The sequence below is a fragment of the Levilactobacillus lindianensis genome (genome assembly GCF_003946095.1).
GTDB classification, from domain to species: domain Bacteria; phylum Bacillota; class Bacilli; order Lactobacillales; family Lactobacillaceae; genus Levilactobacillus; species Levilactobacillus lindianensis.
In genome coordinates this window covers 1-57,671 of record NZ_RHOD01000001.1, presented here as the reverse complement: position 1 = coordinate 57,671, position 57,671 = coordinate 1, and the positions used below count along the sequence as shown (strand labels likewise).

51 protein-coding genes and 3 pseudogenes (1 of these 54 running past the window's edge) are annotated in these 57,671 nt (G+C 50.4%); 43 read left to right on the top strand and 11 right to left on the bottom strand.

Annotation, left to right across the window (positions count from 1 at the left end; all coding sequences use genetic code 11):
* The 9 genes from EKM70_RS00260 to EKM70_RS00220 form a co-directional block, all read left to right on the top strand.
* Positions 1-769, top strand: the 3' portion of a protein-coding gene (locus tag EKM70_RS00260; protein WP_057877788.1) for an FAD-binding oxidoreductase. It extends 626 nt beyond the left edge of the window; 769 of the gene's 1,395 nt are visible here — the last part of the coding sequence; its start codon lies off the left edge, out of view; its stop codon occupies positions 767-769.
* A gap of 813 nt (positions 770-1,582) precedes the next feature.
* On the top strand, positions 1,583-3,220 hold the full coding sequence (locus EKM70_RS00255; RefSeq protein WP_125544171.1) for a glycoside hydrolase family 13 protein: 1,638 nt from the start codon (positions 1,583-1,585) through the stop codon (positions 3,218-3,220).
* Positions 3,221-3,432: 212 nt separating this feature from the next.
* The gene (locus tag EKM70_RS00250) at positions 3,433-3,903 is read left to right on the top strand and encodes a MarR family winged helix-turn-helix transcriptional regulator (protein ID WP_057877818.1); all 471 of its coding nucleotides are present in this window, start codon (positions 3,433-3,435) and stop codon (positions 3,901-3,903) included.
* A 318-nt stretch (positions 3,904-4,221) separates the two neighbouring features.
* Complete coding sequence (gene pnuC / locus EKM70_RS00245; protein WP_057877786.1) at positions 4,222-4,974, top strand: nicotinamide riboside transporter PnuC; 753 nt, start codon at positions 4,222-4,224, stop codon at positions 4,972-4,974.
* Between the two features lie 569 nt (positions 4,975-5,543).
* Positions 5,544-6,461: a magnesium transporter CorA family protein gene (locus EKM70_RS00240; RefSeq protein ID WP_057877785.1), complete on the top strand. Its 918-nt coding sequence runs from the start codon at positions 5,544-5,546 to the stop codon at positions 6,459-6,461.
* A 382-nt stretch (positions 6,462-6,843) separates the two neighbouring features.
* Entirely contained in the window at positions 6,844-8,604 is a 1,761-nt protein-coding gene (locus tag EKM70_RS00235) for a thiamine pyrophosphate-binding protein (protein WP_125544167.1), read from the top strand.
* Between the two features lie 707 nt (positions 8,605-9,311).
* Positions 9,312-9,767, top strand: a complete 456-nt coding sequence (locus EKM70_RS00230; protein WP_083488480.1) for a MarR family winged helix-turn-helix transcriptional regulator — start codon at positions 9,312-9,314, stop codon at positions 9,765-9,767.
* On the top strand, positions 9,757-11,157 hold the full coding sequence (locus EKM70_RS00225; RefSeq protein WP_057877782.1) for a DHA2 family efflux MFS transporter permease subunit: 1,401 nt from the start codon (positions 9,757-9,759) through the stop codon (positions 11,155-11,157). Before EKM70_RS00230 ends, EKM70_RS00225 begins: the two co-directional genes overlap by 11 nt.
* Positions 11,158-11,267: 110 nt before the next feature.
* Entirely contained in the window at positions 11,268-11,687 is a 420-nt protein-coding gene (locus EKM70_RS00220) for a hypothetical protein (protein ID WP_057877781.1), read from the top strand.
* A 316-nt stretch (positions 11,688-12,003) separates the two neighbouring features.
* On the opposite strand, the gene EKM70_RS00215 is transcribed toward EKM70_RS00220, so the two are convergent.
* The 3 genes from EKM70_RS00215 to EKM70_RS00205 all read right to left on the bottom strand — a co-directional run bounded on the left by EKM70_RS00215 (position 12,004) and on the right by EKM70_RS00205 (position 14,778).
* Entirely contained in the window at positions 12,004-12,249 is a 246-nt protein-coding gene (locus tag EKM70_RS00215; RefSeq protein ID WP_057877780.1) for a hypothetical protein, read from the bottom strand.
* Between the two features lie 476 nt (positions 12,250-12,725).
* Positions 12,726-14,087 carry a sensor histidine kinase gene (locus tag EKM70_RS00210; RefSeq protein ID WP_125544165.1) on the bottom strand — a complete coding sequence of 454 codons (1,362 nt, stop codon included), beginning with the start codon at positions 14,085-14,087 and terminating at the stop codon, positions 12,726-12,728.
* Positions 14,077-14,778, bottom strand: a complete 702-nt coding sequence (locus EKM70_RS00205; protein WP_057877778.1) for a response regulator transcription factor — start codon at positions 14,776-14,778, stop codon at positions 14,077-14,079. The genes EKM70_RS00210 and EKM70_RS00205 overlap by 11 nt, the downstream gene beginning before the upstream one ends.
* A 180-nt stretch (positions 14,779-14,958) precedes the next feature.
* On the opposite strand from EKM70_RS00205, the gene EKM70_RS00200 reads away from it, so the two are divergent.
* Positions 14,959-15,252 carry a hypothetical protein gene (locus EKM70_RS00200; protein ID WP_057877777.1) on the top strand — a complete coding sequence of 98 codons (294 nt, stop codon included), beginning with the start codon at positions 14,959-14,961 and terminating at the stop codon, positions 15,250-15,252.
* A gap of 57 nt (positions 15,253-15,309) precedes the next feature.
* Here the strand turns inward: EKM70_RS00200 and EKM70_RS00195 are convergent, their stop codons facing one another.
* Positions 15,310-16,191, bottom strand: a complete 882-nt coding sequence (locus tag EKM70_RS00195) for a LysR family transcriptional regulator (protein WP_125544164.1) — start codon at positions 16,189-16,191, stop codon at positions 15,310-15,312.
* Positions 16,192-16,396: 205 nt separating this feature from the next.
* Complete coding sequence (locus EKM70_RS00190; protein ID WP_057877775.1) at positions 16,397-17,038, bottom strand: SDR family oxidoreductase; 642 nt, start codon at positions 17,036-17,038, stop codon at positions 16,397-16,399.
* A gap of 787 nt (positions 17,039-17,825) precedes the next feature.
* On the opposite strand from EKM70_RS00190, the gene EKM70_RS00185 reads away from it, so the two are divergent.
* The 5 genes from EKM70_RS00185 (at position 17,826) to EKM70_RS00165 (ending at position 24,021) form a co-directional block, all read left to right on the top strand.
* Positions 17,826-19,028 carry an NAD(P)/FAD-dependent oxidoreductase gene (locus tag EKM70_RS00185; RefSeq protein WP_057877774.1) on the top strand — a complete coding sequence of 401 codons (1,203 nt, stop codon included), beginning with the start codon at positions 17,826-17,828 and terminating at the stop codon, positions 19,026-19,028.
* Between the two features lie 438 nt (positions 19,029-19,466).
* Entirely contained in the window at positions 19,467-19,961 is a 495-nt protein-coding gene (locus EKM70_RS00180; RefSeq protein ID WP_057877773.1) for a methylated-DNA--[protein]-cysteine S-methyltransferase, read from the top strand.
* A 328-nt stretch (positions 19,962-20,289) separates the two neighbouring features.
* Positions 20,290-20,856, top strand: coding sequence for a TetR/AcrR family transcriptional regulator (locus EKM70_RS00175; RefSeq protein WP_057877772.1), 567 nt, complete (start codon positions 20,290-20,292; stop codon positions 20,854-20,856).
* Between the two features lie 558 nt (positions 20,857-21,414).
* Positions 21,415-22,830, top strand: a complete 1,416-nt coding sequence (locus EKM70_RS00170; RefSeq protein ID WP_057877771.1) for an NAD-dependent succinate-semialdehyde dehydrogenase — start codon at positions 21,415-21,417, stop codon at positions 22,828-22,830.
* 441 nt (positions 22,831-23,271) lie between these two features.
* Positions 23,272-24,021, top strand: coding sequence for a glucose 1-dehydrogenase (locus tag EKM70_RS00165; RefSeq protein ID WP_057877770.1), 750 nt, complete (start codon positions 23,272-23,274; stop codon positions 24,019-24,021).
* A gap of 386 nt (positions 24,022-24,407) precedes the next feature.
* Here EKM70_RS00165 and EKM70_RS00160 read toward each other — a convergent pair whose 3' ends face one another.
* Both EKM70_RS00160 and EKM70_RS00155 read right to left on the bottom strand, forming a co-directional pair.
* Complete coding sequence (locus EKM70_RS00160) at positions 24,408-24,938, bottom strand: GNAT family N-acetyltransferase (protein WP_057877769.1); 531 nt, start codon at positions 24,936-24,938, stop codon at positions 24,408-24,410.
* Positions 24,939-25,065: 127 nt separating this feature from the next.
* On the bottom strand, positions 25,066-26,442 hold the full coding sequence (locus EKM70_RS00155) for an Nramp family divalent metal transporter (RefSeq protein WP_057877768.1): 1,377 nt from the start codon (positions 26,440-26,442) through the stop codon (positions 25,066-25,068).
* Positions 26,443-27,047: 605 nt separating this feature from the next.
* Here EKM70_RS00155 and EKM70_RS00150 point away from each other — a divergent pair.
* The 10 genes and pseudogenes from EKM70_RS00150 to EKM70_RS00105 all read left to right on the top strand — a co-directional run bounded on the left by EKM70_RS00150 (position 27,048) and on the right by EKM70_RS00105 (position 37,392).
* Positions 27,048-27,902: a DegV family protein gene (locus EKM70_RS00150; RefSeq protein WP_057879151.1), complete on the top strand. Its 855-nt coding sequence runs from the start codon at positions 27,048-27,050 to the stop codon at positions 27,900-27,902.
* Positions 27,903-28,982: 1,080 nt separating this feature from the next.
* Complete coding sequence (locus EKM70_RS00145; RefSeq protein ID WP_057879150.1) at positions 28,983-29,618, top strand: VTT domain-containing protein; 636 nt, start codon at positions 28,983-28,985, stop codon at positions 29,616-29,618.
* Positions 29,619-30,330: 712 nt separating this feature from the next.
* Positions 30,331-31,731, top strand: a complete 1,401-nt coding sequence (locus EKM70_RS00140) for an FAD-dependent oxidoreductase (protein WP_125544162.1) — start codon at positions 30,331-30,333, stop codon at positions 31,729-31,731.
* 748 nt (positions 31,732-32,479) lie between these two features.
* Positions 32,480-32,851: pseudogene (gene trxA / locus EKM70_RS00135) on the top strand (thioredoxin); the annotation flags it as partial.
* On the top strand, positions 32,851-33,114 hold the full coding sequence (locus tag EKM70_RS00130) for a metal-sensitive transcriptional regulator (RefSeq protein ID WP_057878431.1): 264 nt from the start codon (positions 32,851-32,853) through the stop codon (positions 33,112-33,114). The pseudogene trxA and the gene EKM70_RS00130, both read left to right, overlap by 1 nt.
* Positions 33,115-33,367: 253 nt before the next feature.
* A complete protein-coding gene (locus EKM70_RS00125; protein ID WP_057878432.1) occupies positions 33,368-34,147 on the top strand; it encodes a (S)-acetoin forming diacetyl reductase in 780 nt (259 codons plus the stop codon).
* 100 nt (positions 34,148-34,247) lie between these two features.
* Entirely contained in the window at positions 34,248-34,640 is a 393-nt protein-coding gene (locus tag EKM70_RS00120; protein WP_057878433.1) for a fluoride efflux transporter FluC, read from the top strand.
* Positions 34,640-34,999, top strand: a complete 360-nt coding sequence (locus tag EKM70_RS00115; protein WP_057878434.1) for a fluoride efflux transporter FluC — start codon at positions 34,640-34,642, stop codon at positions 34,997-34,999. The genes EKM70_RS00120 and EKM70_RS00115 overlap by 1 nt, the downstream gene beginning before the upstream one ends.
* Before the next feature lie 69 nt (positions 35,000-35,068).
* Complete coding sequence (locus EKM70_RS00110; RefSeq protein ID WP_057878435.1) at positions 35,069-35,899, top strand: DUF1129 domain-containing protein; 831 nt, start codon at positions 35,069-35,071, stop codon at positions 35,897-35,899.
* 824 nt (positions 35,900-36,723) lie between these two features.
* Complete coding sequence (locus EKM70_RS00105) at positions 36,724-37,392, top strand: hypothetical protein (RefSeq protein WP_125544158.1); 669 nt, start codon at positions 36,724-36,726, stop codon at positions 37,390-37,392.
* Positions 37,393-37,468: 76 nt separating this feature from the next.
* Here EKM70_RS00105 and EKM70_RS00100 read toward each other — a convergent pair whose 3' ends face one another.
* Positions 37,469-38,458 (bottom strand): LCP family glycopolymer transferase, encoded by a 990-nt coding sequence (locus EKM70_RS00100; protein WP_057878437.1) that lies wholly within the window; start codon positions 38,456-38,458, stop codon positions 37,469-37,471.
* A 204-nt stretch (positions 38,459-38,662) separates the two neighbouring features.
* Here EKM70_RS00100 and EKM70_RS00095 point away from each other — a divergent pair, with 204 nt between their 5' ends.
* Positions 38,663-39,136, top strand: a complete 474-nt coding sequence (locus EKM70_RS00095) for an S-ribosylhomocysteine lyase (protein WP_125544156.1) — start codon at positions 38,663-38,665, stop codon at positions 39,134-39,136.
* 407 nt (positions 39,137-39,543) lie between these two features.
* On the opposite strand, the gene EKM70_RS11555 is transcribed toward EKM70_RS00095, so the two are convergent.
* On the bottom strand, positions 39,544-39,678 hold the full coding sequence (locus EKM70_RS11555; RefSeq protein ID WP_263853575.1) for a hypothetical protein: 135 nt from the start codon (positions 39,676-39,678) through the stop codon (positions 39,544-39,546).
* A gap of 129 nt (positions 39,679-39,807) precedes the next feature.
* Here EKM70_RS11555 and EKM70_RS00090 point away from each other — a divergent pair, with 129 nt between their 5' ends.
* The 11 genes from EKM70_RS00090 to EKM70_RS00045 all read left to right on the top strand — a co-directional run bounded on the left by EKM70_RS00090 (position 39,808) and on the right by EKM70_RS00045 (position 48,349).
* Positions 39,808-40,905: a hypothetical protein gene (locus EKM70_RS00090; protein WP_225416340.1), complete on the top strand. Its 1,098-nt coding sequence runs from the start codon at positions 39,808-39,810 to the stop codon at positions 40,903-40,905.
* A 273-nt stretch (positions 40,906-41,178) separates the two neighbouring features.
* Positions 41,179-41,526 carry a hypothetical protein gene (locus tag EKM70_RS00085; protein WP_057878439.1) on the top strand — a complete coding sequence of 116 codons (348 nt, stop codon included), beginning with the start codon at positions 41,179-41,181 and terminating at the stop codon, positions 41,524-41,526.
* An 18-nt stretch (positions 41,527-41,544) separates the two neighbouring features.
* Positions 41,545-41,880 carry a hypothetical protein gene (locus tag EKM70_RS00080; protein ID WP_057878440.1) on the top strand — a complete coding sequence of 112 codons (336 nt, stop codon included), beginning with the start codon at positions 41,545-41,547 and terminating at the stop codon, positions 41,878-41,880.
* A 516-nt stretch (positions 41,881-42,396) separates the two neighbouring features.
* Positions 42,397-42,600, top strand: coding sequence for a hypothetical protein (locus EKM70_RS11450; protein WP_225416339.1), 204 nt, complete (start codon positions 42,397-42,399; stop codon positions 42,598-42,600).
* Positions 42,601-43,221: 621 nt separating this feature from the next.
* Complete coding sequence (locus tag EKM70_RS00075; protein WP_057878442.1) at positions 43,222-44,319, top strand: hypothetical protein; 1,098 nt, start codon at positions 43,222-43,224, stop codon at positions 44,317-44,319.
* A gap of 438 nt (positions 44,320-44,757) precedes the next feature.
* Positions 44,758-45,315 carry a sigma-70 RNA polymerase sigma factor region 4 domain-containing protein gene (locus EKM70_RS00070; protein ID WP_057878443.1) on the top strand — a complete coding sequence of 186 codons (558 nt, stop codon included), beginning with the start codon at positions 44,758-44,760 and terminating at the stop codon, positions 45,313-45,315.
* Between the two features lie 105 nt (positions 45,316-45,420).
* Positions 45,421-45,618, top strand: a complete 198-nt coding sequence (locus tag EKM70_RS00065) for a hypothetical protein (protein ID WP_057878444.1) — start codon at positions 45,421-45,423, stop codon at positions 45,616-45,618.
* A gap of 34 nt (positions 45,619-45,652) precedes the next feature.
* Positions 45,653-45,892: a DUF2922 domain-containing protein gene (locus tag EKM70_RS00060; RefSeq protein ID WP_057878445.1), complete on the top strand. Its 240-nt coding sequence runs from the start codon at positions 45,653-45,655 to the stop codon at positions 45,890-45,892.
* Between the two features lie 95 nt (positions 45,893-45,987).
* Positions 45,988-47,280: an AAA family ATPase gene (locus tag EKM70_RS00055; protein WP_225416338.1), complete on the top strand. Its 1,293-nt coding sequence runs from the start codon at positions 45,988-45,990 to the stop codon at positions 47,278-47,280.
* Positions 47,281-47,284: 4 nt separating this feature from the next.
* On the top strand, positions 47,285-47,959 hold the full coding sequence (locus EKM70_RS00050) for an RloB family protein (RefSeq protein ID WP_057878447.1): 675 nt from the start codon (positions 47,285-47,287) through the stop codon (positions 47,957-47,959).
* A gap of 120 nt (positions 47,960-48,079) precedes the next feature.
* Entirely contained in the window at positions 48,080-48,349 is a 270-nt protein-coding gene (locus EKM70_RS00045) for a hypothetical protein (RefSeq protein WP_125544152.1), read from the top strand.
* Between the two features lie 81 nt (positions 48,350-48,430).
* Here EKM70_RS00045 and EKM70_RS00040 read toward each other — a convergent pair whose 3' ends face one another.
* A complete protein-coding gene (locus EKM70_RS00040; protein ID WP_057878449.1) occupies positions 48,431-49,339 on the bottom strand; it encodes a LysR family transcriptional regulator in 909 nt (302 codons plus the stop codon).
* A 205-nt stretch (positions 49,340-49,544) separates the two neighbouring features.
* Between EKM70_RS00040 and EKM70_RS00035 the strand changes: the two genes are divergently transcribed.
* Together EKM70_RS00035 and EKM70_RS00030 are read left to right on the top strand one after the other, a co-directional pair.
* A complete protein-coding gene (locus EKM70_RS00035) occupies positions 49,545-50,756 on the top strand; it encodes an aminotransferase-like domain-containing protein (protein WP_191980407.1) in 1,212 nt (403 codons plus the stop codon).
* Positions 50,757-51,792: 1,036 nt separating this feature from the next.
* Positions 51,793-53,178 carry a hypothetical protein gene (locus tag EKM70_RS00030; RefSeq protein WP_125544150.1) on the top strand — a complete coding sequence of 462 codons (1,386 nt, stop codon included), beginning with the start codon at positions 51,793-51,795 and terminating at the stop codon, positions 53,176-53,178.
* 219 nt (positions 53,179-53,397) lie between these two features.
* Here EKM70_RS00030 and EKM70_RS00025 read toward each other — a convergent pair whose 3' ends face one another.
* A complete protein-coding gene (locus EKM70_RS00025; protein ID WP_125544148.1) occupies positions 53,398-54,384 on the bottom strand; it encodes an IS30 family transposase in 987 nt (328 codons plus the stop codon).
* A gap of 82 nt (positions 54,385-54,466) precedes the next feature.
* Here EKM70_RS00025 and EKM70_RS00020 point away from each other — a divergent pair.
* From EKM70_RS00020 to EKM70_RS00005, 4 genes and pseudogenes are all read left to right on the top strand, one after another.
* Positions 54,467-54,556, top strand: a pseudogene (locus tag EKM70_RS00020) (IS200/IS605 family transposase); the annotation flags it as partial.
* Between the two features lie 121 nt (positions 54,557-54,677).
* A complete protein-coding gene (locus EKM70_RS00015) occupies positions 54,678-55,730 on the top strand; it encodes an IS30 family transposase (RefSeq protein ID WP_010620018.1) in 1,053 nt (350 codons plus the stop codon).
* An 85-nt stretch (positions 55,731-55,815) separates the two neighbouring features.
* A pseudogene (locus EKM70_RS00010) lies at positions 55,816-56,165 on the top strand (transposase); the annotation flags it as partial.
* Between the two features lie 958 nt (positions 56,166-57,123).
* Positions 57,124-57,561, top strand: a complete 438-nt coding sequence (locus EKM70_RS00005; protein WP_125544146.1) for a hypothetical protein — start codon at positions 57,124-57,126, stop codon at positions 57,559-57,561.
* Positions 57,562-57,671 lie beyond the last annotated feature (110 nt).

The window sequence follows — 57,671 nt, the reverse complement described above, 5'->3', positions numbered from 1 at the left end:
AACTCTCGGGATCATTACCGAAATTACTGTAAAGTTAATGCCAATCCCATTGGGGCAAACCGTCATGGGTGTGGCCTTCTTTAGCAACATGGGCTCATTGGCTAAAGCTGTGACTGCCATTCGGATGTCCGGGGTCTATCCAACCATGTTGGAAGCCTTGGACGGCAATACTGTGGTGGCTTTGGACAAGTTTGAACACACGCACTACGCTTCAAATAGTGGGGCCATGTTAATCTTCAAGCTCGAAGGGTCTAGTCCCGAATCCATGGCTGTGGTGAAGGATCTTCTGGCCAAGTACGACGGTCAAAACGTCCAGGTCACGGATGATGAACAGGAACAGGCCGATCTGGAACAATTACGGCGTGACATGTTGCCTGCCGTCTTCGCTGGTCAGAATCACTTGATGGAAGACATGGCGATGCCACTCTCCAAGTTGGCCCCAATGATGGATTATCTCCAAGATCTCGGGAAGAAGTTGGGGATTACCATCTATACGGCCGGCCATGCTGGTGATGGTAACGTCCACCCAACATTCGTTTGGCCTAAGGACCAAGAAGAGGTGCCCGAAGTTGTCGTTGAGGCCTTACGTCAGACCTTCTGGAAGACGCTCGAGTTGGGTGGAACAATCTCCGGCGAGCATGCCGTGGGGATGGTTAAGAATCAGTGGAACAATCCCGAACTCGGCGAGACCGTTGACCAACTCCAACATCAAATTAAAACCTTGTTCGATCCAATGAACATCTTGAATCCAAAACGGAAGATCGATTAATTCTTTCGAAAGTTTCTTAATTTCAAGGGGTCCGCCTACGGGAACCAGACGATACCGCCCATGGGGCAGACCTGAAGCCTGAGAAGCGGTCTTCAGGGCAACCTTGAACCTCGAAAAGCACGAGTTTCAAAGTTGGCCGTGGTCTAAGCCGAGAGAAAACCTCGGCTAAGACCACCGACACGGGGGTATCGTCTGGTTCCCTCCGGCTGAGGCAACAAGGCGATTGGTCTTTGTGCTATAGCGAGGACGAATTCGTTGGTATTGGTAGTCTTTGAAATTTAATATTAGAAGAAGTAGCCTGATTAGTCTCGCGTAAGATGAGTCTAGTCAGGCTATTCTTTTTTAAATGTAGGAAGACAATTGGTTGAATATCGTGAGTGTGTCTTGACTCACTCTCAATTCAAATGGAGCCGGAGGTGGGCAAGGGAGACGTCCTGTGTCGGTGGTGTTAAGGTGGTGGTCTTCCGCCTTTACACCACGGGACGCCTTTAAGACCCACGTTCCTTGTGGGGCTTAAAGCGAGGGTGAAGACCGCTCTTTGGCTTCGCCCGGTCCCCATAGGACGGCTTCCTTGTCCACCGCAGGCGGAATGAACTTGAAGGATAATAGCAGGTTAAGAACCAGGTCATTTATTAATGAAACAATAAAGGAGCGAGTTATTTGACCCAGATATTTATTTTGTAGGGTTAGGCATAAAACTTGCAAAAAACAGCCACAACCCGGATAATTATTGGTACAATGAAAGCGAATGCAAGACTGATGGTTAGAAGCGACAAGCGGTTGCATTAATTGAGTATTGGAAGGAAGAAATTCATGAGTGACGCAGAGTGGTGGCAGCGAGCCGTCGGGTACCAGATTTATCCGCAAAGTTTTTATGATAGTAACCACGACGGGATTGGTGACCTGACGGGCATTCAGCTCAAGGTGGATTACCTACAATCGCTAGGCATTGACTTTGTCTGGATCGCTGCCTTTTACCCATCTGGCGGGATCGACAACGGCTACGATGTCACAAACTATCAGGGGGTGGCGCCGCAATTCGGAACGATCGCTGATTTTGATCACCTAGTCGCGGCCTTGCACGCCGCGGATATTAAGGTGGTGTTGGATTTACCACTGAATCATACGTCTACCAAGCACCCGTGGTTCCAAGCCGCGGTGGCGGACGCGCAGAGCCCATATCGTGACTACTATCTTTGGCAACCGGCGACGAAAGACGTGACGCCCAACAATTGGGAATCCGTTTTTGGCGGTTCGGCCTGGACCTACAACGCCCAGGCTGGTGCGGCTTATCTGCATTCCTTTGCCAGAGAACAGGCCGACCTGAACTGGGAGAATCCCGCCGTGCGACAGGAACTGGCGGGCGTCATTCAGTGGTGGGCCGACCGGGGTGTCGATGGCTTCCGTCTCGATGGGGTGACTCATCTGAAGAAGCGCGCGGACTTTGCGGATGTGGCCAATCCAAGAACCGGCTACTTTGCCGACTTTACTGGGGTGACCGCTTATCTCGATGCTTTGAAACCTGTCTTACGTCGTAATCATTTGCTGATCATTGGGGAAACTGGTGGTATCGACATGACCACCGCACAACAATGGTTGGACCCTGAAACGGGCTACTTCGATCTGTTGCTGGAGTTCGACCACGTGCACAACTGGGAGCTGGCTAAGCCGAAGCTTCCGGTGGCCGCGCTTCGTGAGAATTTGACGAAATGGCAGTTGGCCATGGCCGACAGTGGGTGGATCGCCTTATTCATTGAGAACCACGATCTGCCACGGGCCGTGTCCTATTATGGCAATGACCAGGACTATCGCCGTCGCTCGGCGAAGGCCTTGGGGCTGTGGTACCTGTTGATGCGGGGGACGCCCTTCATTTACCAGGGCCAGGAGTTAGGCTTAACCAACGCTCACTTCACGTCCATCGACGATTATCGCGACCTCGACAGTCGGTTGTATTACCGACAACAGGTGGCACAGGGTGTGCCGGCCGAAACAGTGCTGGAAGAGCTTTCCGAACGGAGTCGCGACAATGCTCGGACGCCGCTTCCCTGGACGCAACACCGGTACGGCGGCTTCTCCGATCATGAACCTTGGATGAAGCCGGCGCCCGATGGGGAACGGGTGAACATCGAGCGGGAGAGTCATGACCCACTTTCGGTGGTGACCTTCTATCGGCAGTTGGTTCGGTTGAAGAAATCGGTGCCAACTCTGTTGCTGGGTCGTTATGAATTGATTGATACTCACGATGATCAGCTGTACGTTTATCGCCGAACGTTGAACGGCGATAACTGGTTGGTTGTGGTTAATATGAGTGATGACGTGGCCACCACCCAGGAATTCGATTTGAAAACAAGCGAACTTATTTTGACGAACCTACGATTTGATGCGGAGTCAGACGATCTCGAGATTCAACCTTGGGAAGCCCGCCTGTATCATTTAAGAAAACTGGAGTAATGTTTTAGCGGGGCGGACCGGGTTTAAAACGCGGCCGCCTTTTTTATACCCTAAACTTTTTTACAAATTAGTGAATTCCTATTGCATTTCTGCAAATTGTTCTTTATTATTAAATGTATAGATATTTCTATGGGGTCAACCATTTTGCGTATTGCTAATCGTGTTAATTATCTTAGCGGTTAGCGAGTGAAGATAAGGATATGATGAATACTATGGCAAAGAGTAAGGTCGTTCATGCGGAAAGTTTTTTCGAATCTTACATGGAGTTAAAGCGAGAATTGGAGAAGTCAGCGACACGGTTCCAACGGGCAATGGGGATTTCCGTGGATCAGTACGCGATTCTACACCATATTTTGGAGAATCCCGGTAAGCTAACTTCGGCCACAGTGGCCGACAGTCGCGGGATTTCTCGCGCGGCAGTTTCACGCGGAATTTCGCAATTAATTCGCCGGGGCTATGTGCTGCAAAGCTATCAGTCTTCGGATCGCCGAGTACGTCCATTATCATTGACGGCCAGCGGCGAAGCCTTAGAAATGGCTTGTCATGATCTCTTGGTCAAATCGGCCAAGGTCATGAGTCACGCCGAGCTGGCATCTGGTGGCAGTCAATTGACTGTCAGTGAGCTGACTCAAATGTTGGCGGTGGCTACAGCCAAGGCGACCTCAGAAACACCCGAGGCCTAATAACCAACGCATGAATTATAAGCTAGGATCAGTCGCTTGCGACTGGTCTTTTTCTTTTCCCTCAAACTAACCAATATGTGCAACCCCTTGGATCATTTATTTTTGTTTCACGGCCGTGGCCGCCTAAACGTAAGCGCTTACGTTGGCCAAAATGGGCATGAAACAAATTTAAAATGAGGCCCCAGAATGGAAATTTACGTGCTATAATCGATCCTGTTGTTCAAAATGAACGCCACAACATGTTGTGCTAACTGACCACTTCACCGGTGATGAAGTACTAGATGTGGTTAAAGAAAATGAAGAGGGAGCGCAATTAGCATGAAGCATTATATTCAATTTTTATCTCACCAACTCAAAGGGTGGCCACAACAAAACTATTATCTGTTCTTCTTTAGCCTAGGGTGCCAAGTCATGACGCTGGTCGGCCAACAAATCACACTGCTGACGGTCTTGACGTTTATCGGGACGACGCTGGGGGTTCTCTGTGTCCTAGCGATTAATGCGGCGAAGTCGGTTAATGGTTTTCTCGGCGTGCTTTCTGCAATCTGCTTCATTATCACCGGGTATGCGGCGAAGAACTATCTGAGTATTTTCGAACAGGTGGCCTACGTGGCCACGCTGGATATTCCGGTGCTCCTGAGTGCTAGCTGGAACGTCAATATGGCATCTAAGATTCGCAAGTTTACTGGACGGACCTGGGTCATTGCGCTGGTTTCAACGGCGGCCATCTACCTGGTCTCTGGCTGGGGGATTGGCACCTTTACCGACGATCCGCGGCCATGGGTCGATGCCATTAGCTTCGCTATCAGTCTGACCGCTGGGGTTATCTGTTTCCTGCGGTTCAACAACCAATACGTTTGGTGGATTGCTTCCGGCCTGGCACAAATGGTACTGTGGTTCATTTCCTTCCGGCAGGGTTCGGCAACGTTGGCGATGTTTATCAACAGTTCCGTTTACCTGATTAACGACGTCTTGGCCTTCACCATCTCGCCTTGGTATAACGAGAAAGAACGGCAACGGGTTATCAAGCAGGAAACGGCGTATGCCGCTAGCTTGGAGAGCAATAATTAACTTGGTGTTAAAATTTAGTGATTGAAGGGGTCGTCATTTTCGGGCGTGGGGTCCGGGAGTGACGACCTCTTTGTATTTAGGAGTAGGAGATTGGTGCTGATTGGCCGCCTGCGGCTGCCAGGGATTCCGCCTGCTGTGGGGACGTTTCAGCCCCTTGGGCTTCTCGCTCGATTTGAAGCCACGAAAGTCACGTGTCTTCAGAGTCGCCCGTGCAGTAAGGCCGAGAAGTACACTCGGTCTAACTGCACCGCCACGGCTGGCTCCATCCCTGGCCTCCTCCGGCTAAGATTGTCGGTGACCTGAATATATTGGGGAGAGATAGTCATCAGCCCCTAATTGGGTTTTCGAGTGTTAGAAATTATCAAAAGTGTCAGTCCACAACGATTATTCCCAGCAAGAGCTTCCAACAGAAATCACGTCTGCCCTGATTGACGAGATCGCCTTTTGTCACGATAGTCCAGTTCGCTGCACCTGACCGGTAGTTGGGGACACAATCCCCAAAATTTGGCGGTAAAAGTCAGTCCCGCGTGGTACACTGTAAACAGCGTTTTAACAAGGAGCGGAATGACATGATTGTTGAAAGAAAGATTGGGACGGGGGAACAAGACCTGGTCTGGGTAATGGCCATGGTTGAGGACGATGCCGATCGGGAGAATTTACAGGTTAATTATGGCCTGACCGATGAAATCCTAACCTACGTTACCGATGAAAATGAACGGTCTCACTATGACCGTGATGAGTATCTGAACACGCAACTCTTCGTGTTCCACGTGCCGGTTGTCGTGGACCAGGTGTCGCAACGCTACATCACACGACCCGTGACGTTTTTACTGAAGGGTCATCGCGTTTTTTCTATTACAACCAAGAATACTCAATGGGTGAACCAAACGTTGAGCGAACGACTAAAGTTGGAACAGATTATGGATACCAATGAGTTCGTCCTGGTTGGGCTGTTCATTTTGTTTGACCAGTTTATTCCACCCATTCGCAAGATTAATGCAGAGCAGAATCGCTTGGACCGGCAGCTTAATCAGTCACCGGACAACAAGGATTTGATCGCGTTATCTAACCTGCAACAGAGTCTGGCGTACTTCGTTAGTGCCACGCGCAACAACGCCATGATGGTGGTCAACCTCAACAATACCGCCTTTGGGAAGCAACTGTCGGACACCAACAACGAGCGCCTGACAGATGCGGTCATTGAAGCCCGCCAAACCTCTGAAATGACGGCGATCGAGGCGGATGTTGTCGACCGAATTTCCAAGACGTTTAACAATGTGCTGAATAATAACCTGAACGACACGATGAAGTTCTTAACCATTTGGTCATTGGTTTTGACGATTCCCACCATTGTGACCGGATTCTACGGGATGAACGTTAAGCTGCCATTTGCTAATCAAGGGATTTCGTGGCTGATTACCGTGGCGATCATGGTCGGCGTCATGGCCTGGGTGGCCTTGATGCTGAAGCATCGGCATTTTTGGTAGGGAAAAGAGTGTTCTAACAGGCGTTCAGCCGACGAGCATTAACGTCGTCCAGAGAATCATCCCGAACCTGGATGATTTTCTGGACGGGGTTAAGCGGAGCCGGCTGCCTGTTAGAACACGTTTCGACAATCTAAATTCAAAAACCGAAGGGCCTGGGATAAATTCCAGGCCCTTTTGCGTCGCCAACTTATCTGGCCGAAACGCCAGCTAACCGCCTGTTGTCACCCGCTTTAAATTGAAAGCGCTTCATAAGTGAAACTTTTCACTAACAAAAAGTAAGTACAATTACTGGTATTCACCGTGAGTTGGGACTATGATGTGGCTAATCAATGATTTTGGGGTGCTGCGTGACCGACACCTACACCAAAGGAGCGCGATTCAAATGACAAAGATGATTGCGGGTCAAGCATTGGTAAAAGTTCTAGAAGCATGGGGTGTCGATCACCTCTACGGCATTCCCGGGGGTTCTATCAACCATACCGTTGAAGGCCTCTATCTGGAAAAGGACAAGATTCAATATATCCAGGTCCGCCACGAAGAAGTCGGGGCTTTAGCCGCCGCAGCCGATGCCAAGTATACCGGTAAGGTCGGCGTTGCCTTTGGTTCCGCCGGTCCTGGGGCCACCCACCTCTTTAACGGCCTCTACGATGCCAAGATGGATCACGTCCCAATGTTGGCGTTAGTCGGTCAAGTTCCACAGCCAACCATGAATACAAATTACTTCCAAGAAATGGACGAGACGCCAATGTTTAGTGACGTGGCTGTCTACAACCGGACCGCTACCACGGCTGAACAGTTGCCTTACATGGTCAACCAGGCCATCCGTGAAGCCTACCGGCAAAAGGGCCCAGCCGTGGTCATCATCCCCGAAGATTTGTCAGCGACGGAGATTGACTACGAACCTGTCAAGACGCCAAACACGGTCTCAAATACCTACACTCAAACAATTGACCCTGCCGCGGTAACCGCTACGCTCGATCTGATCAAGGCAGCCAAGCATCCCTTAATTTACGCTGGTCGTGGGTTACTCGGCGCCAGAGATGAACTGGTCAAATTCAGTGAACAGTTCCACATTCCCGTGCTCAACACGGTGCCCGCTACTGGCGTGATTCCAACCGATCACCCCAACGCCATTGGGACATTTGGGCGTTTAGGTTCCAAGTCTGGGTTTGAAGCGCTCCAGCATACCGACCTGATTCTCTTCCTCGGGTCCGAGTTCCCCTTTGCCCAGTACTGGCCAAAGAATATTAAGATTATTCAAGTTAACGATAATTCCTTTGATATTGGGAAGATGGTCCCAATTGACTACGCCGTGATCAGTGATGCCAAGAGTTACCTTCAGGCCATGATCGCCACCGGGGAAACGTTGCCAGAAACGGATTGGTTGCGGGCTAACCGGCAGAACAAACAGAATTGGAATACCTGGTTGGCCCAACAGGCCGATGACGACAGTCAGGGCCTCGCACCCGAAGTTGTCATGAAGAAGGTTGCCAGCATGGTTGGCCCTAAGGATACTTACGGGGTCGACACCGGGAACGTTTCCGAGTGGTCTGTTCGTGGTTTACCAATGGACAAGCAACAACGTTTCGTGCTTTCTGGTTTATTTGCCACGATGGGTTATGGCTTGCCAGCCGGTTTAGCCGGGGCCTTGAGTGTGCCCGATGGCCAAGCCTGGTCCTTCTCCGGTGATGGTGGGTTTGCCATGGTGGCCCCCGACATTATTACGGAAGCCCGTTATGAATTACCCGTTATCAACGTGGTCTTCAGTAACCGGCGCTTCGGGTTCATCTATCGTGAACAAGTCGACACCAAGCAACACTTGTACGGGGTTGATTTGACCGACGCCGACTGGGCTAAGGTTGCCGAAGGACTCGGTGGAATTGGTTTCACCGTCTCTAACAACGCCGAAGTCGAAAAGGTCTTCGATCAAATCAAAGACCTGCAAGCTAAGGGGAACCGCAAGCCAATCGTGGTCAACGCCGTTATCAAGGACGACGACCCGATCGGCACGGCCTTCATGCCACTCGATGCCAAGCTTTATGGGCAAGAGATGGTTGATGCCTACGCCAAGACCAGTCACATCGATCCTAAGGAACAACCAGCTTTAGGTGAACTGTTACGGGCCAAGGGTGACAATCTCTAAAATTAAATTTAACTGCCGCATGCGATCAGACTTGATCGTGTGCGGCTTTTTTTGGTCTTGCGTTCAATGCGGTCGCCTGCGGCACCTAGACAAAACCCCCATGAGGCAGACCTGAAGCCGAAGGGCGGTCTTCAGGGCAACCTTGAACCTCGAAGCCCACGAGTTTCAAAGTTGGCCGTGCTCTAAGCCGAGACAAAACCTCGGCTTAGACCACCGACACGGGGGTTCTGTCTAGGTGCCTCCGGCTGGAGTGATAGTAAGACCATAATTTTATTGATGTGGGTAGATTAGACGTAATATAGTCAAGTTCTGTGAGCTGATCGGATTATTCGGAGATAAAATGGTTATTCCAGTTTGACTGGTGATTGATAATTAGGGATTGGTAAGGCATGATAGTTGGCTTGTGGAGATTGGGTTCGTTGCTGACAATATCAGTCTGGGCCAGAGGGGGTTAGGGGTGTCAGCCAGTGTCGGTGGTGTTGGACCGGTGGGCTTCCGGCTCTACAGCAGGGGACGAATTCAAGACCCACGTCCCTTGTGGGGCTTGAATTCGAGGTCGAAGACCGCTTCTTAGGCTTCGACCGTGCCTCACAGGCTGACACCCCTAACCACCGGCGGCCTGAACGACTCGCCAGCGGCAATTAACCCTTGCATTTATTAAAGATTCAGTTTAAAATTATTAGCTGACTAACAAAAGGAAGTGCAAAATGCCAAATAGAAGATTGGGAGCCTGGCTGAGAGATGCTGAGCACCAGATGGATTTTGAAATGAACGAATTCTCTCGGCAATATAATCTCACGGGGATGCAAATGTCCGTGATTGATTTTCTCGGTCGGCAGGGAACGGCCGATACCTACCAGTTAGACGTTGAGCAGGAGTTTCACGTCCAACGGTCTACGGCGTCCGTGATGATCCGGCGAATGGTGGAACGCGACCTGGTTTCTCGGGTGGTGGCTAGCGGTGATAGCCGTAAACGGCAACTGCAATTGACAGCCAAGGGCCAACAGCTGGTGCCGATCGTCACGACCTATTTGGAACAACAGGATGCCAAAATGTTGGCGGGGATGACGGCCAACGAGGCTGCGGCCTTTCGTCACGCTTTACAGCAGGTTTCACAGTGGGGACAGTCGAACCCCGGAGAGGAGTCACCTAATGGCAAATGAAAAAATTGAACCACGCGTCGTCGGAGCCGTTCTGGCTACGGGTCTGATGTCTTTGAGTGGGGTCATCGTGGAGACCGCGATGAACATTACTTTTCCCACGTTAATGAAGCAGTTTGACGTGACGACGGGGACCGTGCAGTGGATGACCACGTTGTATCTCCTGATCGTGGCCTGCATCGTCCCGATCTCCTCGTATTTGAAACGACGTTTTAAGTTGAAGTCGTTGTTTGTGACGGCCAACCTCCTGTTTATCGCGGGCTTGTTGTTAGATGCCATGGCACCGACCTTTACGTGGTTATTACTGGGACGAGCTGTTCAAGGACTCGGCACCGGGATTGCCTTACCTTTAATGTTTAACATTATTCTCGAACAGGTGCCGTTGAGTCGGATTGGGTTGATGACTGGGATCGGGACGTTGATCACTGCCGTGGGACCCGCTATTGGGCCAACTTATGGGGGAATCCTAGTGACCAATTTCAACTGGCGCTATATTTTCTGGATTCTGGTGCCCTTCCTCGTCATCTCATTCTTTGTGGGGATTCGGACAATCAAACAGGTTGTGCCCACGAAACAGGAGTCTTTCGATGTTCTCAGCATGATTACCGTAATTATGGCCTTCGGGGGTCTAATCTACGGCTTCAGTTCCCTGAGTAGTCATGACTGGTTAAGCTGGTCGGTTTTGGGATCTTGGATCATCGGCATTGTTGGGGCTGTTGGCTTTGTTCGCCGGTCGGATCATATCGACCATCCCTTGATTCATTTGGATGCGTTGCGCAACCGGCCCTTTGCCTGGCATTTACTGACCTTCTTTCTGATTCAAACAACCGCACTGGGACTCTCCTTTATCCTGCCAAATTACCTACAGTTGGTCGATCAGCAGACGGCATTCGTGGCCGGACTGGTGGTCTTGCCGGGTGCCATCATCGGGGCCGCCTTTTCTCCAATTGGGGGTCAGATCTTGGATCGGTTCGGGGCTAAGCGGCCAATTCTCTTGGGCCTGAGTGTTGTTGTCATCACGTTGCTACTGATGACCGTCTTTGCCAGTCATCTGTCGGTTGCGGCCATTCTGTGGCTTTATGTAGTCTACATGGTGGGGATCGGCGTTGCCTTCGGAAACATTATGACGGCCGGTTTGAAACAACTGGGCGCTGACCTTAAGGCGGACGGTAATGCCTTGATGAACGCACTCCAGCAGTTTGCCGGAGCCATTGGGACCGCCGTGGTTTCCGCGATTATCGGCGCTAGCCAAGCCTCTGGGAGTGGCAGCACCGTTGTTAAAACGGCGTTGGGTTCTAAATGGGCGTTGCTGGTGTTGGTAGTGACCGGACTCGGAGCCTTGCTCAGCATGCTGGTAGCCTTTCGCTCTGAACAGGGAACAACCGCGCGTTAGTATTGCAACTACCCTAACCAGGTCAGTTTCCGTTAGCCTATTGTTAAGCTTTCCTGTGCTACACTGGGAGTCCAAAAGCGGAACCCAACTTGGAAAGTGAGGCGATTCGGATGCGGTTTGATTGGCGCTATGCGTTTCATTCGTTCTGGTTTCTTCAGGTGTTGATGTTGCTGATGAGTCCGGTGATTTTCGAACCCGGCGCATCCAGCAAACAGTTGGCGGTGGGGGCAATGCTCGGACTGGTCATTGTTGACGGCTTGTTCACGCGCCAGTACCCTTACTTCAGTCGGTTTGGTCGGCAGGGATTTGAAGGTCTAGTTGGTTTTATTTTCTTCATGATCATCGCTTGCGTGGCTCCTTACTTTCCAAATTGGTCGCCCGCAGTCTGGGGTTTTATGAGCTTTTGCGTTGCCAGCTTTGGTGGCACCCTGGATGGGTACCTGGCTTATCCCACGGAGATTATGGTGGGACAGACCCGCAAACAGTTGCGGCGGAAGGCGGAGTTCACGCACAAACCGATTCCCCATTAAGAATTGAACGTAAATTTTAAACGAGAGCTTGGGATGAAACCCAGGCTTTTTTTCGTGGGTGGCCACCTAGCCGAAACGTGCGCCATCAGGCAGTCGGCTCCGCTTAACCCCGATTACGGAATAATCCAAGCCCGGGATTTTTCCGTAATCGACGTTAATGCTCGCCGACTAACCGCCTGATGGCGCACTCTTGCGACAAAAAAGCCCCAAGTCAAGCAGCTTGGGGGCTAAGGTTAGGGGCCGATTTAGTGGTGAATGGACACTCTCGCTGGAGGCCTTTAATTCATGATCGGCGATTAAGTTTTGAGTGGGAAAGTTACATCGCGTACGTCCAATCGTACGCTAAGAGTTGATGGAACTTTTCGCCAATTGGCACCCAAAGTTTGGCTTTGGCAATGTTAGCGATGGATTCCCAGAACAAGGGGTCCTTGCGTTCCTGGTCGCTTAAGTTCAGGTTGACGTAACTCCCGGCTTCCGTCTTGGCGATGACGTAAGGGTAGAAAACCTTCGTAATCTGGGCGGGTGTTATCGTATGAATTTGCGGGTTGTCATCAATCAGCATAATCTCACGCTTCCTTTCAAATTATGACATCCGAGATTGGTTGTCTCGGTTGGTCAGGAACGCCACGCTGTAAGGCCGGCAAATCACCGACCTAACGCCGTCGACACGGGACTCTGCTCCTGTCCAACCGAGGCTGAATTACATTCACAACATAATAGGTGATATTTGATATTATGTTGTGTGTTCAACCAGTCCTAGCCGGAAGCAACCAGACAGAACCCCGTGTCGGTGGTCTTAGCCGAGGTTTTTTCTCGGCTTAGAGCACGGCCAACTTTGAAACTCGTCTTTTGAGGTTCAAGGTTGCCCTGAAGACCGAACTTTGGCTTCAGGTCTGCCTCACCGGGTGGCGTCTGGTTGACGCAGGCGGTGAAGCTAGGTGGTTAACCAGAACCACTCAGATATCATCTATGGACCCAGTATACCGGGGAAAGGTCGCTTTAGTCCTTGATTTCAATTAAGGATTACCTGAGAATTTCTTATTTTTCCTTTGCGGCGGCCAAGGTTACGGCAAATCGACTGCCGTGCGGGGTGTTATCGGTGACGGCAATCGTGCCATGGTTGAGGCTGACCAGTTGGGAAACGATGGCGAGTCCCAGGCCGCTGCCCTCAATTTTGTTGGATCGGGCGCTATCAACCCGGTAGAACCGTTCGAAGATGTGTTCGCGGTTCTCCGGTGCAATCCCCGTTCCTTGGTCGGCCACCGTGAGGGTCACGTGGTCGTCGGTTGTGGCGACGGTCACCGTGATGGGCTGGTCGGCCGGTGAATATTTGTGGGCATTGTCGAGGAGGGCCGTTAGGATTTGATGGAGCATGTCCTGATTACCCAGGGCCATGGTCGGTGTTGTGGGGCCGTTAAACGTCAACGGTTGGCTGACCAGGGGTTGGTAGTGTTCGACGACACCCCGGGCCATGAGCGCGATATCTAGGGGTTCCAAGGTGACCGCGGCTCGATCGGCACGGGAAAGATGGAGTAAGTTTTCAATCAGATGTTGCATCCGCAAGGACTCCTGGTCGATGAATCCCAGTGATTCGGGAATGACCTCGGGATGCTGTTCTCCGCGACGTTCGATTAATTTGAGATTGCCCCGAATGGTGGCGATGGGTGTGCGGAGTTCATGCGAAGCGTCGGAGATAAATTGGCGCTCACGTTGCAGTCGGCCATTCTGGGCGGCCAGGAGTTGGTTGAAGTCGCTGGCCAGTTGGGCCACTTCCACCGGTTCCGTTGGTCGTGGCAGTTCTGGCTGCGTACTTTCGGGATTGGCGGCGGCTTGTTGGGCCGCTTGGGCCAAGGCCATAGTGGGGGCACTGATACGATTGGCCAGCCGGCGAACGTAGGCCAGCCCAATTAGGAAGCTCAGGCCAATAATAATGATAAGCACCGCAATTAAGATATGGAGATTGCCGACCAACACGTGCATCCCAATGAAGAGATCGTAGGTGCGGCCCCCAGTCTTCAGCGATTCGGAGAAATAGAGTCCCCAGCCTTTGAAATAGGTCAGATGGGTAAAGGGAATCGACCAGGTCCTGGCTGCGGCGAGCGCTGCCCCTCGTGGGAGGAGTGACGTTGTCGTACCGTTTGCTTGTTTGATGAAGACAAACGTGTTGTGAGAGTTCAGTCCACTGGCTTGATTCACCTTGAGCCAGTCCTGGAAATTACTGACCTGTGAGGTCTGGAGGCTGGCACTCAGTTGGGCCGCTTGGTTCTGGGCTCGCGTGAGTTGATCGACGACCAGGGTGATGCTGACCGTGAGGACAATGACGATCCCAATGGTCACCAGCAGACTGGTAAACGAGTGACGAATGATATCCGCGTATGATCGCGGCTGCTTAGTTCGCATCAGCATCATCTTCCTTTAGGCTGTAGCCGACGCCACGCACCGTGTGAAAGAGGTGCGGCGCGTCGCCCACGTCAATTTTATTGCGCAGGTAGCCGATGTAGACGTCGACCACGTTTTGTTGGCCGAGAAAGTCGACGCCCCAGACGTTATCGAGGAGCTCGTCGCGGGTGAAGACTTGGCCAGGGTGCTGTAACAAGAAGAGTAAGAGGTCGTATTCACGCTGGGTAAGTTGGAGGTTGCGCCCGCCGCGATCGACCTGGCGGGTCTTGGTGACCAGCGTCAGATCGGCTAAATGGTAGGCTTGGTCACGGCCGGTCTGATGCTCGGCCCGGCGCTGGATGACGCGAATCCGGGCGAGGAGTTCTTCGATTTCAAAGGGTTTCGTGATATAGTCGTCGGCCCCGGTGTCTAGCCCAGTGACCTTGTCGCCGAGGTAATCGCGAGCGGTCATCATGATGACGGGGAGGTCGTCGTGCTTGCGAATTCGACGGAGAACCTGCATGCCATCCATCTTGGGTAACATCCAATCTAGTAGGATTAAAAGCAGGTCGTCGCGTTTTTCCTGATAGGTTTCCCAGGCTTCCTCACCGTCTGCGGCCGTAATCACTGTAAAGTCTTCGAAGGTCAGTTCCTTGGCAACGTAGCTGGCCAGGCCTTCCTCGTCTTCGACCAGTAGAATTGTATTTTTCATAAACGCTGATACTCCTTCGTGTGGTGGTGTTTAAATGCATAATAACATAATGCCGCTAGTGGAAAATAAGAAATTCTTATGTGCGACTTATTTTAACTTCAAGATTAGCGGGCGCGTCCCATGGTATAACTAAGTCATCGAAAGCGAACAGCCAAAACAACTAACTGAGGAGTGGTTAAAATGACTAAAATTAAAACGATGATGACTAAAGTAATGCTGGTTGCCATGACGGTGACAACCTTGCTGGCAACCTCTGCCGGGGCTTCTGCCGCAACCAAGACGACGACCAGTGACAATGCCCCCGAGATTCGGACGTCCATTCAGCTGAGTGACCGGCCCAACGCCGGCATCCAACCAGCTAAGATTCACTTACAACGGGTCACAACTAAGAAGATTTCCAGCCAAGTACAAACGGCCGTCAATGCCAGTGCCCTAAACCTGGACAACAAGCACGACGACCGTCAATTGAAATAATTATTAATCAGTAGAATAGAAGCTAATTCGAGCGTGATTGTCGGCTAGAGCCGGGGATTACGCTCCTTTTAGTTCGTTTCGCACCAAGTCAATGAAGGCCTGAGTAGCGGCGTTGGGATGTTGTCCCTTACGAGTGACTAGGCAAATGCGGAATGGGGGGACATCATCTAGTAGCGGTAACGCGATCAGCGGATCACTCTGCGAGATGGCGAGGTCGATCAACAGGCTGACCCCGGCGTTGACCGCGACCAGCTGTTTAATCAGCTCGACCTGACTGGTTTGGAACCGAATCTTCGGGGTGATACCGGCGTCAGATAGCTGGTGGAAGACGTTATCTTGAACGTAGCCGGGTTCCAACATGATGAAGGGGTCGTCAACAAACTCGCTGAAGCTGACCCGGTTGCGGTTAGCCAGGGGATGTTGTTGGCTGACGATGATGGCAAATTCGGCAGAGGTCAGTTCCTCCACTTCCAGGGTATCGGAGGGGAGGCTGCCCGCGGTACCAATGAAGGCCGCGTCCAGTTCGCCGGCTAGAAGCTTCTTGAGGATCTGGTTGGAACCACCTTCGACGGGCTTCAAGGCACTGAACAAATCAGCCTCTTGCAAGGCCGGGGCCAGTTGAGGTAAAAGGTTTTGACTAATAATGGGTGGTAGACCCAGACGCACCGTGCCTTTTTCCAGACTGACTAAGTCTTGTTGGGAACGGTGATATTCATTTAAGATTCGGCTAGCGTGGGCGTAGAACTGGTTACCAGCAGGGGTCAGCGTGACCTCGCGGCGGGATTGCCGGCGGTCGACCAAGGGGATGGCCAATTCCTTTTCCAGCCGGCGTAGCGCAGCCGATACCGCGGGTTGGGTCACCTGAAAATCTTCGGCGACGCGAGAGAAACTCTGACGGTCTACTAATCGGGTAAAGTATGCTAAGTCTTTAAAATTCATGCGCTATTTCCTTTCCAGTTGTTAATCATTTATAAACTTATTTTATCACATCGGGGATAAACAATTTATACCAATTAGTGGGTTATGTACTGTTTTACGCGGCGTGGGGGAATAAATCAATGAGCAACCGGTCGCAAACGCCAGTCTGGCGGGAAAGAAAAGGCACGTCAACCAACCTGGCTGACGTGCTAAGAACTTCTTAAATTTAGTGGATGATGGCGTCAATGGCCGTGTCACCGTTGACGAATTCAATCGTTTGCTTTGGTTGGGGATGCGCCACGATGGTGGCAACCACTGCGGCTACGTCGACCCGGCTGACGGACTTCGTGGCGCTATCGGCCGTCTGAGTAGTGATCTTGCCGGTTGGGGCATCGTTGGTCAGGATTCCAGGACGGACAATGGTGTAATCCAGATTGGTGCGGTGTTTGAGCCATTCGTCCGCGTAGAACTTCGCTACGTAGTAAGGCCGAATGCCCGATTTGCTCCAGAAGGACCGGTCGTCGGTACCCATGGCACTGACGATGATAAAACGCTTGATCCCGGCCTTTTCTGTGGCAATCATGGACTTAACGGCCCCATCGAGATCAATGTTTAAGGTCATGTCGTCGCCAGTACTCCCACCGGAACCGGCAGAGAAGACGACGGTGTTGATGCCGGCCATGGCGGCAGCCAAGTCATCGATACTGCCCATCAGATCGACTGTGCGGGGTTGGCCCCCTAAGGCTTTTAATTCTGCGGCTTGAGATTCGGAGCGGATCCCAGCATAGACGGTTTCACCCATAGCTGCAAGTTGTTCGACAATGTGCTGGCCAACGTGGCCGTGAGCACCAATTACTAATGTTGTCATGAAGAAATCCTCCTTGAATGGTTTGGTTTCTGGTTTCCGTCTGCGGTGATCAGCGGGCCGTCCTATGAGGCACGCCCGAAGCCAGGAAGCGGTCTTCGGACTCGTCTTTAAGCCCCACAAGGGGCGCGGGTCTTAAAGGCGGCCCCTGCTGTAAGACCGGAAGAACGCCGGCCTAACACCACCGACACAGGACGGCCCACTGATCACCTCCGGCTAAAGGATACCAACCGTTAATGGTGATGCTGACAGTTTTATTTTAACCGGAGGTCACGAGACAGAACCCCGTGTCGGTGGTCTTAGTCGAGGTAGTTTCTCGACTTAGACCACGGCCGACTTTGAAACTCGTGTTTTTCGAGGTTCAAGGTTGCCCTGAAGCCTGCTTCTCAGGCTTCAGGTCTGCCTCACAGGGTGGCGTCTCGTGACCGCAGGTGAGAACAACCACCAAACCTAATTAACTTAACTAACCTCTACCATAAAGGTTTCGTGAGGAGATTTCAGCTAAAGTGACTCGCTGAGGTCTGGGGCGACTGCCACACTGGGTTAACCAATTCGCTAGTGGTTTAGTCGGGTTAGGCGTTGGATTTGTGAAATATTTAATAAACCGCTTTCAATGGCTTTTCACCTGATAACTCGTATAATAGAAGTAAATCATCCCTGATGATTAGGTCACCCGCTGATTTCTCCGGGGGGAGTGGTCTTCGGTTAAGAGATTATGGGCTTAGCCGATTAACGGATTAACAAACTAACCGAACTTCAGGGAACTCTAGCAGAAAAGGGGTCGTTTAATATGGCAACGATTTTAGTTCTCGGTGGTGGCTACGCAGGCATGCGGGCAATCAAGTTCCTACAGCGTGAGGTACCTAGTGAAGATAAAATTATTTTAGTTGATAAGACGAGTACCCACACGGAAAAAACCAATCTGCACGAGGTGGCGGCGGGGACCATTGCGCCCGACCGGATCACCTATGAGATTAATGATGTCATCAGTAGTCGCGTGGACTTCATTTGCGACACGGTTACCAACGTAGACGTGGATCAGAAGCAGGTCACGTTGGCGGATCACGAACCGATCACCTATGATTATGTAATTGTGGCTTTAGGCTTCCAGTCCGAAACATTTGGCCTGAAAGGGGCCGAGGAGAATGCCTTACCAATGGATGATTTGGCAACCTCCGAGGCTGTTTACCAGCACATTGAGGCCAAGGTAAAGGGCTATGCCCAGAGCCAAGATCCCAACGACTTAGTAGTCGCCGTTTGTGGGGCTGGATTTACCGGGATTGAACTCCTGGGTGAATTGACGCAGTCTCTGCCAAAGCTCCAGACGCGCTACAACACGCCGGCCATCAAGCTGGTTTGTCTGGAACGGTCACCAGCCATCTTGCCAATGTTTGACAAGTCCCTGGCAGATTATGCGATGGCCTTCATGGCTAAGCACAACGTCGACATGAAGCTAGGCTCCAACATTAAGGAAATCAAGCCCGGTGCGGTCGTTTACAGCGACGGCAACGATGAGGAACACGAAGTGCCGGCCAACACGATCGTTTGGACCGTGGGGGTCAGTGGCTCACAAGTTATCGCGGATTCCGGCTTCGAACAACGGCGGAACCGAGTCGTTGTTGAACCCGATCTGTCCATAGCCGACCATCCTGAAGTTTACATCGTGGGTGACGTGGCCGCCGTCATGGATGCCGACAGCGAGCGTCCTTACCCAACCACGGCGCAAATTGCCTTGGCTGCGGGGGCACAAGCCGCCAAGAATATCGGTTTACAACGGCGTGGTCGTGAGACCTTACCCTTCGTTTACAAGTCCGTCGGGACCGTGGCCTCACTGAGTGACCGCGACGGAATCGGTGAAATCTTCAGTAGTAACCGTAAGATCAAGGGCTACGTTGCCTCAGCGATGAAGAAGGTTATCACCGACCGTTCCTTACTGGAAAGTGCCCACCTGAGTACCGTCTTCAGCAAGGGTCGGTTCGACCTGTATCACTAAAATTTAAATCGGTAGTATTGAGATAACCACATTAGATCGTCCTAGGTTTGGGCGACTGATGTGGTTATTTTCACCTTTTGTTATAAATGTCCGTCAGTGGTTGAGATAATAATTCTGGCGATTTGAACCGACAGAAGTGGTTACCAGATGAAATTGGCAAAGACTAGCTTTGACAGTTTCAGGCTTTAGTGTTGGTGGCCCTGACCGGCGATCACCCTAGAAAATCTAACAGCAATTAAATTCTTTTTTCAACCTAGTTATGGAACAATTAACAGCGTTAGTTTGCGGATAGGGTGCGTGGTTGGTGGGATCGGACGCCAATAAGGACCTGAAGACCGGTGGACTAACCACTAGGAAGGGTGGCCTCGCTAAAAATTTAATTGACTAATGTTAGCCTATCGTCTTTTTTAATGATAAAATAAGTAAAAAAGGGTGATCATGATGTGGCAAAAGCAATTTGACACGCCACTGGGATCGATGACCGCGGCTAGCGATGGGTCGGCCATTACCGGTTTGTGGTTCGATGATCAGGAACACTTCGGGAGTACGTTGCCCGCCGCGACGCCGACTGGCGATTGTCCGGTATTTGACCAGCTCGCGACTTGGTTGGCGGCTTACTTTGACGGCGCACAACCATCCGTTACTTTCCCGGTTCGGCCTGACGGGACGCCGTTGCGGCGTCAAGTTTGGCAAGTGTTACGAACAATCCCGTATGGTCAAGTTTGGACCTATGGCGAGATAGCAGATAAGGTTGCGATGGCGATCGGCCACAATCCCGGAGCGCGTGCTGTCGGGGGTGCGGTTGGTCACAACCCGATTAGTCTGGTCATTCCTTGTCACCGCGTAGTTGGTAAAAATGGGGATTTAACTGGTTATGCGGGGGGCCTAAAACGGAAACAATGGCTCTTAGAGCTGGAGGGACCGTTAAAATGACTCACTGGTGAGGTAATTAACGAAAAAGATTTCGGGTTTTTCAGAAAATTTACGGATAAATTACCTATTGTGCACAAAAGTATCGTACAATATATCAGTGGTTATGCTATAATCAAGGCTGTTTAAAGGATAATCGAGGTTATAGTTGATAGATATAACTAATGAGCAACTAACTGACATTTTTCTCTGAAAAGGGTTTTATCTGGCGTGAAGACGCGTATAATTTTAGTCAGCTTAGGATGTTAGTTAAGGTTACTAGCTTCCGGGGGGGATGCTAGTAACGTGCAAAATAAAAATCTAAATGGTGTGTATGATTGGAGGTATCACGATGGCTGCATCGGAAACTAAGGAGCGTATTGCGGAGGCCTTGGCTTCGCTGTTAAACCACAATACGTTTGACAAGGTCACGGTCCGTGAGATCGCTGACGAGGCGGAGGTTCACCGGAAAACGTTCTACTACTACTTTGCTGACAAGTATGAATTGTTGGGCTTTGTCTACCAACACTTTATCGTGGACGCCCCACGGCATGAACAACCCACGGCATTGACCCTAGAAAATTGGCGGCCGGCAACGATCCAATTATTGGAACGGATCGCTGACCATTCGAAACTTTTCTTGAACGCTTACCCATACGATGGGGGCGTCTGGCGTCAATCTGCGAATGAGTTTGTGGCGTCAAGATTGTCAATTTTGCTCCACGCAATGCCTGAGTACCGTTACTTAAAGGAAGACGTGATCGACACGTCCGCGGAATTCATTGCCGCGGGCTCGTTGGGAATAATTAATAAGTGGGCAAACGATAACTTTACCGCTAGCCCCCGGACGGTGTTGGACCAGATTACCACGGCCAACCGCCTGTTCAACGGGATTTTGGACCGTTGGAAGTTAAGCTAATACTTATCGAGCGACTCTCCTCACGAGAGTCGCTTTTTTTGGATCCATCTGGCCATGCCTCCGGACAGTTCCAGACGGGCTGGAACGTTGTGGACGCGACTTGAAGCCTTTCTGAGAAGCGAAAGTCTTCAAGCACGGTCTTTGCCTAACCGGAGAAAAACCACTCCGCTAAGGCAAACGGCACGACTGAGCTCGTCTGGAACTGTCCTCCGGCCGACACGAGTTAATCCAATGACTCATTTCGTTTTTGGCCGGCTAGTTCGGATAACTGGCGTACAGTCTGCCACTTGTGATGTTTGAACACATTCGCCGGTTTAGCCGTCGTTTTCGAGGAAAATTAAGCAGTTGAAATCTTATTGTCTTACCTAGAATTCAACCATAGACCAATTTTGTTAGAAAATTATGATAGCGCTTTAAATCCGTGTGCAATTTCACAAGAGATCTTGAATAGAAACTCACAAACGAATTACTAGCGTTCCGCAATCTATGAGGGTATAGTGTCAAATGTAAGGGGTTACTTTGTGAACGTGAATGACCCCAATAAGGAGGAGAAGTAGAATGGCTTATCAAACAACCAATCCCTATACCAATGAAGTTGTGAAGACTTATGAAGACGCAACTCCTGAGTATGTCGAAGAAAGTTTAGCAAAGGCACAAAAACTCTATTTGAAATGGCGAAATGATCCAGTATCCAGCCGAATTCCAGTACTCCACAAGTTGGCACAGATCTTTAGAGATGAGACCGATAGTCTCGCTAAGGTGTTAACGGTGGACATGGGTAAGTTGATCGGTGAAGCTAAGGGTGAAGTGATTCTGTGTGCGATGATTGCCGACTACTATGCCGACCACGCCGAGGAACTCTTGAAGCCGCGGGCCATCGAATCCATCGCCGGTGAAGCTCAACTTGAGAACCATCCACTGGGTGTCATGATGGCGGTGGAACCTTGGAACTTCCCTTACTACCAAATGATGCGGATCTTCGCCCCGAACTTTGCCGTGGGTGACCCCATCGTTTACAAGCATGCTGCCATTACCCCAGCCTCAGCGTTAGCTTTCGAAGACGCCGTTCGCCGGGCCGGGGCGCCTGAAGGGGCCTTAACCAACTTGTTCTTATCCTACGACCAAGTCTCCGATGTCGTCGCTGACAAACGGGTTCAAGGGGTTGCCTTGACCGGTTCCGAACGGGGTGGAGTTGCCGTTGCCAAGGTTGCCGGTGAACACCTCAAGAAGACCACGATGGAACTCGGTGGGGTCGATGCCTTTATCGTTGCGCACGATGCTAACATGACCGATGTTAAGAACATCGCACCACGGGCTCGTTTGTACAACGCCGGGCAGGTCTGCACGTCTTCCAAGCGCTTCATCGTTACTGAAAACAACTACGATGAATTCCTAGCTTCCTTGAAGGCTGCCTTCTCGTCCGTGAAGATGGGCGATCCAATGGACCCAAGTACGACGTTAGCCCCAATGAACTCCAAGCGGGCTAAGGAAAAGTTACAGGCTCAAGTCGATGAAGCTATTGCTGGTGGCGCGACAGCCTACTACGTCCACGAACCAATCGACGACGATGGCCAGTTCTTCATGCCAACCATCTTAACCAACATCACCAAGGACAACCCCGCCTACGGGAAGGAAATGTTCGGTCCCGTGGCGCAGGTTTACAAGGTTAAGGATGACGATGCAGCCATCGCCTTGGCTAACGACGCCGACTACGGTTTAGGCGGAATCGTCTTTGCCGGTAGTGCCGAATATGGTGCCGAATTAGCATCCCGGATCGAAACGGGAATGGTCTTCGTCAACACCTTCTTCAGTTCCTTGCCAGAACTCGAATTCGGTGGGGTCAAGAAGTCTGGCTTCGGACGTGAACTTGGCCAGAGCGGGATCTTCAGCTTCGTCAACCAGGAACTCGTGGTTAAGCGCGACCATCCAAATGAGGACGAAACTGGTGGCTTAGTCTTAGCCCACAAGTTTTAAGCTAAAAGAATAAAAAACTAAAATCCGGGGCGCGCAGGTCTCGGATTTTTTTATGAATCGGTCGTTGTTATGTAGCTAGTAACTAATTGTAGTTTGTTGTTGCTCGACTACTTAAGAGTGAAGCAGAACGTGTCCCGTTGAGGAAAAAGGTCTGGAGGGTGGTGCCTGAGAGGGCTCAGCCGTGTCGTTATTGTTGGCTGACGTTTTTGGTCAGCTTACAATAAGGCCGGGTGGGGAGACCGCTCTTTGGCTTCCCACCGCGCCCATGGCGTTCCAGCCCTCTCAGGCACCACCCGGAAGACCCATCGCGCAAATCCTAATTGATAGGTGTTGTTCGTAAGACCAGTGTTGCCGATCAACGACTAAGAGGGGTAATTATTTTCCCCCACCAGCCGAGTGTGATATTCTGAACAATAGAAAAGATTGAAAGGATGATTTGATATGACTGATCGTTTAAAGGGTAAAGTTGCCATTATTACCGGTGGGGTTGCCGGAATCGGCCTCGGTATTGCCGAATGCTACGTTCGCGAAGGTGCCAAGGTAGTTATTACCGCCAACCACAACGTCGATGGGGGCCATGCCGCCGTTGAAAAGTTTGGGGACGACGTCAGTCTCTTCGTGCAACAGGATGTTGCCAAAGAAGCCGACTGGCAAAAGGTGATCGACGCGACCGTTGAAAAGTTTGGTAAGCTGGATATCCTGGTTAACAATGCCGGAATTGGTGGCCCGAACACGGCTATTGAAGACCTGTCATTAGAAGACTGGCAAAAGGTGATCGACATCAACCTGACCGCTAATTTCTTAGGTGAAAAGGCCGCTATCAAGACGATGCAAAAGACCAACGACGCCAAGGGCTCCATCATCAACGTATCCTCAGTTGCCGGTTTGATTGGGTTACCAATGGCCCCAGCATACTCCGCAAGTAAGGGTGGGACCCGGATGTTGAGCCACGCCACGGCCTTGAACTTAGCCCAACGTGGGATTGATATCCGTGTTAACTCCGTTCACCCAGGCTGGATCGATACGGCCATCATCCCCGCAGCTGCCAAGGAACAAATCACCAAGACGGTGCCAGTGGGCCACTTAGGTAAGCCACAAGACATCGGTGAGGTTTGTGTCTACTTAGGTAGCGACGAATCTTCATTCGCTAATGGTGCTGAATTTACCGTTGACGGCGGACAGAGAGCCTAGTAAAAGAGTGCGGTTAAAGGCGGTTAGCTGGCGAGCATTAACGTCGTTAGGGAATTAATCCTGGTTTTGGATTAGTTTCCTAACGGGGTTAAGCGCAACCAGCTGCCTTTAACCACACGTTTCGACTGTGTAAAATCAAAGAGCCAACCCAAGCGAGCATTAACGTCGTAAAGAGAATCATCCCGAACCTGGATGATTTTCTTTACGGGGTTAAGCGGAGTCGGCTGCCCTGGCTGGCACGTTTCGGCCAGGTAAATTCAAAGAGTCGGAACCAACTGTCCTGGCTGGCACGTTTCAACAGAGTAAATTCAAAAAGCTAAATAATTAAAACAGGCGGTGTGCTCCCATTTCCGGGAACACACCGCCTTTAATTTACGCTAAAAAATTCAATCCGAAGCCAACTTCGCAAATAACACCGCGTCCCAATAACCGCCGTGGGTATCGGGAATCTGTTGGCGCAACCGGCCCTCCACTTGAAAGTGACGGCGTTTTGCCACTCCTTGACTGGCGAAATTACCACTAGCCGCTAACAAGAAGAGTTTACGCAGATGAAGCGTGGTAAAGGCGATCTGCTCAACGGTTTCGAGGCACTGCGTCATGACCCCGCGGCCCTGAAAGGCACGTCCTAACCAGTAACCCACCTCGGCCTGACCGTCGTGGATGTTGTGCAGGTCGATCATGCCAGCCGGCCGATTGTCGACCCAAATTACGGCTAGCCAAAGTTCACCGTGCGCCATCTGGCGTTGGCAAATGCGGAGAAAGGCGGCCTCATCCGCCACCGCTTCGGTGTCATCTGCCCAGGGCAACCAACGGCGCAGCGTTTGGCGATCCGCGTCGACGAGGTCAAATAATCCCGGGGCGTCGTCGGCCGTGGGGGACTTGAGCACAATCGTTTTGGAAACTTGATAATCTGCCATAGGGCTCACCTCGTTTTTTTAGTTATACGCTGTGATTGCGGAGAAGTCAACGGTTGGTAAGCAGTCGAGCAAGCTAACTGACGGCAAAAGAAAAGCCCGACCAAGCCGGCCGGGCTACTCGTCATGGTTAGGCGAGATGTAACGTATTTAAGATTAGGTAGATGTTTAAGATAATCAGAATTACCGCAATGATCCAGCCGAGAATCCGAGACCACGTCTTGTTCACGAACTCACCCATGAGATCCTTACTACTGGTGAACATCACCAGTGGAATCATGGCGAACGGTAACGCGATACTCAGGAACACTTGCGAGAGCGTCAGGAGGTTTTCAATCTTCGCTTCATTACCGTGATAGTAGATGGCGAAGATGATCACTGGCGTCACGGAGAGCAGACGGGTGATAACCCGTTGGGCCCAGAGTGGCATCTTCAGGTTGATGAACCCTTCCATGATGATTTGACCAGCCAAGGTTCCGGTAATCGTGGAACTTTGACCGGAAGCCAGTAAGGCTAAGGCAAACAACATACTCAGGATTGGACTGGCAATCGCCCCGACAATCTTACTGTCGCTTAAGGCGTTGAATAGGTCCACGAACCGGCCCAGGTCACTGTTGGTCCCGAAGAAGAGGGCCGCTCCTAAGATTAAGAGCAAACTGTTCACAACGAAGGCCAACGTCAATTGGATGTTGGAGTCGATCGTGGTGAAGCGAATGGCCTTGGCCACACTCTTGCGATCCTTGCGATCGAAGTTTCGCGTTTGTGAGATCGATGACCCGAGGTACAAGTCATGCGGCATGACGGTCGCCCCAACAATCCCTAAGGACAGGTAGAGCATACCTTGATTGGTGACCACCTTGCTGGAAGGCAGGTAGCCCTTCAACATCTGGCCCACGTTTGGTTGGGCCAAGATCACTTCGTATAAGAAGACGAAGAGGATGACGGCAACCAAGGTAGCAACGATGGCTTCAATCTTTCTAAATCCTAACTTCATCAGGATCAGGAGGATTAAGACGTCGGCGGTGGTAATCAGAATCCCAACAATCAGTGGGAACCCGAACAGTAGCTTCAAGGCGATGGCTGACCCGATGATTTCAGCAATATCGGTAGCCATGATGGCCGCTTCGGTCACGATCCAGAGGAAGAAACCCATCTTCTTACCGGTTCGTTCGCGGGTGAGTTGCGCTAAATCTTTCCCGGTCACAATCCCGAGTCTAGCTGACATGGCTTGTAAGAGCATGGCGACCAGACTGGAGAGCAAGACCACAGTCAGTAACGCGTACTTGTAGTTGGCACCACCGGCGATGGAGGTAATCCAGTTACCGGGGTCCATATACCCCACGGCAATCAGGGCACCCGGCCCGGTATAGGCCATCAGGGTACGCCAGAAACCAGCGTTTTGCGGAACTTCGACAGTCCCGTTAACTTCGTCGAGACTCTTCTGGTCGCCGCCAGTGGATTGGATCATATGGTGCTTGGACTTTGGATCGGATTCGTGATTCTTCATAAAAAAATCCCTCTTTTCTATTGGCTTAGAAATTCAGGCAGTCGAGTGACTTCTGTCTTTCCTGTAAAGTCCGGAGAAGTCCCAGTCGAAACGGTGCGAATAAGAGCAATTTCGTGTGACTGGGTCGTACGACAGACTTTGATTCCATTCGTAAGTATAGGCTATTGAGCCGCAATGTCAACCTTGAGGGGTATTAATTTTGGGCGCCCAAACATTTATGTTTATAAAAAGTTGTCTTTTAAGTCACCCGTGGTCGATGGTTATTCTGACAACCGAAATATTTCTGATTCCGGTTTCATGGTTGCCAGACGTGGTCGTTGCGTTTGTCGGTGAGGGGAGTCCCGATAGTCAAATCAGCCCAAACGAATAGAAAGAACGAATACCTGAATTAGTGAAAATTGATAGATGCTGGTCAAAATATTTTTTGATTGCACTTAGTATAGGGGGAAACTATCGAATTAGCCGGTTTGGCGAAGGCAAATTTACTGCTTGGTAAAGGGACTTCCAGAACAAACAACAGATGATCTAGTTTCAATAACTAGGTAATTGCGTTATAATTACGATTATTATCAAAGAACGATACTAGGAGAAACGAGGTAACAGTCATGTCACAAGAAAAGATTGCCATTTTGGTAGACTCATGTTCTGATGTTCCAGCCGACGTCCTTGAAGCGGCGGACATGGCCTTAATGCCCATGAACGTGATTTTCCGCGACCGGGCTTACGAGGATCGGGTCACCATCACCCCCACGGAATTCTATCGGCGCCAGGCCAACGAGAAGGCCACCACGGCGAGTCCGACTGGCAAGCACATCATGGAGGCCTTAGAACGGATTCAAGAATCCGGGTACACCCACGTGATTGCCGTCTGCATCTCGGCGGCACTGTCCGGGACCTACCAGGAAACGCAACTGTTGGCGGCGGATACCGATCTGACGGTGCACGTCATCAATACCCGGAGTGTGGGGATTGGGAGTGGCTTTGCGGCCATCTATGCGGCCCAGCTCCGCGATGCCGGTAAGTCCTTCGATGAGATTGTGGCGGAGGTGGAGCGGGTGACCGCTCAGACCAAGGTCTTCTTCTACGTGCCATCCCTGAAATACCTGCAGGCGGGTGGCCGAATCGGTAAGGTCGCCGGCATGGCCGGGACTCTATTAAATGTGAAACCAATTATTTCGTGTGATGAAGAGGGAATTTACTATCCCATCGCCAAGGTTCGCGGGACCAAGCGAACGCTAGGTAAGCTGTTAGACCTGGTTAACGACGCCATTGGCACCGCCAAACGGGTCAATGTGGCCGTCTGTGACGGGGCCGACCCGGACCTGCGAGAACGCGTTTTAACGGCCTTAAAAGCCGCCCACCCAAACGTGTTGGACTGGTATGCCGGGGATGTATCACCCGCACTTGGCGTGCACACTGGACCTGGGCTGATTGGTGTTGGGGTTCAGGTGTTGGACTAATTCTGGCTGGAGATGGTGAAGGCCGCCTCCTGGCGCCCAGCTAGGGGGCTGGAACGCGGTGGGCACCTCCGGCTACACTGGTGGCGAAATCAACACGGGTTTTGCCGTATCCTGGTTGCGGAGGTTAATTGCCTAACTGGACGCATGAGGCTGGTCTCGGCGGTGAAATGGTGACAGATGAATAGTCCCGTAAACCCAAAATAGCTGTCGGTCACAGGTGCCTTTAGTTAGGCTAAATCCGGTGGTTAGGGGCCTAGGTAGCTGACAGGCCCTGTTAGGCAGTCTTGCCAGCCGATCCCTGATTTCTGCGCCCCCTCTCCGATGGCACAAAAAAAGCCACGATATCGAGCTATCGCGGCTTGAGGGGGGATACGAGCAGGTTTCTTAGAAACTTTGGGGGAGTGCTAATTGCTGCTCGTAAAAAAGAGTAATAAGAATTGATGCAACTCAGCTAGTAGCGTCGTTGCTACTAACTTGCTTGTAGTGTAACCCCTGGCAAGATTAGGCGCAATTGATTGGTTTCATAAATTTACTAATAACTGGGAAGGGGCGTAATTAAGCCTCTTTGCGGACCTAAATTAGCGAGTTACTGAAAAATGTTGGGGCACACCTATTAGCGTAATTTGCGTAGGGTATAACTGAATTTAACGCCCATATGATAAGGGTTGACGGCCGCCAGAGAATAATCGGCGGTCGTTTTATCTGGAAAAATAGTCCCCGACTTTGTCGAAAATAACCGTATAATGGACCTGTGGGATAGAAAGGACGGCACTTAGCGACACTTTCGGCGCTGTGAGGCATGACCTGCCGCTGGATTTTACCAGTGGGGGTTGACCGTTGTTCGGAAATAGGTTTCATTACAGTCTGGTCACAGGCGGTAGGCTGACAAGGCCGTGTCACCTGACTTGATGAACCATAGAATTGTTTGGCGGCTTGACTATTATTGGTGACTTTGTCCCTAGAAAAGGTGAAAATTTGGCTATTTGTCGCGATTAAAGTTACAATAATCACCTGTTAATTGTTTATAGATATTCGGCTAATTTGGAGGAGTTGACCCCAGTTAGCGATGGAGGTTGTGACATGACGTTACTCGCTGAGATTTGGGCGATCATTTGGCATCCACTGAGTGTGCTGGTGCCCCTAACCAATCAGTTAGGGACCGGCATCTACCCGGTACTGTTTTTCTTAATATTTTTAGAGTCGGGGATGTTGATCTTTTCCTTTATCCCCGGCCAATCGCTCCTGTTTATGGCGGGGTCGATTGCGGCCGCGCCAGAGTCGCGATTAAATATCTGGTGGCTGATCGTGATGTTTACGATGGCCGCTACCTTGGGGTCGGTCATTAAGTATCTGAGTACCGTTCACTGGGGGAAGCGGCAAGCCAAAATGATTGCGCGACTTCCCAATCAGAAAGTCGAACAGGCCACCGCGGCTTTTACCAACAATGAAGGTGAAACCCTGTTAATTGGGCGTTTCATCCCCTTCGTGGGTCTCTTCGTCCCCATCATGGCGGGGACGGCAGACATGGCCTGGCGGCAGTTTCGGATCTACAACCTCATTGGCAGTTTCTTATGGGTCTTTAGTTGTTGTGCGGTCGGTTACTTCTTCGGCAATACTCCGTTTATTCGTCAGAACTTCACCTGGTTGTTCCTGGTGCTGATGGTGGTTCCCGTCGTGGTCAGACGCGGCGTGACTGCTTGGCATCAGCGGGCTTAGGCATCCTTTAGGGGTGTCTTTTTTATTGAAAAAAAGGCAAAAAGAAAAGCCCCAAGCAACATGCGGATTGCTCGGGGCCATATTTAGGAATCTGTTAATAAATCACTTGTTTTGGGGGGAGTGCATCTATAGACAGTGATTCCTAACTTCTATCACAGTGCTTAAGGTCAGAACGTATCACGAACTAACTAGTGTTAATCATAATCACCGGCCAGTTTGTTAGCAAGCGAAATGTAACTCTTTTTAAAAAATGGCTAGATAATTAACTTTGCCGGGAATTTAGGGGCGAACCTGTCTCAATTTAGGTGAGGTTGATTAACGGCGACAAACAGTTACTAATTGCTGTTATCACGCGATAAGTGGCAAGGATGAGTTGCGATGAAAGCGGTTGAAAAAGCCCCGTTTTGACAAGGGGGTAGATCGATCATGGTATCGACGGCCGGTGTGGGGGCCAAACATGAAGCTTGCAATACAAATATTCATGTAATTATGGCTAAACCGCGTCATACCGGGGTTTATAGCTAAAAAGGATCAGACCAATCCTCAGATTCTAAGCTAAATTTTATGTGTAAGTTGCACATAATGCCGTCATTTTTAAAGAAGTGTGAGGAAATAACAGTTATTTTAATGTTTTTCAAGACGAAGTCATTTATCTTTCGCTAACTTTCAAGTAGACTAGCGGTAGAATCGTTTTTCGTGTAGGAGGGTAAACATGAAAGTCATCATTGTTGGTAGTACACACGCTGGTACGAATGCAGCGTTACAAATTTTACAAGATCATCCAGAGACGGAAGTTACCATTTATGAACGGCATACGAATGTTTCTTTTCTGTCTTGTGGGATTTCTCTGTTCCTAGACGGACAAGTCAAACATCTAGAAGACATGTTTTATTCTTCCCCGGAACAATTAACCGAAGCTGGGGCAAAGGTGTTGACGCGTCACAACGTCATCAAGATTGATTCCGAGAACAAGACCGTTCAAGTGGTCGATATGGACTCTGGGGACATGAAGACGGATACTTATGACAAATTAATCATGGCCACCGGGTCAACGGTGACGGTCCCACCAATCTTTGGGATCGACGAAGACAAGGTCATGTTATGTAAGAATTACGAACAAGCCGTGGCCATCGACAAGGCCGCTAAGGATAACAAGCGAATTGCCATTATCGGGGCTGGTTATATCGGAACCGAATTGGCTGAAAGCTATGCACGGACGGGTCACGATGTCCAATTGATTCAATCCCGTGACATCATCTTGAACCACTACGTCGACAAGGGCCTCTCAGATCACATCGTCAGCATCCTTACCGATGAAGGGGTCAAAGTGCTCTTGGATCGGCGCGTCACTTCCTTTACCGGGAATGACAATGGCGAACTGGTTATCGAAACCACGAACGGGGACTTCACGGCCGACTTAGCCGTGGTTTGTACCGGGTTCGTACCAAACACCGAACTCTTACGGGGTCAGGTTGAAATGAACAAGCAAGGCGCAATCATCATTAACGATTACGTCCAAACGTCGAACCCAGACATCTTTGCCTGTGGGGACGCCAGTGTCGTTAACTTCAATCCAACTGGTAAGCCAGCTTACACGCCACTTGCCACCAACGCCGTCCGTCAAGGAATGTTGGCCGGGATTAACGTGTTCGGCAATATCCAAAAATACATGGGGACGCAAGCCACGTCAGCCATGGTCATCTTCGGTCGGACGTTAGCCTCAACCGGATTGACCATCGATCATGCCTTAAACGCCGGCTTCGATGCCGATCAAGTGACCTTCGAGGGCACTTGGCGGCCAAGCTACATGCCAACGACTGACGACCTGACGATTAACCTGGTCTACAACCGGAAGAATCGGCGGATCTTAGGGGCCCAATTCTTCAGTAAACATGAAGTTGCCCAGTCCGCTAATGCCATCTCGATTGCGATTCAAAACCGCAACACGATTGATGACTTGGCCTTCGTCGACATGCTGTTCAATCCAAACTTCGACGACCCATTCAACTACCAGAACTTGGTAGCCCAACAGGCCGTGGAAAAGGAAACGAAGCGTGGAAACAACCATCCACGCCTGACCGCTGGGGTCGACAAGGACCCAGAGGAAGCTTAATCTGACTATTTGAATCTTTGAACCGAGACCTCGTGTCTCGGTTTTTTTGATCTTGGCGGTATTGGGCCGCCTGCGGTGGCCAGGGTCTACGTCCTGTGGGGCACGCCCGAAGCCAAAGGGCGGTCTTCGGACTCGCACTAAGCCCCACAAAAGCGTGGGTCTTAGCGACGTCCCGGGCTGTAAGGCCGGCAGGATCGCCGACCCAACAGCCCCGACACAGGGCTCCGACCCTGGCCCCTCCGGCTGAGAGTGGTCGTTGCCAAATACTGAGACGTGTTTGGCTCTCCAAAATGAATGATGGCGTGGCCTCTGTGTCCTGGTCGATTGTGTTCTGACATTCAATGAGCTTTGGTAATCGTGGCGTCGGCGTGCTCTTCCAAATTTTGAGTTGTTCTATTTCATCCAGTTCGGAAAAATAGGATTGTTAGATATAGCTTGTTGAGAATTTGTTGACCACGGTGGCATGTTCATAGTTGGAATGGAACCAACAAATTTCCGAAGTAACGTCAGTGTCAGCCTGGAGGGTGGTGGCTGGGAGGCTCAGCCGTGTCGTGATTGTTAGGTGGCGTCTTTGGCCGCCTTACAATCAGGCCGCTGGGGGAGACCGCTCTTTGGCTTCCCAACGTGCCCACCGCGTTCCAGCCTCCCAGACACCGCCCGGAAGGCGCGGCAGAGCACTTCGTAGCCGTTATTTAACATGAAAGTAACTCAATAAGAATGCAAAACCCTAGCCAAAACATACCTACGGGGGTATACTGATTTCACGATCAAATTTGAAAAGGGGTACGCAGACATGCAAGCAATTACCAGTAAGGATTTCGAACACGTGGGGGACGACACCGCCGTCACTGTTGTCGACTTTTGGGCCACTTGGTGTGGGCCATGTAAGATGCAGACGCCAGTTTTAGAGGCGTTAGACAAGGAATACGGCGACCAGGTGAAGTTTGCCTCCCTCGACGTGGACCAGAACCAGGACCTCGCGCAGTCGCTGGGAATCATGAGTATTCCTTCGTTGGTGGTCTTCAAGAACGGTATGCCAACGGAAAAGGTCGTGGGTTTCCATCCTAAGGCCGCGTTGAAGAAGTATATCGATGAAAAATTAACTGAGGTGAGTGCTTAATGGTTCAAACGACTTCTAGTCAATTGAAGAATCGCCTGCGTCGCGCCGATGGCCAGCTGCAGGGAATTGTAAAAATGGTCGATGAGGGACGTCCCTGTCAGGACATTCTGACCCAACTCGCCGCCGTTCGTTCCGGCGTGGAACGGATGATGGGGGTTGTGGTGGCAGAAAACGTCAAACAGTGTGTCAGCCAGGACCAACTCACCGATGACCAACAGACGGAGCTTCAAGCCGCCTTGGATTTGGTGGTTAAGACGCACTAATTAAAAGCAGATTTAAGAAGCAGGCAGAAATCGCAATCAGCGGTTCCTGCCTGCTTTTTGTTAGTTTCGTCACAATGAGTCCTTACTGTTTGGTGGGTCGAAAGGCGTCACTGACGACGTTTGAACTGGTAAACCCATTTGATGATCTAGCGAGTTAAGATTCCTGAAGTGAAATCGGTTTCATTGCCTCATCCTTTCCGGTAGAATGAGGGTGTACCTGTGAATCTACTTATTCTGAAGGAGTGAATGGCACATGGCATCAAATGGTAAAGTAGCAATGGTTACTGGCGGTGGACAAGGAATTGGGGAAGCCATTTCCAAACGTTTAGCCAGCGATGGGTTTGCGGTTTCAATTGCCGATTTGAACTTAGACAATGCCAAGAAGGTTGCCGCTGACATCGAAGCCGATGGTGGCAAGGCGTGCGCCGTGAAGGTCGATGTAGCCGATCGCGACAGCGTCTTTGCCGCGGTCAACGCGACGGCCGATGAACTCGGTGGGTTTGACGTGATCGTCAACAATGCCGGCTTAGGGCCGACGACGCCGATCGATACGATTACCCCAGAACAGTTTGATTTAGTGTACCACGTGAATGTGGCCGGAACCCTGTGGGGCATTCAGGCTGCACACGCCAAATTAAAGGAACTCGGGCATGGCGGGAAGATTATCAACGCTACCTCGCAAGCTGGGGTGGTCGGAAATCCAAACTTAGCCTTGTACAGTGGGACTAAGTTTGCCATTCGGGGGATTACCCAAGTGGCTGCCCGGGATTTAGCCGCCGAAGGTATCACGGCAAATGCCTATGCACCGGGAATTGTGAAGACGCCGATGATGTTTGATATTGCTCACAAGGTCGGGCAGAATGCTGGTAAGGACGACGAGTGGGGCATGCAGACGTTCGCCAAGGATATCACCCTGGGTCGCCTGTCCGAACCCGAAGATGTCGCCGCCGGAGTCGCCTTCCTCGCCGGTCCCGATTCAAATTATATTACTGGACAAACGTTAGAAGTCGATGGTGGGATGCAGTTCCACTAAACGTTGAATGATTTGATGATTCATGGGGACGCCGCAGTGGTCGCGACGTCCCTTTTTGCTATAATGAACTAATCCGTTTCAAAACAAAGGACGTGAAGGTGTGGCAAATGTACTGGCGATTCTAATCTGTGGCTTCCTGGGTGGGAGTCTGCGTTACTGGCTGGGGGAGGTTATCCCAACCGGTGCGGGCTTTCCCTGGAGTCTAGTGCTGATCAACCTGCTCGGCAGTGGCCTGTTAGCCTGGTTGTCACACGCTCGACGATTGACCGCCAAGTGGCCGGAAGCCTTGACCGTGGGCCTCGGGGTCGGCGGTGTGGGGGCCTTTACGACCTTCTCCACGTTCAGTCTGACGACGGTTAACCTGCTCGAAAAGCAACAGTGGGGGCTGGCGACGGCCTATCTGGCGGTCACCGTTCTTGGTGGCCTGGTCTGTAGCACTCTGGGTGTCTGGAGTGCCCGTCGTTGGTGGGGCCTACCTCTGGTGGAACCTTGATGGCCGCGTTGGCCGGCCTGGGTGCCGCAGCGGGTGCACTGAGTCGTTATGCCACGACGAAATGGGTGACCGGTCGCTGGGGAAATCGGTGGCCATTTGCCACGCTAGTGATCAACTTATTAGGGAGTTTATTACTGGGCCTGCTCACCGGCTGGCATTGGGGCACCTGGCCAACCGTTATCTTGGGCACCGGGGTCCTCGGCGGTTTCACCACCTACTCGACCTTCAGTCACGAACTGGTCATGTTGCTCGACCAACGTCGCTACGGCGCCGCACTGGGCTATGGGCTGGCTAGCGTCGGCGGTGGTCTACTCCTGGCCGCACTGGGCCTGTTCGTTGGTCTGCGATTTGCGGGATAAATTAATGGCGTTTGGCAGGTAACTTCCTTATCATGGGATTAGTGAATATTTGTGAAAGGTGTGTCGGTCGTGGCGCGAATCGCAACAATTATTAAGGAAAATGCAACGCTACGAGACCAACTGTCCCCGGAAAACCGGGCGTACTGGGATGATCTCGTGGAAAATATGCGCCAACAGGCCAAGTTCAGTAAGGAAACCGTGCTCCAGCGCGAGCTGCACGACCTGTTGCCCGAAATTATCGCGGCGCAAAAGGCCGGACGCGATGCCGAAGACTTCTTCGGCGGCGGGCCCGCGACGATTGCTATCGCGTTAGGCAAGGCCGGCAGTCGCCGTCCCTGGTGGTGGAATTGGGATCTCTTGGTGCCGCTGTTAATTTTCACCTTGGGGACCATTTTACCCGGCGTCATTCTGCCCGCCGTGCCGCTTCAGCTATTGCTGGTGGGCGTGGAGTATGCGCTGTTCATCGTCGCCCTCGTCATTGGTATCTGGCTGACGCCGCGGTTTACCGAACGGGGCCGCGTCGTGGCGTGGCTGATCGTGATTATTGCCTTGCTCGTGGCGATGCGAATTGCCGCGAAGACGATTCCGCCGGTTGGCTTGGTTTACCTGACCCGCGGCGGTGGCAGTCTCGTACTGCTCATCTTTGCCGTACTGGTCACCGGCCTCACCTGGTGGCAGAACCACGTTCATCCAAATTCCTGGTTGCCCGCTGTGTTGGGTAGTCTGTGGATTACGACTTTTCTGGGCTTGTTGGCCCGGGTGCCCGCGACGTCTGGTCTGATGGTCACGGCTTCTGGAAACCTGCTGATCGCCTTGGGTACATTGCTCGGGGATGCTAGCGTTCTGATCATTGGCTGGCATATCTGGCAGGCGCGGCAACATCAAACGACTAACGATTAATGTGTTGGGTGGCTCGATCGAGTTGCCCTTTTTTACTGGGATCTGTTTTCACTGGGGATTAAGACCGCGCCTCCGGGCGGTTCCGTAGGGGGCTGGAACGTAGTGGGCACGACTTGAAGCCTTTCAAAGGGCGAAAGTCTACAAGCTCGGCCTTTGCCTAAGCGGCCAAAACCACGCCACTAAGGCAAACGACACCACTGAGCCCCCTACGGAACCACCCTGCGGCTGAGATCGGCGGATTAGCTAGTCGAGGTGAACTAATCCATAGGACAGTTTCACGAAGCTTTCTTATTAATTGATTAATCAAGATTGGGTGATCATACGCGAGGTATTGAATTTCAGTTTAAAGAAATACAAAAATACCGTGCTCTGTGCTATAATCAGCGCAGAAACACGGTAGACGTAGAGCAACAGCTTACCTAATTACATTGCAATGCAAAGAACCGGGCAGACGGCCAAGTTAGCGACGGTTCTTTTCTTTTGCTCTGATGACTTTGGCATAAGCCGTTAGCACTTTTGCAAAAGCGTTCAAGACTGCGGCAATTCCGAACAGAAAAGCCGACAAACCTATCGCACAAAGCTTAAGATTAAGTTTCAGCTTTAAACAGAAAAAATTAAAACACAGGCCCTCAAGAGTTTTCCAATCTTGAGGGTCTGTTCATATCTCACCCGTTTTAGAAGACGATTCAGCAAAAGAGGAGATCCATGCTATACTGTTAATATATTTGAGATTGAAGGGACTCCTCCGGATGAGCAAGAAAATTGAACAAAATGGTGATTCAATAGGAAAAAGAGCGGGTAACCGCAAGCATTCTCACAAGAAAATGATGTGGGTAATTCTGGTAGTTGTGGCCGTGCTGGTCATTGGCCTAATTGGGGTCCTTCTGATGAAACATCATTCCGATGCCAAGCAAGCGGAATTGAAGACCGAACTGGCTTCCGTCCGCTCGGAATCGAAGGCTAAGCAGTCGGAATCGGTCAAGGCAGCCAGTGCCTCACGCGTCAGTGCTAAGCAAGCGAAGAAGGCGGCCGAATCTTCACAAGCCGCTGCCGATTCGGCGAGTGCCTCTAGTGACGCACAGAAACAGGCAGACCAGTCGTCGCGCGCAGAGACCAAGAAGTCCCAGGCGGCCACAGGTTCCATTAAGAACGCGATTCAGAAATACTTCACTGCTTATCAGATTTTCGTCGTCACGGAGAAAACTGACAAGCAACGGGCCCAAGAAATGGGAAAGTACGCCACGTCCAGCGCAGTTGAAGATTTAATTACCAAGCGCCAACAGAATCAAGCCGATCAGGCATCCGTCAAGGGAACCTACTCGTGGACCAGACCCATGCAGATTACCCGCAACGGTGGTCAGTCGTATACGGTGGTGTTGTATTACACGTTGGTCGTCAACCATAACAGTTCTAAATACAAAGATACCTATTCGGTTGAAACCAATGGCAAAGAACTCACGCACGTCAAGCAGGAGTCGGCCGAGGCTCTCTAGACTATTGAAAAATTAAAACAACTTAAAATGGACCGCCGGACGATTTGTTCTGGCGGTCCATTTGTCTAGTTTTTGGCTAAAATACCAAAGGATCTAACGCATCCGTCTGGAAGTTCCCCACCGCCGGCAAGTTCAGGGCCCGTCGCAGACTGTTGGACACTTGGTCGATCTCGGATTGTGGCGCCACCTGGTAGTCGATGCCATTCAGAATAGCTGGCTGCCCTTGAAGCGTTTGGGAGTCGATGTGGCGGCTGGTGTGGGCGTCCTTGAAACGTAGCCACATCAGGTCGTTGAAGGTGAGGTTCGTTTGGATGTTGTGTTGAAGCGACCCCAGCACGGTTTGGTAGCGGGGGATGGAACTGATGCCGGCTTCCTTGACCACGAGCGCCTTGATCAGCTGGCGTTGTCGGGCTTGGCGGCCGTAGTCGCCCAAGGGATCCTGGTCACGCATCCGCGAGTAGGCCAGAGCGCTGGCTCCATTGAGGTGAATCTTCACGCCCTTGGTCACGTTGGCCTGTTCGTAGTGGAAGGTCAGCAGTGGCTTGACCGTGACGCCCCCGACGGCGTTAACCATCTGTTTCAGACCGCCCATGTTGAGCAAAACGTAATAATGAATTGGAATATCCACCAGGTGTTCGACGGTCTTCAGCGTCGTTTTAGCGCCATATAACGGATACGCCGCATTGATCTTTTCATCGTCTTGTTGGCTCCCGTAGATGTCGACCAGCGTGTCGCGAGGGATGCTGGTTAGCTTGGCCGTCTGGGTCTGCGGATTAATCGTGGCGACAATCATGGTATCCGTCCGCCCGACGTCGTGCCGCCCCAGAGCGCCGGTGTCGGTTCCGAGAAGGAGAACGGCGAAGGGCTTGCCGCTGGTAATCAGGCTGTCATCGGGATGAATCCCGGCGGATTGGTAGGCACCGGCAAAGGTGTTCTGTGCGGTCTGCCAGGCGTGATACCCCCACAGACCGATTAGCGCTATAAGTAGGCCAACAAGGGCCATGATCCGCCGCCAGTGATGCTGCCGAACTAACAGGTGGCGTGGCTTTGAGCTAAGTTGACGCATGGCAAAGGCCCCCTTTCGTCAATTTGCCCCCAGTATAGCGAGGACCACGATAAGGGGATGGTGACGTGCCCAGTTTTGATCAAATTCGGACTAACCAAATGGTCAGGAGACCACGTCATTTACCCGTCCAAATTATTAGCCAGGGTGGCCGTTAGGGGTGTACAGTAAAGGAGTACCCACAATCTCAAAAGGAGTTGGCAAATAATGGCAAAAGTTGAAAGTTTTACGTTAGATCACACCGCTGTTAAGGCACCATACGTTCGTTTGATTACCCGGGAAACGGGGACCAAGGGTGACGTCATTTCCAATTTTGATTTACGGTTAGTCCAACCGAATACCAATGCGATTCCAACGGCTGGCTTACATACGATTGAACACTTGTTGGCGGGCTATCTCCGTGACGAGATGGACGGCGTCATCGACTGTTCACCATTCGGCTGTCGGACCGGTTTCCACCTGATCACTTGGGGTGAACAATCTACCGAAGAAGTTGCTAAGGCTTTGAAGGCTTCTCTTCACAAGATTGCCTTTGACACGGAGTGGAAGGATGTTCAAGGGACCGACAAATACAGCTGTGGGAACTACAAGGACCACAGTCTGTTCTCCGCCAAGGAATGGTGCAAGGACATTCTCGACAAGGGGATTTCTAAGGATCCATTTACCCGCGAGGTTATCTAGATTTATTAGAGCCGGTAGGCTCGTTAATAGATAATGACCGCGCCTCCGGGCGGTTCCGTAGGGGGCTGGAACGTAGTGGGCACGACTTGAAGCCTTTCAAAAGGCGAAAGTCTACAAGCTCGGCCTTTGCCTAAGCGGCGAAAACCACGCCACTAAGGCAAACGACACCACTGAGCCCCCTACGGAACCACCCTGCAGCTGAGATCGACCACTGAACTTAGATAGTGGTGCTGGCTACTGACGATTACGATAGGGCGACAAGGATCGCGTTCGATTGATAAGGTTCCTTATCGAGTGGACGTGTCTAATTGGAGCACTTATTGTCTGAGTGTTCAGGTAGGTTTTCAAAACCACCGTTGCCCGGCGATCAGCCTGGAGGGTGGTTCTGAGGAGGCTCAGCCATGTCGTTATTGTTGGTTGGCGTTCTTGGCCAACTTACAATAAGGCCGCTCGAGGAGACCGCTCTTTGGCTTCCCGACGTGCCCATGGCGTTCCAGCCTCCTCAGGGCCACCCGGAAGGCCGCCACACCATCAGTCTGCATTAAAAAATCACAAACCAGGACGCGTCAGATCACCCATTCGTGGGAGTTCTGGCGCGTTGTTTATGCCTAAAGTTTGCGATATAATTTAGTTCGGTTATTAGTTTATTTATGGGGGAAGCGATCATCATTTTGAAGAAGAAACACTTGGGACTGGTTCTGTTAGTATTGGGGATCGTCCTGGGGATTAGCGCGGGCATTGACGTTTCCGCGCAGGCCGCGGTCAAGGTTTACCACCAGACTGCGCCGGCACTCACGGTGGGGAAGTTGCGGAAGGTCGATGACCACGCCGTACACTACGTGAAAATGCCGAAAACCTACGTTCATGGTAACTTACATAGTCCCAATCAGATTCGGCGAATCAAGGGTGCCAAGATGAATTTCAAGACGAAGTACCTCTTGCCGTATCCGGGATACAAGAATCAGGCTTGGGGCAATCCGCAGAGTCTGACCACTGATGGCCGGTATTTCTACGTGATTTACTGTCCGACCAGCTGGAAGAATCGCGGACGTGTCGTCCGTTATGATAAGCAGAAATTAGATAAGATGGGTGCGACGCCGATCGAGGTTCAAACGGCATATACGCAAACCAACGAACGGGAACTGGCGATTCGCAAGGCCGTTAAAGTTGGCCCGGCATTTACCACCGGTCACGGGCAGTCGTTGGCCTATGACTGGAAGCACAAACGCCTCTACATGTGGATCGACAAGGAGTCTGCGCCGCGCGTACCCATGAATCAATATGGCTATATCGCCCAGATTAGTGGGAAGTCACTGGCGCCGATTCATAAGATTCGTTTCAAACTCAAGTCGGGGCACGTTTCCAAGCCCGGTGGCCACGTGCTGACGTTTGACCGCTACGGCAATGCCTTCTTCTGGACCAAGCCAACCGTGCATACCGCGCTGATCTACAAGGGGACCATTTCGCGGAAGAAGGTTCACTTCCGCATGACCAACCAGCTCCTGAAGCAAAATCCGGGGACGCGCCTGCAGAGCATGGCGTACAACCCGCACAATCGGCGGCTATATCTGGTTGCGGACGACTCCATCGCGAGCTTCCCGGCCAAGTCGCTGGTGGGCAAGGGCAGTCTGAAGAATAAGCAGTTCAAATGGACTGAGTTCTCACCCAAGCTGGAGTTTGAGGGCCTGACGTTCACCAAGGACGGCACCCCATATCTCCTGACCAATCACCATCCTGAGTTGTTCGTTGGGGACCGGAATTGGTGGTAGGAAAAACAGAGTGCGAGCCAAGGCGGTTAGGGGACGAGCATTAACGTCGCTAAGTTAATAATCCCGGGTTTGGATTATTGGCTTAGCGGGGTTAAGCGGAATCCCCTGCCTTGGGGAACACGTTTCGGCCATGTGAAATCCAAAGCTGTGACTACGGTCGCAGTTTTTTTACTAAACTAGTTTAGATATTTTATAAGTTTATAGCCGATAAGAACACCCCCTCACAAGATGGCGTATGATAAGCCTAACAACAAGGGATGGGGGATGAGCATCGTGGCAGAACACTTACATAGACGCCATTTTCTCTGGTGGTTATTTGGCGGGATCCTGGTTTTACTTGTGGCCGAGTTGTTGTTCTTCCTACCGGTGACGCCCAGAAATACGGTCCGCTTCACCATCTTACGTAATGGCCATCCACTTCAGGCATTTCAAGGCCATACCGTCAAGGAGTCACGGACCGATACGCGCACGTCTTCTGGCAAACGCACATGGGATTATTACCGTTTTGACCACAAGGTGCTGTCTTATTCGGGTGGCTATGACAGCAATGAGGTCGGGATTTGGCGGCCAGCGGGACACCTCTTTTACCACGGCACTTTGACCTTTGACGTCGGCGCTTAAACGAACGGAGGAATCGTGATGAAACAAACGCAGCAAAAGTCAGGGAATATGCGGCGACGAGCCGTCATTCTCTTAGGAATTCTGATTGTGGCGGTGGCGTGCTTGTTTATCCCGTATACGCCAAGTAACGCGGTTCGCTTGAGCATTGCCCAGCACGATCAGCCCTTAAAGAGCTTGTTGATTTATCCGGTCAAATTGAAGGATACCGAGGGACGGAAGTATGCCGCTCACAGTGACTGGGACTATTATCACGTCCAGTCTACTGTTGGGACCGCCAAATTCAGTACCCGGGTGTTTGGGGTTCATAAGACTTCTGGCTCGGTGTTCTATACGGGGACACCGGTTAATGACTAACGGTTTAAGATCAAGTTTAAATTAGCCGCCTGCGGTTGCCAGGGATTCCGCCTGCTGTGGGGACGCTTCAGCCCCTTGGGCTTCTCGCTCGATTTGAAGTCACGAAGAGCACGTGTCTTCAAAGTCGCCCGGTGGCTCCATCCCTGGCCTCCTCCGGCTAGGATTGAACGCGTCGTTAGAAAATTGATGAGATTTAACTAGTTACGCTGCTTCAAGCAAATGATCAGATTTGGATGAAACGGCGTTTTTGAATAAGATGAATTAAGCCGTAAAAAATAGACCAAGCTCACAATGGCCTGGAGATGCATGAAGCTCCATGATTGTTGTGAACTTGGTCTATTTTAGTAACAAGCTAAATTGAACTGAGTGCTAGAAAAAAATATCAGAATCAGCAAAAAAGCTCTAAGCTAACCAAAGCAAACTGTGGTAGGCTTTATCCTGTTGTAGGGACTTGGTCATATCTTAGCGGCATCGAAGTCTAAAAAAGATGGAGATGGTGCTAGATCAAAACGTTTTTTGATGACACTAATTCCGCATATTACTGGGGAATTCGGCAACTTTATGAAAATGAAGTGGCTTGGATCAGCCTTCAAAGGGCTATCCGGCCTGTCGGAGCAATCACAGCTAAAAGGGATGACAATCATTCTGGTAGCTGTTGTATTCGCGGGAATTATTGGAATTCTCGGGATTCTTGTCATTGCTCTAAAATTGCTTGTGTAAAAGAAAAACCGTTTAGCGGGCAGCTAGAAACGGTTTAATGGTTTAAGACTGTTAAACTGTAACTCGATGTCGCTAGGCGGTATGGCCGTTGCAAGCAGGTCGTTACAGCTTGGAAGTATCAGGATTGCGTTCCTGATGCTTCTTTTTTCGTACATTTCAAGTTGCTGTGTACAAACTTATATTATATCAAGTTAAGTTCAACATCAAGCTAAGAGTAGTAGGACGGCCCTTATTTTTAAAGCAAGAGGATTGATACGAATATGGAAGACACACTTTTAGAAGTGTCAAGCTCTGAGTTTGAATTTAGCTCAGCCTCAGCCGGAGGGCACCGGACAGAACCCCCGTGTCGGTGGTCTTAGCCGAGGTTTTGTCTCGGCTTAGAGCACGGCCAACTTTGAAACTCGTGAGCTTCGAGGTTCAAGGTTGCCCTGAAGACCGTTCCTCAGGCTTCAGGTCTGCCCCACAGGGGTGGCGTCCGGTGCCCGCAGGCGCACGCCTTAACGATCCGAACTAAGCCATTCCCCATGAATTAGTAAGTTTCCCGCGTAATCGAAACCCTACAACGCCCCAGATCCAATCGACACCGGTATACTGGCGTCAAATATTAGGGGGTGGCCGGTTATGAGAAGAATCTATTTGTGGGGCGCGTTGGTTCTGAGCCTAGGCTTGGGCAGCGCCGGAACGGTATCTGCACACGCGATGAGTAGCGTTAGACAGTCATCGGCGGCCTTAGTGGCGCCGGGAAATTTGCGACCGTTAGAGGACACTCAAGTTCACTTTATTACGGCACCGAGCTCATATGCCGAGGCGGCTCATCCGCACGGTGTGAATACGATTGCCAGTGATGAGGGAACCGCAGTGACCTTCACGACCAAGTATTTGTTACCACAACCGGGCTACCGCAACGAGGCTTGGGGCGATCCCCAGAGCATGACGATGGTGGGCCACTATCTCTACGTGATTTACTGTCCGATGACTTGGCATAACCGGGGGCGCATGGTGCGTTTGGATATGGCAAAATTAGCGAGTCTAAATGCATCGCCACTGGACATCCAGCGGGTCTACCACAGTTCGGCGGCTAACGACAAGCACGAACAGGCCATCGCGGCGGCCATCAAGATTGGACCGGCTTTCGTGACCGGTCACGGCCAGTCGCTATCCTATGACTGGAAGACCCACCAGCTCTACATGTGGCAGGACCGTGAGTCCGCACCGGCCGTGCCAGTCAACCAGGAAGGTGTCATCCAACAGTTGAGTCAAACGAGCTTGAAGCCCGTGCACAAGGTGACGTTCCGGCTGAAGGCGGGGAGCTTCGCAGTTCCTGGCGGGCACGTGCTGGCATTTGACAAGCAAGGTCGAGCTTACTTCTGGACGCGGCCAAATGGCAACGAGGTTTACATCTACCAGGGGACGATTAGCCGCAACCATGTGCGCTTCCGGTTGACGCATCAGATCCTGGAACATGGGCCCGGCACCCACGTTCAGAGCATGGCCTACAACCCAAGTAACGGGCGCTTGTACCTGGTGGCCGACGAGTCTATCGCCAGCCTGCCGGTCAAGAAGCTCGCGGGTAGTGGTAGCCTGACCAGCGGGGATGTTCTGTGGACGCACTTCGCATCACGGCGGGAGTTCGAAGGGCTGAGCTTCGCCAGTGATGGTACGGCTTACCTGATGAGCAACCACCGGCCGGAGGTGTTCACGGCGCGGGAGTTCCAGTAGATTAGAGTGTGAGCCAAGGCGGTAGGGGACGAGCATTAACGTCGCTAAGCCGATAATCCCGGTTTTGGATTATTGGTTTAGCGGGGTTAAGCGGAATCCCCTGCCTTGGGGAACGCGTTTCAGAAGCAGCATCAACCCATTACAGCAACACAAAGGTGGTACCCAGAGCTAACTATCCGGGTGCCGTTTTTTATCCAAATTAAACTTTATTTTCCGCCCAAATTTTCCGTAATTACGCCCCAAACCCAAATTTCCCCAAACACCCGCCCAACTTCCCACCTCCGCGAACGAGTGTTTGCGGGGTAACCCGTTGCCCCTGGTCGCCTCATAATTGGTCTAGATCACCGTCGAACCCCGGTTTGGCAACGCCCCGAAAGTCCGGTAGGGTAGGCATTGACCATAGCGCTATGGATCACCACCGAGAAGGGATGATTCATCATGGACAACGACGTAACTCCGGCTTACCGTTTCTTATTTACTGGCGACCACGAGGCAATCCTGTACGGGGCCTTGAAACGCCTACACTTGACGCCCGCCCAGAACGATTACGAGGACTATCTCCAAGAGGCGCGGCTCCTCTTTCCGGCGGTTTATGCCGAGTTCCCCGACGATCCGGAAGCTAATCCGCATCAGTTTCTGGCCTACGCCCAACAGAAGATTACCTGGACACTGGCGGACCAACTCCGCCGCGACCGCCGTCAAGACGATCGGCAGGCGCCCGGCGATCAGGAGGAACTCCTGACGACCGTGCCCGCAGATGAGGACGTCCTAGCCAGCATCGGTCTGACCGATTACCGCGCGTATCTGGTGAAATTGATTGGTGCGGCGGGCAATACCGGCGAGTGGCGCTTCCTAGTGGGCACCCTCGTCGACCAATTGACGGCCGCCGAGATTGCGACCCGGCATGGCGTGAACCTCGCCACGGTGTACCGCTGGCGGCTTTCCTTAACGCGCCGACTCATTAAACATTTAACCCCACCGGACCGATTCTTTTAACAAATTTGCGAAAACATGCGAAAAAATCGGCCCGAATTTCGTTAGTAGTAGTGTAAGGGTTGGCCAACCACTACAAAATTCAGCCCCACGGAAGGAGCACCACCCATGCAAACGAACTGGAAGAAAACGACCATCACCTTTATCTTCATCGACGACGGCGACCACCCGGTCAAGATCGCGTTACAAAACGCCATCAGCACCCCGGAAGCCACGCAGATTGCGGATTTCGGCGCGACGCTCGCGACCTTAACCGGCCTCACGTTTCGCACTGCCACCGTCTCCACACAAAGTACCGTTGCCTAACGCCTAGCCAACTAAGAAGGGAAGTCATCCATCAATGAAAGCATTAGAAATGAGTTTTAAAGGCACCGACAAGCGCGTCAAGCACCTCCGGTTGAAATACATCAACACCGACCTGAAGCCTAAGGAAATCGAAGCCCTCATGGCCAAGATTGCGGAAGCCCGGTTGTTCGCCAAGGACGGCGGCGACTTGTACGCCGAACCCGTGAGTGCCGACATGATTGAGACCACTAAGACCAGCCTGTTCGCGCCGGTCGTGCCCGCACCAACGGTCTAACCTGACCCTGTCTAGCTGAATCACAACCTGAAAGGACGGCCGGTCTCCGAGAGGGATGCGGTCGCCTTTTTAGTGTTTTTGAGAAAAAGTCTCAAATGTTTGTAAAACGTGGCAATAACAGGTATCCTTCAGAAGAGGTGATTGCCATGCTCCATCAGTTGACGATAAAAAATTTTAAATCAATTCGCGACGAGGTCACGCTTGATATGACGGCGTCCGCGATTAAAGAGATTCCAGATGATGTGGTGGTGGATGCGAGCCACGAGAAAGTTTTAAAGTTAGCTGCTATCTATGGGGCGAATGCTTCGGGGAAGAGTAATGTGTTGGCTGCGCTTAAAATGATGGCCTATGCCGTGCTCGTTTCCTTTTCCGATGAAGCGGCTCTTCAGCGAATTCAGCCATACTGGTTTGAAGATCCAACCACGCCTACGGAATTTAGTGTTCTTTTTTCCACTAACGACACGATCTATCAGTATGGTTTTAGCAGTCATCAGGGACTCGTTGATGAAGAGTTCCTTTACCAGCGGGATAAAACGAAGGTTGGCGAGCGCTATCTCGAGTTGTATCGCCGTGATGAAGATGGGATAAGTGGGGCGTGGGTGGCTAATTCCGATGTGATGGGATTGATTCAGCTGGTGCCACAAAACGCCTTGTTGTTATCAACTTTCGCACGGGTTGGGGTTTCGGCCGCAACTGAAGTTCTGAACTGGTTTAAGGACCTTCATAGCGTTGATTACGGAAATGTGGAACAGGTTCGCAATGGGAGTCAGCGGATGAGATCCGATACCGCATTGAGCCCACTCATTACGTTGTTAGAAGATGACAAGGAGAAGTCGGCTCTTGAGCACTTTATTCAGGCGATTGATGTGGGAATTGCCAAGCTAGGTGTCGTCACGACTTCGGATCCTTTGACCGAACGTCAGGAGCAGAAGCATGTCGTGAGTTACCATCGCAATCCGCGAACGGGGAAGCTCATGCAGACGCCAATTTCTGCCGAGTCTAGTGGAACTCGCAAGATGCTGGTACTTTACGTCGACTTGCATCAGACGTTGTCAGCTGGTGGCCTATTGGTTGTTGATGAATTGGACGCTCAGATCCATCCATTATTGATGCGCTATATTCTCATCATGTTCCATTCTAATGTGACCAATCCCCATCATGCACAGCTGATCTTCAGTACCCAAGACATCGTGACCCTAGATAAACGTGACTTGCGACGTGATGAAATCTGGTTCGTTGACAAGGATCAAGATGGGTGTTCTGACCTGTATTCGTTGGATTCTCTGCGCGATGCCAATAATCAGAAGGTTCGCAATGACGCCAGCTATGGGAAGGATTATCTGTTGGGGAAGTTCCGAGCAACGCCGAATTTGCGGCAGTTAGGATAAGCCGATGAGTCGACATATTGGGAAAAAGGCTCGACAAAAGAAGCGAATTCTTCTCCCTGGAAGCTACTTGATTGTGAGTGAGGGGACCGTGACAGAGGTGGCCTATTTTAACGAATGGGCCAAGTTGATTAATGAAGCCTATCAAGGTATTAGTGCAAGCCCAGTTGTCAGAGTGATAGGTTGCGGAGAAAGTAATCAGAAGCTGGTAGACTACGTGAAGCAAGAGCAGGCGCTAGACGAGAAGATTTATGAGAATGTCTGGTTAGTCTTTGACAAAGATGATTTCCCTGACGCAGATTTTAATACGGCCATTAGGACGGCTAAGAAGTTAAAGTGGCATGCGGCTTGGAGCAATAATTGTTTTGAATTGTGGTACGTGTTGCACTTTGATTATTTAACAACAGCGGTTGATCGCAAGACTTATTATGACAAGCTATCTAGAGAGCTTGTTCGTAATGGATTAGCGACTGACTATCAGAAAAACGATCAGAGTATCTTAGAGTTATTGACTCCGGACCGGCGGCAAACGGCGATAAGTCGGGCAAAAAAGCTAATGGCAAGCTATGCGGAATACCGAGCGACCCCTAATTCGCAACGAGACCCAGCCACAACGGTTTACGTCTTGGTCGAAGAGTTAGAGAAATTGGTTGAAGCTGGTCGCCGCTTGCAACAGCGATGATAGTTAAAGATGGCAAAGCTTTTCGTGAGTTTTGTCATTACATAATAAACTGACACATTGTGACACCCCCAAAAGCTATACTGAACCCATAAACAAAACCAATAGAGGAGAGTGTTCACAATGAAAACCATCAAACTAACCCTAGTCTCCCTAGCCACCGTCTGGTTAGCCGGTGCCGCCACTGACGCCGACGTCACACGTCTCGCCCACGACATTACCATCTTCACTCCCGAAGGCCTCGACGAAGATCCCATGACCGAACCCGACATTATTTGGTCCAACAATGATGGCAATGCCTGGTTCGACGTCGACAGTGACCTCATTGACACGCACAAGATGACCCGCGACCAACGCAAAGCCTTCGCCGACCTTGTCCTTGCCGCCCAATAGCCCCGCCCCACATAACGTCACCACAGCCAAAAGAAACGACCTCGCATTCATCTGCGAGGCCGTTTCTGCATATTTAATCATTTATTTGCCAGCGCTATGCGTCAAGACCTTATCTGGGTAGGTTGCCTCTACATAATCGGTAATGGCTCGCAACAGCTTGGCCGTCGACGGCGCTTTGGCCTGTTCGGCATTGACCACCAGACAGATGGTCCGGTAGAACTGCTTGTCGAACGGGTAGACGTTGACGTTCCCGGTCACGCGTTCCAGCGCCAGTTCGGGCAAGATCCCCATGCCCATGCCGGCCTCGACCATCGCCAGAATGGACTGGTCGTCGATCGAGAAGCGCAGGGCGTTCGGTCGAATCTGGTAGTGGTCCAACGCGGCCTTGGTGTCCTTGTCGTAGTCGCCGCGTTGGAGGATGAAGTTCTGGTCGACCAGGTCGGCCGCCGTCACCGTCGTGCGGTTAGCGGGGACGAAGTCACTGGACGTGATGCAGTAGATTTCGTCGCGTACCAGCGGCAGGACCGTGAGCTTCTCGGCGACGGGCAAGGCCGACAGCCCGAGATCCAGTCGTCCCGTCTTGACGTCCGCCGCAATCTTGCCGAAGCCGGCTTGTTCGACGTTGATGGCGATCTGCGGGTAGTCCTGGCGGAACTGGCGGATGATCGGCGGCAGCCAGTTAATGCAGACCGAGGAGAATGCCCCGATCCGCACCGACCCGGCATTTAAGCCGTGGATATTGGCCGCGGCCTGTTGGAGCCGATCCTCGGCATTGATGATTGCCTGAATCAGGGGCAGGACGCTCTGTCCGTCCGTGGTAAGCTCCACCCCGGAACGATTCCGGATGAAGAGTGGAAAACCCAATTCCTTCTCCAGCTGGTTGACTGAGTGGCTGATCGCAGACGGCGTCACATTGAGCGTCTGTGCCGCGCGGTAAAAGGTATGTTCTTGAACAATGGTCTGAAAGACCCGATAAGCAAATGGTAACATCGTGCGTGACCCCCTCCGATTGGTTAAGATGAATTACATTCACGCAATTTCGAGATAGTTGAACTCGTTTTTCTGTCACCGGTATTCTATCATACTCTGTGAAAGCCAGGAAGCTTTTATTGGGTGTTGGGATCATTCCACACCCAAGGGGGTAGTCAGCGTGTCTGGTTGGGGCCGGGCACGACTAGAAAGGGTGAGCTCGATGATGAAAGACTTATTAGCACAACGCGTTAATCCAGATGTACCGTCGGCGTTAAGTGGTCTCTTTCCCAAGGACGATGACCCACGCGCCATCTCCTTTGCGGCTGGGAGTCCTAATGAGGACCTCTTCCCGGTCCAGGCCATGCACACAGCCTTCGACACCGCGATGATCAATCACGGTGCACACCTGTTTCAGTATCAGACGTCGCAGGGGAACGCCGATTTACGCGATCAGCTCGCCCGACGGATTGGCAAATGGGGCCAGGTTCAGACGACCCGGGATCACGTGGTCTTAACGGTCGGGGGCCAACAGGCGCTCGAATTGGTGGCCAAGACGTTACTGAATCCCGGCGATGAGGTCGTGGTGGAAGCCCCATCCTATGTGGGGGCCTTGGCCGCCTTTGACCTCTATGCGCCGACGTATTACGGCGTTCCCCTGCAAAATGATGGGATCGACCTGAATGCGTTGGAGGATACTCTGAAGCAGCATCCTAATATCAAATTACTCTACACCGTGCCGGATTATCACAATCCGACCGGGATTACGATGAGTGTGGCTAAGCGCCAACAGCTGGTGGCCTTAGCCAACAAGTATGATTTCGTGATTCTCGAGGACTCGCCTTACCGCGACCTCGGGTATGAACACCTACCACTGCCAGCCGTGAAGGCCTTCGATACCGAGGGCCGGGTCATCTTCGTCTCCAGCATGTCGAAGATTCTGATGCCCGGGTTGCGGACGGGCTGGATGGTGGCCGATGGTGGCCTCTTGACGGCAATTTTGCGGGCGCGGCAGGCCAGTGACCTCGAGGCTAATAACATCGTCCACGCGGCCATTGACGCCTACCTGACGGCCAATGACCTGGACGCTCACGTCGACATCTTAAAGGCCGACTACCAGCGGAAATGTGCCGCCATGATTCAGTCCCTCGAGGACTACTTCCCCGATGAGGCGACCTTCACGCGGCCAGATGGCGGGTTCTTCGATTGGGTGACCTTACCCGAAGAACTCGATGCCGACGCTCTCCTGAGCGATACGATTATTCCACAGGCTCACGTCAGCTACGTGCCATCAACGAACTTCTACCCGGACCGCAATGTCCGCAACGGGTTCCGGCTGAGCTTCACCGGTCTGGCTCCCGAGACGATTGACGAGGGGATGCACCGACTGGGTGACCAGATTAAGGCGGCCCTGCATGCGGCTAAGCCAGTTGTTTAGTGGTCGGTAAGAGTTGAAATTTGAGAATTGACTTATTATAGGAAAAGATAAAACGATTCGGTGATCCGTTTACCCACTGAGAAGGTTGGTGGGTGGGAGATTGCCGGTCGTTTTTGTCTGTGTGAATTTTTGGGGAGGAAAGAGGTTGAGTGGTGAGGGTGGTAAGTGGGACGTTGTTATTTGGGGTTAGAGCGTGGCTTAGTCACTTGTGGGAGAAGATTTGGGTGAATGGGTGGTGGGGATGGGAAGAGGCTTAGATAGCAGTTTTAAGAAATTCACGTTGGGTGGCTTCGGTTGGAATGAGGATCGGGAGTACTTTGAAAGACTAGGTGTTAATCCTTGAGATCAGAAAAGGCCTGAGAGCGGGTGTTCTCAGGTCTTAGGGGGTGGCATTCATATTCTATGGTCGAAACGTGCTACAGCAGGCAGCTGACTCCGCTTAACCCCGATAAGCCAATAATCCAAGCCCGGGATTATCACCTTATCGACGTTAATGCTCGCCAGCTAACCGCCTGCTTGCGCACTCTGCAAGCAAAAAGCGCCGGCGAATAAATCCGCCGACGCTCACCTTAAAGTGGTTAATTGCTTCCGTTCTCCGCGGAAGCGATCACTTTGAGGTAACTATTTCCAGTTGCCAAAAAGCATCACCCCCTTTCATTTAATTGACCACAGTGTATATCCGAGGGACAGTCTTTGCAAGTAAAGTGACTTTCCTTAACGACACATTAAGCTTTAAAAAAATGCAAAATATGTTATGGAATCAGCCAGTGCGTTACTAATATTTTAATAACGTGTGATAACTTTAACTTAGATGACAAGAACATTACAAAGAGGGGCTTATTGTTTCATTCCAACGACAAAGAAGGGCAAATCCTTGTTAAACGGGACTTATCCGTCTATAATCAATGTCGTAGTTAGGGGATAGCCAATGACGGTTAACAATTTGTGGAATATAATTCTTAACAAATACGCTAACTTCAGTTATACTATTCTTGCTTGATAAATTACATATATTATGTTTGGAGGAAGAAAAATTATGCAATCCAGTTTAAAGAAATCTCTTTATTTAGGACTCGCTGCTCTTAGCTTTGCTTCTGTAGCTGCCGTTTCAACTAACGCATCTGCAAAGTCATACGCTAAAGCCGGTGCCGAAACCGATTTGACTGTCACTAAAGATGACACTAACGTTGAATCAACGGGTACTAACGCTTTATTCACTAAGCCAGGTACTACTAAGGGTGCCAAGGTTGTTGCTTCTAAGGCAACTATGAAGAAGTTGGCTAACTCAGGTAAGTCAGCTGACTACTTCTGGGCATACCGTACGACTACCACTAACAAGGGTGCCGTTTACTACAAGGTTGTTTCTATGAACGGTAAGTACCGTGGTTACGTTTACGCTGGTAAAAAGGCTGGCGAATTCAGCCGTGGTATCGTTAAGGCCGACACTGTAACTCCTAACACTACTGATGCAAACATCAGCAAGCGCGTTTACTTTAAGGCACCAGGTACTCACAATGTTACTTGGACTGCTCCTAAGTACACTGAACACAAGGCTTCTAAGCGTGTCGTTAACACTAAGCCATTCGCCAAGGATACTTTAACTGTAACTAAGGCAGAAACTAAGACTCGTGAAAACACGTTGTACTACTACGTCCAAGATGCAGAACACCCTTCAGTAAGTGGCTGGATTTACGCCGGTGCCGTTACTACTGATGACAGTGCAGCATTTAACGATTCAACTGATGTTAAGGTTGAATATGTGAACGCTGATGGTAAGACTGTTGCATCACAAATCGCTACTGGTTTGAATGCTGATGGTACTACTACTGCTGCAACTACCGCTGGTACTCCTGTTGGTACTGCTTTAAGCACTCAAATTACTGCTGAAGTTGCTAACAAGACTTTAGCTAATAGTGGTTACACTTATGCTGCTACTAATGCTAATGCTGCTGCCTTGTTGACTGCTAAGACTGGTGACACTGTTAAGTTAAATGTCACTGAAAATACTGCTGCAACTACTCCACTTAAGTTAGTTAAGGCTAACTCAAGTTCAACTGCAACTGATACGGCAGACTTGTCAGTTTACTCTGATGGTGATACCGCTTCAGCTACTACTGTTGTAGTTCCTAAGTTATCTGCTGGCTTTAAGGGTGCTGATGGTGCCGCATTTACTTCAGCAACGTTGAAGGCTTTTGCTACTGATAACAACCTTACTACTCTTTACACCCCAACTATTACTACTGGTACTGGTGACACTGCTACCAAGACTTACTACAAGTACACTTTAGTTGATGCTAAGGATGGTAACTACGGTACTGGTAACACAGCTACCTTGGTTTACTCTCAATCAGATGCTATCAATGGTACTTCACCAGCTGACGCTAACAGCTCAACTGATGCCGGTACTATTTGGGCTAAGTAATTTAGCGATTAATAATCGTTATTAGTTATAAACAAAGAGGGTTTAACTCGTTAGAGTTGAGCCCTTTTTGTTATGCCTTTAAGCTTTGTTGAGCAATTTGGTCACACCCAAGAGCCCTCCAGTAGATTTAGAATGTAGGTATCGAAGCCAACATTGTTAGATCGAAAGGGGACTTTTTTTAAATGGCGAATAAACGCAATAGTTTTGTGCGACGAATTGTCAAACCAAGTGCAACACTTTATCAAATAATGCCTCTTCAGGGGTACGGTAGTCTAGAACCTTTCTGGGACGGTGGTTGAGTTGCCATTGGCAACTCTTAATTTCCTTTTCTGTCCGCGGTTCTAGGCTTTTATTTTTGGGAAAGTATTCTCGAATTAAACCATTCGTATTCTCATTTGTTCCCCGTTGTTGAGGTGCATATGGATCTGGCCAATAAATGGTAACGCCAAGTTCTTCACGAATTTCCGATAGTTTTAAAAATTCTGTTCCATGGTCTGTCGTGAGTGAAAGAACAAATTCCCTAGGAATTTGATCAAACATTGTTGTGAGAGCTTCGTTCACTGATTGACTATCTTTACGTTTTGCTTTCTGAATCAAAGTGTATCGAGTTAATCGCTCAACTGCACTCACTAAGACAGATTCACTGACATTTCCAAGAATGGTATTTATCTCCCAATCACCAATTCTAGTACGATTATTAACGAAGTTAGGTCGTTCTTGAATAGGGATGTAATCCACCTTGGGCTCACGATGTTTACGGTCTCCAGGACGATGCCGCTTTCTACCTTTGTGTCTGAGTTTCCGTCGAATCCCTGTATCTCCATGTGAGGAGAATGGTAAGTTTAGATTGTGATTTTCAATGTGCCGATAGATTGTATTGTAACTAACCGTCACTTTGCTTTCTAACTTTAGACGCTGAGAGATTTGCTGTGGAGACCAATGATGTTCACAAATCATTTCGATTACTTGAGCACACACTTCTGGGAGTTGATCTAGAAGTCTTGGTTTATGACTGTGATGTCTCCTAGAATGATAAGATTTTTGGGCGTCAGAGGGGGAATAATGCTTAGGTATTCGGCGGATTTCTCTGGATATGGTGCTTGGTGAACGATGTAGCCGTAAGGCTACACCCCGAATAGATAAATCCCTTGCCAATAATTCCAGAATACTTTCTCGTTCTTTTATAGTAAGATGGTGATAGCCCATAGCGAGCACTCCTTTGCTTTTCTTCGTCGTTAAGTAATTGTACCCGCTATGGGTCTTTTTATTCAATTAGTGTTGCACTTCAATTGTAAATTCGTCGCACACAAAGTGGTTATGCAAGTACCATATCGTATTCACTTCAAAGTATATGAGAAAAATAATTTATAATCAATACGCGCATTTTAGAATCAAGTTAGCCACTGTCTCAAAATTTTTTGGACAATAAAAAACATCAAGAACAGATATCCTGTATCATTGAAGTTCCTACACAAACAATGGAAGAGGATGTTGTCTTGATGCAGAAACAGGATAGCACACACCGCCAAAAAGGTCAGCACTTAACATCACTCGAGCGCGGAAAAGTGGCCGGATTCCGCCAAGCTGGGAAGTCCAATCGTTGGATTGCTGCTGAAATTGGCGTCTGCCCGCAGACCATTAATAATGAAATCAAGCGAGGTACAGTAGATCAGGTCAAGAAGAGTAATGGCAAGCGCGTCTACCATCGACAATACCTACCAGAGGCTGCTCAGGCACGTTACGAGACTGCACGCTTGAGCTGCCATCGTCCTGACAAGTTCGCCAGTGTACAGGTCTTCTTAGCCTGGTACGTACAGCGAGCTAAGCAGGACAAATGGTCGCCGGATGCTTCAATCGGCTATGCCAAGCGACACAAGCTGTTTACTCCTGAAGAGCTTGTTTGTGCCTCGACTTTGTACCAGTACATTGACGACCAACGCCTAGAGATTCGAAATATCGACCTGTTGGAGAAGACTAAGCGGAAGACCTCTCACCAGCACCACACCAAGGCTAAGCGCCTGGCTGGCCGCAGTATCGAGGAACGGCCTAAGGTCGTTGAACGACGCAGGCAGTTCGGTCACTGGGAGATGGATACCATTGTCGGTAAACGCAATGGCAAGGAGAGCGTCATCTTGACTCTGATTGAGCGCAAGACCCGTTGCCAACTTCTCCGCTTGATCGAAGGACGAGATGCAGACTCTGTGAGCTATGCATTGCGTGGAATCAAGCGCGAATGGGGAGCTTGCATCAAGACCATCACAGCAGACAACGGACCCGAGTTCACCGCCTTAAATACTGCTTTTGCTGGGACGGAAACTGAGATCTTCTACGCCCATCCTTACACGTCCTGCGACCGTGGCACCAACGAGGCACATAACCGGATGATCCGCCAGGACTTCCCTAAGGGCATGTCCCTAGATGACATTAGCCCTAGTCAAGTGCAGGCCACGCAAGACCGCTTGAATCAGTTGCCTCGCAAACAACAGGGCTACTGCACACCCCAGCAAAACTTTGAGGCCGAAGCTCGGCGCGTTCGCCGCATGGCCCAGTAGTCTCTCTAGCGCCACAACTTCTATTTGATAACGGCCTGTTCTGGGATTATCCTCAACGACTGGCTAACTTGTTCTTGCAATTTACGTTTATAATCAATATCGACGAGATTTACAAAATGATATCTGATTATTGTGTCAGGATAAAGGAGTTAAGATCCTAGAAGGTCATATGATATGATTACTTGCTGGTGAGTATACCACCAAAATTAATCTAACTTCATGGGATACCTGAAAGGTAAGGGTGTGTTGATGATGTTCGACCAACATACAAATCTAAAGTATAAATTTGAAAACTGTCATTATTGGTCAGCAGGATATTATGTGAGTGCTGTAGATTTGAATGAAGTCACAATCACGAAGTATATGAGGGACCAAGAAAAATATGATCAAGCAGTAGATAAATTAAGCGTAAGAGAGTATGAGTACCCCTTTTAGCGGTTAGGGTAAGTGGTAATATTAACGTCGCTTAAAAACAGAAAGAGTAATAAATGTAGTTTGGTGTTGGCATACCAAAACCAGCATTTTGAGACACCGGCCAGAGATGGGAGCCTGTGTGTTTTGATTATACGAAAAAAGGATGCCAATAAATTATCTATCGCCGTTAACTACCAAAGAGACGTTTTTCAGTCTTGAAAATTTAAGCTATACGTACATCTGAAAAATTTTTGGGCTTTCGTTTCAACTGAATTTTATCCGAATGGTAACCCCAACGTATTATCGTAGATCGGCATCATTTGCATCTAAGAACTTGATTAATTCCTTTTTGGTAATGTGACAGTAGGCGCGGGATTGCCCATTTTTAGGCAAAATTTCAATAATACACAACTTTCGGCATAAGACACCTTGGAGACAATTCCGCCATTTATTCTGGTCGGAGGAACAAGACCATTTGTTATTGTTTTTATTTGTGATGGTCAACCTATAAAGCGCCTATTGGGTAAGGAATTGCGCCTAAATTAAAGATTTAAAAATATTTTTAATGCTGTTAAAGCGCTTTCTTAGAGGCGAATCGCAAAAAATCACACTATCATAATATATTGTTTTTAAACGGAAATTTACATAACAGAATCAGTATATTCATTTCCTTCCGTTTTATAATTGTTGTTATATCAGGCATAGTCCGTCTTTTGAAGACTATTGAGATTAATATATGCACAGACAAAACATATAAATGATTCAAAAAAGTGTTCCACGATCATATTATATAACATGTTATATAATATGATCGTGGAATGGTTTACACCAATACTGAAATGTGCTATTTTATTAATTATAAAGTCATCAGTTTGAAGGGAGACAAATTTATGGTTTTAATCAGATCTGAACCTGGTATTTTCCAACACGGGTTGATTGGACTTCAGGGATTTGTAATTGTTAAAGGGAGCTATTTGAAATGAGCCGTGTCAAAGGTTTATCAGAATTCAGAGAGAATATGATTAATTCGGGTTTAGTGATGAGGGATTTTAATCTGCCATTAAAAGATGTTAATCTGGATAGACATGCAAATAGCAAGGTTGGGCTGAAGCTGTTGACGGATAAAAATCCGTTTGTAAAATTCATGAAGGTTCAAATGACCTTGACCGCAAAACGTGATCTTTGTCAAAAACTATTATCAAGCAAGAATAACAAAAACATATCGGATGATGACTTTGATAGAATGTTTCAGATGAATCAAAAAATTCAGCCTGAATGTACTTTTAAATATCGGGTGGTTGGCAAAAAAGACACTGACGAGCAGGAAGAGGCAGCTTATCTAGTTTCGGTATCTGGTGCGACACACAATATTTGTTATGACAAGGCAAATTCTATAATTAATCCGAACAGAAATTAAAAAGCCCAAAGCAATCACTTACAATGGTAGTAGCTAATTCCAACCAATATAGGGAGTGATTACTTTGGGTACATCTACTTTATCACGTTTTCAACGTGGCGCACTAGCAC

Coding starts and splice junctions, on each gene's coding strand:
- EKM70_RS00255 (WP_125544171.1), top strand. CDS start 1,583: ATGAGTGACGCAGAGTGGTGGCAGCGAGCCGTCGGGTACCAGATTTAT.
- EKM70_RS00250 (WP_057877818.1), top strand. CDS start 3,433: ATGGCAAAGAGTAAGGTCGTTCATGCGGAAAGTTTTTTCGAATCTTAC.
- pnuC (WP_057877786.1), top strand. CDS start 4,222: ATGAAGCATTATATTCAATTTTTATCTCACCAACTCAAAGGGTGGCCA.
- EKM70_RS00240 (WP_057877785.1), top strand. CDS start 5,544: ATGATTGTTGAAAGAAAGATTGGGACGGGGGAACAAGACCTGGTCTGG.
- EKM70_RS00235 (WP_125544167.1), top strand. CDS start 6,844: ATGACAAAGATGATTGCGGGTCAAGCATTGGTAAAAGTTCTAGAAGCA.
- EKM70_RS00230 (WP_083488480.1), top strand. CDS start 9,312: ATGCCAAATAGAAGATTGGGAGCCTGGCTGAGAGATGCTGAGCACCAG.
- EKM70_RS00225 (WP_057877782.1), top strand. CDS start 9,757: ATGGCAAATGAAAAAATTGAACCACGCGTCGTCGGAGCCGTTCTGGCT.
- EKM70_RS00220 (WP_057877781.1), top strand. CDS start 11,268: ATGCGGTTTGATTGGCGCTATGCGTTTCATTCGTTCTGGTTTCTTCAG.
- EKM70_RS00215 (WP_057877780.1), bottom strand. CDS start 12,249: ATGCTGATTGATGACAACCCGCAAATTCATACGATAACACCCGCCCAG.
- EKM70_RS00210 (WP_125544165.1), bottom strand. CDS start 14,087: ATGCGAACTAAGCAGCCGCGATCATACGCGGATATCATTCGTCACTCG.
- EKM70_RS00205 (WP_057877778.1), bottom strand. CDS start 14,778: ATGAAAAATACAATTCTACTGGTCGAAGACGAGGAAGGCCTGGCCAGC.
- EKM70_RS00200 (WP_057877777.1), top strand. CDS start 14,959: ATGACTAAAATTAAAACGATGATGACTAAAGTAATGCTGGTTGCCATG.
- EKM70_RS00195 (WP_125544164.1), bottom strand. CDS start 16,191: ATGAATTTTAAAGACTTAGCATACTTTACCCGATTAGTAGACCGTCAG.
- EKM70_RS00190 (WP_057877775.1), bottom strand. CDS start 17,038: ATGACAACATTAGTAATTGGTGCTCACGGCCACGTTGGCCAGCACATT.
- EKM70_RS00185 (WP_057877774.1), top strand. CDS start 17,826: ATGGCAACGATTTTAGTTCTCGGTGGTGGCTACGCAGGCATGCGGGCA.
- EKM70_RS00180 (WP_057877773.1), top strand. CDS start 19,467: ATGATGTGGCAAAAGCAATTTGACACGCCACTGGGATCGATGACCGCG.
- EKM70_RS00175 (WP_057877772.1), top strand. CDS start 20,290: ATGGCTGCATCGGAAACTAAGGAGCGTATTGCGGAGGCCTTGGCTTCG.
- EKM70_RS00170 (WP_057877771.1), top strand. CDS start 21,415: ATGGCTTATCAAACAACCAATCCCTATACCAATGAAGTTGTGAAGACT.
- EKM70_RS00165 (WP_057877770.1), top strand. CDS start 23,272: ATGACTGATCGTTTAAAGGGTAAAGTTGCCATTATTACCGGTGGGGTT.
- EKM70_RS00160 (WP_057877769.1), bottom strand. CDS start 24,938: ATGGCAGATTATCAAGTTTCCAAAACGATTGTGCTCAAGTCCCCCACG.
- EKM70_RS00155 (WP_057877768.1), bottom strand. CDS start 26,442: ATGAAGAATCACGAATCCGATCCAAAGTCCAAGCACCATATGATCCAA.
- EKM70_RS00150 (WP_057879151.1), top strand. CDS start 27,048: ATGTCACAAGAAAAGATTGCCATTTTGGTAGACTCATGTTCTGATGTT.
- EKM70_RS00145 (WP_057879150.1), top strand. CDS start 28,983: ATGACGTTACTCGCTGAGATTTGGGCGATCATTTGGCATCCACTGAGT.
- EKM70_RS00140 (WP_125544162.1), top strand. CDS start 30,331: ATGAAAGTCATCATTGTTGGTAGTACACACGCTGGTACGAATGCAGCG.
- EKM70_RS00130 (WP_057878431.1), top strand. CDS start 32,851: ATGGTTCAAACGACTTCTAGTCAATTGAAGAATCGCCTGCGTCGCGCC.
- EKM70_RS00125 (WP_057878432.1), top strand. CDS start 33,368: ATGGCATCAAATGGTAAAGTAGCAATGGTTACTGGCGGTGGACAAGGA.
- EKM70_RS00115 (WP_057878434.1), top strand. CDS start 34,640: ATGGCCGCGTTGGCCGGCCTGGGTGCCGCAGCGGGTGCACTGAGTCGT.
- EKM70_RS00105 (WP_125544158.1), top strand. CDS start 36,724: ATGATGTGGGTAATTCTGGTAGTTGTGGCCGTGCTGGTCATTGGCCTA.
- EKM70_RS00100 (WP_057878437.1), bottom strand. CDS start 38,458: ATGCGTCAACTTAGCTCAAAGCCACGCCACCTGTTAGTTCGGCAGCAT.
- EKM70_RS00095 (WP_125544156.1), top strand. CDS start 38,663: ATGGCAAAAGTTGAAAGTTTTACGTTAGATCACACCGCTGTTAAGGCA.
- EKM70_RS11555 (WP_263853575.1), bottom strand. CDS start 39,678: ATGCAGACTGATGGTGTGGCGGCCTTCCGGGTGGCCCTGAGGAGGCTG.
- EKM70_RS00080 (WP_057878440.1), top strand. CDS start 41,545: ATGAAACAAACGCAGCAAAAGTCAGGGAATATGCGGCGACGAGCCGTC.
- EKM70_RS00075 (WP_057878442.1), top strand. CDS start 43,222: ATGAGAAGAATCTATTTGTGGGGCGCGTTGGTTCTGAGCCTAGGCTTG.
- EKM70_RS00070 (WP_057878443.1), top strand. CDS start 44,758: ATGGACAACGACGTAACTCCGGCTTACCGTTTCTTATTTACTGGCGAC.
- EKM70_RS00065 (WP_057878444.1), top strand. CDS start 45,421: ATGCAAACGAACTGGAAGAAAACGACCATCACCTTTATCTTCATCGAC.
- EKM70_RS00060 (WP_057878445.1), top strand. CDS start 45,653: ATGAAAGCATTAGAAATGAGTTTTAAAGGCACCGACAAGCGCGTCAAG.
- EKM70_RS00055 (WP_225416338.1), top strand. CDS start 45,988: ATGTTTGTAAAACGTGGCAATAACAGGTATCCTTCAGAAGAGGTGATT.
- EKM70_RS00050 (WP_057878447.1), top strand. CDS start 47,285: ATGAGTCGACATATTGGGAAAAAGGCTCGACAAAAGAAGCGAATTCTT.
- EKM70_RS00045 (WP_125544152.1), top strand. CDS start 48,080: ATGAAAACCATCAAACTAACCCTAGTCTCCCTAGCCACCGTCTGGTTA.
- EKM70_RS00040 (WP_057878449.1), bottom strand. CDS start 49,339: ATGTTACCATTTGCTTATCGGGTCTTTCAGACCATTGTTCAAGAACAT.
- EKM70_RS00035 (WP_191980407.1), top strand. CDS start 49,545: ATGAAAGACTTATTAGCACAACGCGTTAATCCAGATGTACCGTCGGCG.
- EKM70_RS00030 (WP_125544150.1), top strand. CDS start 51,793: ATGCAATCCAGTTTAAAGAAATCTCTTTATTTAGGACTCGCTGCTCTT.
- EKM70_RS00025 (WP_125544148.1), bottom strand. CDS start 54,384: ATGGGCTATCACCATCTTACTATAAAAGAACGAGAAAGTATTCTGGAA.
- EKM70_RS00015 (WP_010620018.1), top strand. CDS start 54,678: ATGCAGAAACAGGATAGCACACACCGCCAAAAAGGTCAGCACTTAACA.
- EKM70_RS00005 (WP_125544146.1), top strand. CDS start 57,124: ATGAGCCGTGTCAAAGGTTTATCAGAATTCAGAGAGAATATGATTAAT.